Here is a 56,107-nt window from a genome sequence, read left to right on the forward strand (position 1 = left end):
CCAGGCAGTCAACCTGCGGCATGTGTTTTTCGCCTCGCAGGCTGTGGCGCCATCGATGCGGTCCGCCGGTGGCGGCGCGATCATCAATATGTCGTCGATCGCCTTCAAGCTCAACATGGGCGGTTTTCCCTCCTATGCGGCAGCGAAGGCTGCGGTCGTCGGATTGACGAAGAGCATGGCCGGCAGGCTCGGCCCGGAGAATATCCGGGTCAACTGCATTCTGCCCGGTATGGTCGTCACCGAACGGCAGATGCAGCTCTGGCTGACCGAAGAGAGCATCGCCCGCTCAGTCGAGCAGCAATGCCTAAAGGTCGCGCTCAAAGCCGATGCGATTGTCGGCCCCTGCCTGTTTCTTGCATCCGACTGCGCGGCTGGAATGACCGCCCAGTCCCTGATTGTCGATGGAGGCATTCTGTAATGACGAATCCCGCTTATGTCGCGGTGGACTGGGGCACCAGCAGCTTCCGGCTGTGGCTCATCGGCCGGGACGGCAGCGTCCTTGCCGAGCGCCGCAGCGGCGAAGGCATGACGAGCGCGGCAAAAACCGGCTTTTCCGCCGTACTTGCCAGCCATCTCGCCGCTGTCGAGGCACCGGAAAATCTGCCGGTTATCGTCTGCGGCATGGCCGGCGCCAGGCAGGGCTGGATCGAGGCCGGTTACGTCGACGTGCCCGCGCCGCTTGCCGCCATCCTCACCGGCGCGGTCTCCGTGCCCGGCGAAAGCCGCGACATCCGCATTCTGCCGGGCCTTGCCCAGCGGCAGGCGGCGACACCCGACGTCATGCGCGGCGAGGAAACCCAGCTCCTCGGCGCACTCGGCAGCACCAGTGCCGGCGCCCAGGCGGTCTGCATGCCCGGCACGCATTCGAAATGGGTGCATGTCAGCGACGGAAAGGTCAGCGGCTTTTCCACCTTCATGACCGGCGAACTCTTCGACGCGGTCAGCAAACACACGATCCTTGCGCATGCCGTTGCCGGGGCCGAGGCGCAGCCGGCGGATGCGGCGGCCTTCGAGGCGGCGGTCGCGGCCGCCTTCGCGCGCCCGGCTCTTGCCTCCAACCTGCTGTTTACCGCTCGCTCCGGCCAGTTGCTGCACGGGATCTCCGCCGCTGCCGCGCAAGCCCGGCTCTCCGGCACGCTGATCGGCCTCGAAATCGCCGGCGCGCTGCAGGATGCCACCAACGCAGGCATCATCCTCGTCGCCTCCGGACGCCTGCAGGCGCTCTACGAACAGGCCTTCAAAATCCTTTCCCTCGCCTTCACCGCCATCGATGCGGACGCCGCCGTGCGCCGCGGGCTGTCGGCCGCCGCCGAAGCCATCTGGCCGAATTGAGAAAGCTGACACGATGAACCGTATCCCCTTCCCCGATATGAAGCGCCCGCTGATTGCCATCCTGCGCGGCATCCGGCCGGACGAGACCGAAAGCGTCGTCGGCGCGCTGATCGACAACGGCCTGACGGCGATCGAGATTCCGCTCAACTCGCCGGAGCCGTTCAAATCCATCGAGATCGCCGCCAAGATGGCGCCGCCTGAGGTGCTGATCGGCGCCGGCACGGTGCTGACGGTCGAGGCGGTCGACAGCCTGAATGCGGCCGGCGGCAAGCTGCTGGTGACGCCGAATGTCGAACCCGAGGTGATCATCCGGGCGCGCCAATACGGCATGGTGACGATGCCGGGCGTCTTCACGCCGACCGAGGCACTAGCCGCAGCGCGGGCAGGCGCCACCGGGCTCAAATTCTTTCCGGCGAGCGTGCTCGGTCCCTCCGGGATCACGGCGATCCGCGCGATCCTGCCGCCGGAACTGACGATTGCCGCCGTCGGCGGCGTATCGGACAAGAATTTCGCCGATTACACCAGGGCCGGCATCTTCGCCTTCGGCCTCGGCACCAGCCTCTACAAGCCGGGAATGAACGCGGCAGAGGTTGCCGAGCGTGCCAAGACGACCATTTACGCCTATGATGCAGCCATGGGAGCGTGAAGGTATGACCGACATCTACGAGTTCGAAGGCAAGACCCTTTGCAACACCAATTCCGTCCTTGGCGAAGGGCCGACCTATGATCCGGACAGCAATACGGTCTGGTGGTTCAACATCCTCGGCAAGGAGTTGCACGAACTCAGACTGGCGACGGGGGAAAAAAAGGTCCACCCGCTGCCGGTGATGGCAAGCGTGCTCGCCCGCATCGACGCCGGACGGCAGCTGATCGCGACCGAAGAAGGGCTTTTCGTGCGCGATCTCGCAAGCGGCAACCTCACCTTCTACGCCGCTCTCGAAAACGACAGGCCGGAAAACCGCTCCAATGACGGCCGCACCCATCCCTCCGGCGCACTCTGGATCGGGACGATGAGCAAGCGGGCGGAAAACCAGGCCGGCGCCATCTATCATGTCGCTGGCGGCAAGGTGACGAAGATCTTCAATGGCATCAGCATCCCGAATTCGATCTGCTTCTCGCCCGACGGCGCGATCGGCTACTACACGGATTCCCGCATCAACCGGCTGATGCGCGTCATGGTCGATCCGCACACCGGCCTGCCGGCGGGCGAGCCGATCGTGCTCGTCGACAGCATGAACGAGCCCGGCGACATCGACGGCTCGGTGGTCGATGCCGACGGCTATATCTGGAATGCCCGCTGGGGCGCCGGCGTCGTCGATCGTTACAATCCCGATGGGCTGCGCATCTCGCGCTACAAGGTTCCCGCCGTCCAACCCTCCTGCCCGGCCTTCATCGGCGTCAATGCCGACCGGCTGGCGGTGACGACAGCCTGGGAAGGGCTCGACGAGGACGCCCGTTCGGCCCAGCCCTCGGCCGGCGCGCTGCTCGAACTCGGCATCGAGGTCAAGGGTGTGTTCGATCCCGTCTACGTCATCTGAAGACGGCGCCTTGGGACCACAATTCGAGGCGCCCCCGAGGGGGGCGCTTTTTCGTTTCAGCGCCATCCGTGGATAAAAGTTCCGTGAAAATCGAGAAATTTTCCGTGTTTTCAACCGGAACCAATCGGCGCACCACTCATTCTCCCTTGGAACCGGCGTGGCAAGGTTCATTGCCGGGTCGCGCTCACTCTAGGGAAATGAAAGTAGGTTCGAAATGACACGCAAACTTTTGACGACCGTTGCCGCTGGCGCGCTGTTTGCCACGGCTTTCGCACCAGCGGCATTCTCGCAGACCGCGCCGCAGCCTGCGGATCCCGCTGCTCCAACCCAGGCAGCGCCTGCTGATCCGGCAGCACCGAAACCGGTCACTCCTGATGTCACCAAACCGGCAGGCGATGCCGCACAGGCTCCGGCCGCAACCCCGAGCACCGATATGGCTCAGGGCACTTATTTGACGGAGCAGGCTCCGGACCAGATCAGCGCCAACACCTATATCGGCCAGTCGGTCTATAACGCCAACAACGAAAGCATCGGCAGCATCAACGACCTGATTCTGAAGAAGGACGGCGGCATCGTTGCCGCGATCGTCGGCGTCGGCGGCTTCCTTGGCATTGGCGAAAAGGATGTTGCAGTTCCGATGGAAAAGATCACGGTCGCCCAGAACACCCAGGACGGCAGCCTCAAGCTGACGACCACCGAAACGGCCGAATCGCTGAAGGCCGCGCCTGAATTCAAGACGCTGGCAATGCAGGCCGCAGAAAAGGCCCCGGCCGCAACCGGTACCGATACGACGGCAACCGGCTCGACCACGCCTAAGTAAACCACGCGCGGTAGTATAGCGTAGGCGATGGCGCTCCTAGGGGCGCCATCGCTATTTCTGTTTCACTTGATGGCAAAGCGAAACCGTTGCACTTTTGCTGGAATTGGGCTTGGCTGCTCTACGCAATTCCGGACGCAAAACCGCTGCGCACTTTTGCTGGAATTGGGCTTGCCTGCTCTACGCAATTCCGGACGCAAAACCGCTGCGCACTTTTGCTGGAATTGCTTATGCGCTGACGCGCTCCGCCATCGCCGCATCGTAGTAGTTCTCGTGCAGGAAACGCAGCGTGGCGATGCCGTCGGCCGGGCGGCCGAAATGATAGCCCTGGCCCATGCCGCAGCCGAGTGTGCGCAGTTTCACCGCCTCGGCGTAATCCTCGATTCCCTCGGCCACGACTTCCAGTTCCAGGCCGTCGCACATGGCAAGGATCGCCTTGATGATGTGTTCGGAGGCGCGGTCGGAATTGATGCGCGAGACGAAGGCGCGGTCGATCTTGATCTTGTCGAAGATGAAGTCGCGCAGGCGCCCGAGGCTCGACTGGCCGGTGCCGAAATCGTCGAGCGAGATGCGCACGCCGGCGGCGCGCAGATCGGCGATGATGCGGTGGGCGGTGTCGGCCGAACCCATCACCGCCGTCTCGGTGATCTCCAGTTCCAGACGATGCGGATCGAAGCCGACCCGGCCGAGGATCGACAAGATGCTGCCGCTCGTGCCGGGATCCATCAGCTGCGCCGAAGAAAGATTGAACGACAGGAACAGTTCGCGCGGCCAGGAGAGCGCCGCTTCCGCGGCCTTGCGCAGCAGCGTTTCCGACAGGGCGTCAATGAAACCGCGCTCTTCGGCGAGCGGCACGAAGACGCCGGGCGAAACGAAGCCGAGATCGGGATCGTTCCAGCGCGCCAGCGCCTCGAAGCCGACGACCTGATTGTTTGATAGCGAGACGATCGGCTGGAAATGCACATCGATCGCGTCCGATATGATGGCGTTTCTCAGCGCCTGCTCCAGCTGCGTGGCGCGCTTCATCTCCTGGGCGATCTCGCGCGAATAGACGGTGATCTGGCCGCGGCCGCGGCGCTTGGACCGATAGAGCGCCGTTTCGGCGCTCTTCAGCAGCTCCTCGCAGTCCTCTCCGGCAAAAGGGTAGATGGCAAAGCCGAAGGAGGCGGAGAGACGGACGTTGCGATCGCCGAGATCATAAGGCGCCGACAGCACCTCGCGGATCATCTGGCCGAATTTCTCCGCGCTCGCCCGTTCGAAAATCAACGGCAGCACAAAAGCGAATTCGTCGCCGTCGTGACGGGTGACCAGCGCGCCGTCCGGAATACAGGCCTTGAGGCGATGGGCGACTTGGCAGAGGATTTCATCGCCGGCCGACGAGCCGAAAAGATCGTTGATCGGCTTGAAGCTGTCGAGATTGGCAATGCCGATGGTGAAGGGAGCCGGATCGCTGGCGCGCTCGGCAGAAATCTGCAGGACCTTTTCGCGCATGCGATTGCGGTTCCCCAATCCGGTCAGCGGATCGGTATAGGCCATCGCCTGAAGCTCATTGTGACTCACGGTCAAGGAAGCCATGTCCGCCGATTTCTTCATGCAAACCCGAGCTTTCCTCCGCAGCCGAGCAAAGAATGACCGGCATTTCTTAACAATTCGCTAGTAAATCAGCTGCCCGGACAGCCCGATTCGCTCCAAATTTGGGAGCTGACGCTATCGGCGAGACCAGGATGCCGTCATGAGAAGACGGACATATGTTCAGTATCACGCGCTCGTTCGAACCCGGGCGCCCTCTTCCACCAGATATTTCTGAAATATCGCCTCGAGCATGTCGGGGCTGACGGGTTTCATGATGACATCGTCCATACCCGATTTGGCGCATTCGGCTCGATCGCGCTCGAAGGCCTGGGTAAGCACGCCGATGATCGGGGTGCGAGCTGCGGCCCCGCCTTCCTCCATCTGCCGGATCAGGCGCGCGGCTTCGAAGCCGTTGAAGCCCGGCAGGGAAATATCCATCAGCACCACCTGCGGCCTGTGTTCGGCCCAGAGGCGCACGACCTCGTCGCCAGTCGCAGCGATCATATGGCGATAACCGAGTCCCTCGAGGATCTGTGTGAAGACGATCTGGTTGATATCATTGTCCTCGGCGACGAGAACCTGCAGGCCGACCATGTCATCGGAGATGCTGATTTCCCAATCGGCATCCGTGCCGGCGCCGTCGTTGCGGCTGTTGCGATTGAAATGGCGGGCGATCTGGAAGGTGAGTTCGTTGGCGATCTGGAAGCCGTCCATGACGAGCGCCGGTATGCCGTATTGCTCGGAGAGCTCGAGGCAGCGCATGCCCATCTGATTGTCGATGATCAAGAGATCGAGCGAGATGCCGGAGGAGGTGGCGATTTCCAGGAAGCGCTCCTCCTCGTCCTCGCCGCGCACCGAACAGGATTCGAAACCGTATTTCGACAGCGTGCGCAAGGCCGCGGCCTCGGCGGCGAGGTCGGCGGTGACGACAAGGATCTTGCGGCCGGAGAAATTCTCCGGAACGATCGCTTCCATCGCCGCCGGCTCGCGACGCTCCACCGCGCTCGGCACCGGCACATAGGCGCGGCGATAGCTCTGGTTGGCGGATGTGGTGATCGCCGAGGCGCGGTCGAACTCCTCGAGATCAGCGCCGTCGCGCGGCAGGTCCTGCGTCGTCGACACCAGGAAATAGCGACCGGGCTTGCCGATACGGTGCTTGCGGCTGACGATGTCGCGCTCGATGCCGTCTCGGGAGATCTGTCGCTGGCGGGAGATCGACATCTCGCCGGTTTCCAGCACGTGACAGTCGCTTTCTTCGAAGCGTTTGGCGATCTCGGGCGAAAAAAGATCGCCGCTCTTGCGTCCGAGCACCTCGTCGGCGGTGGTCTGGTACTTCTCGCAGAAGGCGAGATTGACCGCGACATAGGTAAGATTGCGGTCCTTGACGAAAAGCGGGAACGGCAGGTTATCTAGAATGTCTTCGGTGAGCTGCACCCGCTCCAGGTCCGAGCGCCACTGCTCCTCGCGCTTCTTGTCTTCGGAAATGTCCGAGACGATGGTGACGCCGTAACCGCCCGGCAGCCTGCGCTTGACGAAGCGGACCCAGCTGTCGGCGCCATGACGCTCGACCGCATCGAAGCGCTCGCGCCAATGCGAGGCAATCTTCTGCGACAGCCAGTCCTCGCGGCTGAGCGAGCCGCCCTGCCTGACATCATATTGCTGACGAACGCCGGTATCGTAGATCGCGCCCAGGAAATCGCGCAGCCGTGTGCCCGGCTTCAGCATCTCGGCCGGCAGCGGGAAGAATTCGAGGATCTGGCGGCTTGCGAAGATCAGGTGATCGTTCTTGTCGTAGATGATGAACGCTGCCGAAAGACCGTCGCACACGACATCGAAAAGCGCCGTCTGCAGATCGGCCTCGGCGGGAGTCCCGTCAACTTCCGATGACGTGTCCGCCTTTTCGAAGCCGGCACTCATTCTATTGCGTCCCACATTTGTTCGATTTTCGCAGCTTCCGGAGGTATATGAATAAAAATGCCATTTTTCTGTTAAAACCGGCTTAACACTGCCGATCAGTCGAAACTGGGGAGCCACAGATCACGCTTCTGTAAAGCCTATGGAATCCCCTTCCCTCCAGCCCGCGAATCCCCGAAAATAGCCCATGGCCATCAGACAGCTTTCCGAAACGCTCATCAACCAGATCGCCGCCGGCGAGGTCATCGAACGGCCGGCGAGCGCTGCCAAGGAACTGATCGAAAACGCGCTCGACGCCGGGGCGACGCGAATCGAGATCGCCACGGCAGGCGGCGGCAAGGCGCTGCTGCGGGTGAGCGACAACGGCTCCGGCATGGAGGCGGCCGATCTGGAACTGGCGGTCCGGCGCCACTGCACCTCGAAGATCTCCGAAACGCTCGAGGATATCCGCACACTCGGCTTCCGCGGCGAGGCGCTGCCGTCGATCGGTTCCGTCGCCAGGCTCAGCATCGCCAGCCGCAGGCGCGACGGCGCCGGCGGCCACGAGATCACCGTTGCCGGCGGCAAGATCGTGCATCTCCGGCCGGCCGCCGCCAATCCCGGCACCATCGTCGAAGTGCGCGACTTGTTCTTCGCCACGCCGGCGCGGCTGAAATTTCTGAAGAGCGAAAAGGCCGAGGCCGGCGCTATTACCGAAATCGTCAAGCGCATGGCGATTGCCTTTCCCGCCGTGCGCTTCGTGCTGTCGGGTTCGGACCGCACGACGCTGGAATTTGCGGCGACGGGCGACGATCATCTGGCGCGAATGGCGCAGGTGCTCGGCCAGGAATTCCGCGACAACGCCATTCTCCTCGACGCCGTGCGCGAGGATATCGCGCTGACCGGCTTTGCCGGTGTGCCGACCTTCAATCGCGGCAACTCCGCTCATCAATATGCCTTCGTCAACGGCCGGCCGGTGCAGGACAAGCTGATCCTCTCGGCGATCCGCGGCGCCTATGCCGAGACGATTCCTTCAGGACGCTATCCGGTGGCGGTGCTGTCGATCACGCTTGATCCGGCGCTCGTCGACGTCAACGTGCATCCGGCAAAATCCGACGTGCGCTTCCGCGACCCGGGCCTTGTGCGCGGCCTGATCGTCGGCGCCATCCGCGAGGCGCTGGCGCGCGACGGCAGCCGAGCAGCGACAACAGGAGCGAGCGACATGCTGCGCGCCTTTCGCCCCGGCTTCCAACCTTTTGCGCAGCGGCCGCAAGCGCCATGGTCGGCCGAAACCTCGCCCTTTCGGCCCTACCAGCCGGCAAGCGGTCTCAGTGAACGGCCGCAGGCCTCTTTCGACGGATTATCGACGCCGACGGCGCGGGCCGAGCCGCCGCCTTCGGCGCAGCCGGCCGCGCCCGAACCGGCCTCTCCCGAAGCAACCGGGCGCTATCCGCTCGGCGCGGCGCGAGCGCAAATCCATGCCAACTACATCGTCGCCCAGACCGAGGACGGGCTCGTCATCGTCGACCAGCATGCGGCACATGAGCGGCTGGTCTTCGAGGCGATGCGCAAGGCGCTGCACTCGAAGCGACTGGCCTCGCAGGTGCTGCTCATCCCTGAGATCATCGATATTCCCGAGGAGGATTGCGACCGGCTGATGCAGCATGCGGCCGAGCTTTCGGAACTCGGCCTGGCAATCGAGCGCTTCGGTCCCGGGGCGATCGCCGTGCGCGAAACGCCGGCAATGCTCGGCGAGGTCGATGCCCATGGCCTCATCCGCCAGCTTGCCGACGAGATCGCCGAATGGGACACGGCGTCCGGCCTGTCGGCAAAGCTCGAATATGTGGCGGCGACCATGGCCTGCCATGGATCGGTTCGCTCCGGACGGCGCCTGCGGCCGGAGGAAATGAACGCGCTGCTGAGAGAAATGGAAGTGACGCCCGGCTCCGGCCAGTGCAATCACGGCCGGCCGACCTATATCGAATTGAAGCTCAGCGATATCGAGCGGCTTTTCGGCAGAAGCTAAAAAAGCTGGCAAAGCCGCTGCTGCGGGAGTATGGCAGACGCATGACAGGCAGCAGGGAACGGAGCGCATGAATTTGTTCGAAGGGCACGGAAACCGCGAGGCGAAGATCCGCTATCTCGACGGCGATTTCCAGATTGTCTCGCCCGGCTCCTATGTCGTCTGCGCGATGACCGGAAAACAAATTCCGCTTGACGAACTGCGCTACTGGAGCGTCGCCCGCCAGGAACCCTATGCCGACGTGATCTCGGCGATCGAAGGCGACAAACGCGCCGGCGTGCTGCCGAACCAGCGGCGCTAAAGCAGGCGCGTCGCGATTGTTCAGAGTCGCTGCTTGCACTTCAGGTCTTTATTTTTTCGCCTTCATCTCCCGCAGGCGCCGTTCGCGGCAGGCGACTATTGCCCGGTCGATGATTAAGCCTGGAGCGAGGTGATCGTCGAAGACCATGTCCACTTCGATGACCCGGCACTTTTGCGCCAGCGCTTCCGACTTGCCGTGATGGCCGGACAGGCGGACGAAATCCTTCGAGGTGGTGACGATCAGAAGATCCTGGCGCTCGGCTGTCGTCAGGATATCGCCGATCTCTTCCTCGGTCAGGTGCTCGTGGTCGCCGAAGGTCTTGGCGACTGTGATTTCGGCGCCGCGCGATTCGACGGTACGGAAGAATTTGGCGGGATCGGCGATGCCGGCAAAGGCCAGCACCCTGACGCCGGCGAGCCTATCGTCGCCTCGTACCTTGAGCGATGCTGTGAAATAAGGCTTTGCCGCGCGCGCCGCCATGCGGACGATCCTGTCGGCTGCATGGCCGCCGCCGACCTTGAGCAGAGCCGTTGCCGAGCGCAATTGCTGGCGGATCGGGGCGCGGACCGGACCGGCCGGCACGATATGGCCGTTGCCGAGACCGCGCGTCGCGTCGATGACGAGCAGGGCATAGTCGATCGCCAGCCGGGCGCTCTGGAAACCGTCATCCATGATGATGAGGTCGGCGCCTTCCGCGACCAGGCGCCGAGCCCCCTCGATGCGCCGCCGGGAAATCACCGTCAACGCCTCCTGGGCAAGCAGCAGCGGCTCGTCGCCGACGGCGACGGCCCGATGATGATGAGGATCGACCACCGTCGTCACGTCGAGCGAGCCGCCGTAGCCCCGGCTGAGAAAGCCGGGTTTCAGGCCTTTCGCCTTTGCGGCGCGGGCGATCGTCAGCGCCGTCGGCGTCTTGCCGGCGCCGCCGACGGTGAAATTGCCGACGCAGATGACGGGAATGGATACGGAGGCGCGGCGCGCATGGGCCATTCGGTAGCCGGCGACACGGCCGTAGAGAAAGGAAAGCGGCGCCAGTATCCAGGCCCGCCAATCGGCTTTCCTCCACCAGAACGGCGGCGCTTCGGATATCATCTTGCCGTCCCGCTCCCCTGCCCGGCTTCAGAACCGGCCCCTTGCTTTTCGACCGGCCGGATTGAGAAGCCAAAACCGGTGAAAATGCAAGTCCTTGCCAAGATCGCGCGCGGTTTAAGCCGGTTGCAGGTCCGGCAGCAATGACTCGATGGCCGTGATATCGTCGAGCACATGATCGGCAGCGGCGGCAAGCGAATCGCGCGAGCCGGTGCCGGTCAGCACCGCAATCCTGAGCCCCGTCCCGGCATTCAGGCCCATATGCAGATCATGATTGTTGTCGCCGACGATCGCGACCTCTTCCGGCAAAAGACCGGTCGCGGCGCAGAAGCCGAGCACCATGCCGGGTTCCGGCTTGACGCCGAAACCGCTGTCGTAGCCGGCGATGTAATCGACATAGCGATCAAAACCGAAGCGTTCGGCCGTCTGGCGGATGGAGCGCTCGTTGTCGCTAGAGGCGACGCCGAGCTTGAAGCCGCGCCGATGCAGCCTTGCGAAGAAGCCGGCAAGATCGGTCACCGGCACGGAAAACTCGGCAGCGCCGGAAAAGAGATCGTCGAGGCGGGTCGTCAGTTCGCCGACATCGACCATCGAGCCGGCGGCGACGAGCCCCTCGGCAATCTGTCGGGTATTGCCGGCAGCGAGCAGGCTGTCGGGAACGATATGGCCGGTCTGAGGATCCATACCGCAAGCCAAAAGCAACCGGTCTGCGAGAAGCGGATCGCCCTCGGCGGCGATGCGGGCAAGCTCGCGATTGACCGGCAACCAGCTCTCGTCATAGTCGAGCAGCGTGCCGTCCTTGTCGAAGAGAATCCCTTTGATACGCGCCGGGCCTGACATCGCGCCCCCTCAGAGCTGGGCGACGGCTTTGGGCAGCAGGCGCGCCTTGACCGTCAGAGGATTGATATAGGGTTCCAGCCCCTTCACCGTCGCCGTGAGCGCGCCGCGCATCTCGTGCACGGTGGCGATGCCGGCTTCGATCATCTTGCGGCGGGCGTCGTCATTGATCAAAAGGTAATGCACGCCCTTGGCCAGCATTTCGGTGTCGCGCACCATGCGGGCGCTGCCGCTGCGGGCAAGCTTCTGATAGGCCTCGCGGAAATTCTGAACATTGCCACCGGAGAGGATGGCGCAGCCAAGCATGGCGGGCTCCAGCGGGTTTTGGCCGCCTTCGGCAAACAGCGAACGACCGACGAAGGCGATCTCCGTCAGGCGAAGATAAAGGCCCATTTCACCGATCGTATCGCCGAGGAATATATCGATATCGGCCGACAGGACGTCGTCGCGGGTGCGGCGGGCGACCTTGAGGCCCTGCTTGACCAGAGCCGCCTCGATCTCGTCGCTGCGTTCGGGATGGCGCGGCACGATGATCGTCAACTGGCGGTCACGTTCCTTAAGGGCGCGATGGACGATGCCGGCGGCATTCTCCTCGCCGTCGAAGGTCGAAATCGCCGCCCAGGTCTTACGATCGCCGATCTGCTTCTTGTAGCGGGCGAGGACAGCGCTGTCATAGGGCGGAGCGTCGGTATCTACCTTGAGATTGCCCGAGGTGATGACGGGAACGGCGCCGAGATCGCGGAAACGCTCGGCATCGACATCGGACTGGGCGATGACGAGGGCGAGATTTTCGAACAGGGCTTCGGCAATCGCTGGGCGGCGGCGCCAGCGGGCAAAGGAGCGGTCCGACATGCGGGCATTGATCAGGATCTGCGGAATGCGGCGGCGGCCGAGCTCCAGCACGGTTGCCGGCCAGATCTCGGATTCGGCGATGATGGCGCAATCGGGCTGCCAATAATCGAGAAAGCGGCTGACCGACGGCTTCAGATCGAGCGGCACATATTGATGGATCGCTTCATCACCGAGGCGCTCGGCGGCGAGCCTGGCCGAAGTGATGGTGCCGGTCGTCAGGATGACGTGAATATCGCGGCGGCGGATTTCGCGGATCAGCGGAATGACGGCATTGGTTTCGCCCACACTTGCGGCATGAAACCAGACGAGCGGGCCTTGCGGCCGGTTGGCGCTCGGATAGCCGAAGCGTTCCAGGCGGCGCGCGCGGTCTTCCTTGCCCTTGGCCGTGCGGTAGGTGATATAAAGGCCGACGACCGGAGAGGCTACGGTTCCCGCCAGACGATATGCGCTCAGACCGAACCGCGCCATCCGGGAGCTCATTGCGCCAGCCTCCGATCCAAGACGATCGACATCAAACCCATTCCCTGATTATCGTTGCGGCCGAAATGGCCGATTAATTTGTTCAGAATGCGTCAAACGATCCGGATCGACGGCGCCCGATGCAGCAAGCCGGCGCGACCGATGGCAGCCGCCGGCACTTGGTGGGGAATCGATGGCCGAGGTCAGTGGCCGCCGGCCTTTTCCTGCGGATCGAGCAAACGATGCATGTGGACAATGAAATAGCGCATATGCGCATTGTCGACCGTCTGCTGCGCCTTCGCCTTCCAGGCCGTCAGCGCCGTGGCATAATCGGGAAAGATGCCGACGATATCGAGACCCTTCAGGTCACGGAACTGGACGTCATCGAGACTTTCCAGTTCGCCGCCAAAAACGAGATGCAAAAGCTGCTTCTTGTCACCGGACTCAGTCATTTTCTTGTTCTCTTTCTGCCCATTCTCCTCCGCCACCCCATCTGCGGGATTTTGACGGAAACGTCAACTGTCTCGTCGCCCGGCAAAGGCCGCAAGGAACTCATCGATGCGAGGCGCCGGCGCCGCACACAGCACCTTGTGGGTGACTTCGGAGCGATTATAGACGACCGGATTCCCGTCGAGGTCGACGAGGCGGCCGCCGGCACGGCTAAGGATCAGATCGGCGGCGGCAAGGTCCCAATCATGTGAATTGCCCTTGACGAAGGTGGCTTCGAGGCGGCCGTCCGCCACCATGGCGATGCGATAGGCAAGCGACGGAACATGTTTTTCGCGCCTGACCCGCTCGCGGAACGTCGCGGGAAGGGTCTTCAGCACGTCTTCGCCGATTGCCAGCCGGCTCGTCTCCTCCGGCCCTGCGGCGGAGACGATGAAGGGCTCGCCGTTCTTCAGCGCCAAGCTGCCATCGGCGGCCTCATAAAGCTCTTCGAGCGCCGGGGCATAGAGCACGCCGGCGACCGGCTGGCCGCGATGGACGACCGCGACGCTGACGCACCAGACCTTCTGCCCGGCGAGAAAAGCGCGCGTACCGTCGATCGGATCGATAATGAACAGCGTCTCGCGCGAGAGGCGCTCGGCATCGTCCTCCGTTTCCTCCGACAACCAGCCGTAATCCGGACGGGCCTTGCGCAGGATCGACTCGAGCGTCTTGTTGGCGGCGAAATCGGCAGCGCTGACGGGCGAGCGATCCCCGTTCTTCCACCAGACCTCGGGAGACTGGTTGAAGAAGCCAAAGGCGACCGCGCCGGCCTCCTTCGCAGCCTCGGCGATCAAGGCGAGATCGCCCTGCCAGCGGAGCTTTTCGCTATCGCTCATCGCGTCAATCACTTCCTTCTCGCCGCTCCTCACTGTCCCGCGAGGGTCATGCCTTCGATGGCGAGGGTGGGTGCGGCGACGCCGAACTTGCGGTCGACGTCGTTTGCCGGCGTCAGGCGCATGAACATGTCCTTGAGGTTCGAGGCAATCGTCACCTCGGAAACCGGGAAAGTGAGTTCGCCGTTCTCGATCCAGAAGCCGGTGGCACCGCGGCTGTATTCGCCGGTGATCATGTTGACGCCGTGGCCGATCAGTTCGGTGACGTAAAAGCCGTTGCCGACGCTGCGGATCAGCTCCTCCGGCGAGATGTCGCCGGGTTCGAGGGCGAGGTTGGTGGAGGACGGCGAAACGGCGGTGCCGCCGCGCACGCCGCGGCCATTGGTTGGAAGGCCGAGCTCGCGGCCGGTCGAGGTCGAAAGGAACCAGTGCTTCAGAACACCGTCCTCGATCATCGCCAGCCGCTCGCCGGACACACCCTCGCCGTCGAAGGGCCGCGAGGCGGGGCCGCGCACGATCAGCGGATCGTCGGTGATCGACAGGCCCGACTTCAGCACCTGCTGACCCATCCTGTCGCGCAGGAAACTGGTTTTGCGGGCGACGGCGGCGCCATTGATCGCGCCGGCGATATGGCCGACGAAGCCGCGGGCGACACGCGGGTCGAAGATGACGGTGACGTTCTTGCCGGTCGGCACCTGGCGCGGATTGATACGCTTCACCACCCGTTCGCCGGCACGGCGGCCGATGTCGGCAGGGTCGTCGAGCTCGGCATAATAGAGGCGGCTGTCGAAATCATAGTCGCGTTCCATGCCGGTGCCTTCGCCAGCGATGACGCTGACGGAATGGCCGAACCGGGAGCCCATATAGCTGCCCGCAAAACCGTGCGAGGTGGCGAGGACAAGGCCGCCCATGCCGGCGGATGCGCCGGCGCCGGAGGAATTGGTCACACCTTTGACCGCAAGGGCCGCAGCCTCGGCGGCAAGAGCCGCCTCGCGCAGCATCTCGGAGGACACCTCTGTGGCATCGAACAATTGCAGGTCGGGATATGATTTCGCAAGGCTCGCCTCATCGGCGAGGCATGCGAAGGGATCCTCCGGGGAAACCCTGGCCATGGCGACGGCGCGTTCGGCAAGCGCCTGCAGATCGAAGCCCGGATTGGCCGAAACGCTGGCGACGCGTTTGCCGATGAAGACGCGCAGGGAAAAATCATCGCTTTCGGAGGATTCCGTTCCCTCGACCTTGCCAAGACGAACGCTGACCGATTGCGACCGCGAGCGAACGACGACGGCGTCGGCGGCGTCGGCCCCTGCCTTCCTTGCCAGATCGATCAATTGACTTGCGCGGGAAAGAAGTGTCGAGGAATCGATTTCAGAGGACATGATTTGGCCTTTCCTTCGGCTTCCATTTATTGTGCACTCTCCCATGCATCAAGGCCGCCGCCGCCGATTCTTTATCAGAGCTGCCGGATGTTTCCCGCCACCTGAAAGAAATTGCCAGCATGTCAGCGCCCAATGACCTTTTTTCCGAAACGATCCTGCTGCTCGGCGGTGCGGTGGTCGCCGCTCCGATCTTCAAGAGGCTCGGGCTCGGCACCGTCCTCGGCTATCTTGCTGCCGGCATCGTTATCGGTCCTGTCTTCCACGGCATTACCGACGGCGAACAGATCCTCGGCGTCGCCGAGCTCGGCGTCGTCTTCCTGCTGTTCATCATCGGGCTGGAATTGAAGCCCAGCCGCCTCTGGCAGATGCGGCGCGACATTTTCGGCCTCGGCACGGCGCAGGCGGTGGTGACGGGGCTGGCGCTGACTGCGCTTGCCTTTCTCTCCGGCGTTCTCGACTGGCGCGGCAGCATCGTCGCCGGCTTCGGCCTGGCGCTGTCTTCGACCGCCTTCGCCATGCAGATCCTCGAGGGCGACGGCGACGTCAATACGAGATACGGGCAGCGTTCCTTCTCGATGCTCTTGTTCCAGGATCTGGCGATCGTGCCGCTCTTGGCGCTGATCACCGTCCTCGACGGCAGCGACAAAGGCAGCAACGCACCGCTGACCGATTTTGCGGTCGCCGTCGGCGCGGTGGCGGCGATGGTCGTCGCCGGACGCTACCTGCTGACGCCGCTCTTCCAGGTCATCGCCCGCACCGGCGCGCGCGAGGCAATGATCGCGGCCGCCCTCTTCGTCGTCATGGGATCGGCAAGCCTGATGCAGCTTGCCGGACTTTCAATGGCGATGGGTGCCTTTCTCTCCGGCGTGATGCTGGCCGAATCCTCGTATCGGCACGAGTTGGAGGCCGATATCGAGCCGTTCCGCGGCGTACTGCTCGCCATCTTCTTCATCGCCGTCGGCCTGTCGCTGGAGCTCGACGTTCTCTTCGATAATGTGCTCTTCGTCATCGTCGCCGTGCCGATCGTCATGGCCGTCAAGGCGACCATCATCTATGGGCTCTGCCGGATCTCCGGCTCGCCGCACGATGACGCGATCCGCATTGCCTTCCTGCTGCCGCAGGGCGGTGAATTCGGCTTCGTGCTGTTCACAACGGCGGGAGTGACCGGGCTGATGTCGACGAGCACGGCATCGCTGCTGGTGGCGATCGTCACGCTCTCCATGGCGCTGACACCGATCGGAGCGGCCCTTTCGAAGCGGCTGCTCAGCGGCGACGCACAGGAGGAGCTGGACGAGGATTTCGAGGGTGCGGGCGCCGACGTGCTGATGGTCGGCTTCTCGCGCTTCGGCCAGATCGCCGCCCAGATCCTGCTTGCCGGCGGGCGCAGCGTCACCGTCATCGATTTTTCGGCCGACCGCATCCGCCAAGCCTCCTCCTTCGGCTTCCGCATCTATTTCGGCGACGGCATGCGCAAGGACGTGCTGCGCTCGGCCGGCATCGACCGGGCAAAGATCGTGCTCGTCTGCACGCAGAAGAAGGAGATCACCGACAAGGTGGTGGAACTGGTGCAGGCCGACTATCCGCATACAAGGCTCTATGTGCGCTCCTACGACCGCATCCATTCGATCGAGCTGCGCAACAAGGGCGTCGATTACGAGCTGCGCGAAACGCTGGAGTCGGGCCTGCTCTTCGGACGGCGGACGCTGGAGGCGCTCGGCGTCTCCGAGATCGACGCCTATGAGATCGGCGAGGATATCCGCAAGCGCGACGAGGCGCGGCTTGCCCTGCAGGTCACCGAAGGGTTGCAGGCCGGACGCGACATGCTGTTTTCCCATCCGGTGCGACCCGAACCGCTGGTCAAACCGAAGCGCGCCGCCGATCTTTTCGAGGAAGACCCGCTGGCGGGCACCGCGGACGCGACAGCGGACGCGTAGAACGACATCGCTCAGACGGTTGCTACTGCCAGATCCTGTCAGTAGGTATCTGTAGAAGCCCTCCTGTCCCACAAACAGGAGCCTACCATGATCGACAGCAACAGTATTCTCCTCTTCGTAACCGACGCGCCAAAAAGCGCCAGCTTCTACAAGCAACTGCTCGGACTGGATCCCGTCGAGTCCGGCCCAACCTTCGCCATGTTCATCCTGCCTTCGGGCTTGGCGCTTGGTCTCTGGGGCAAAGCGGGTGTTAAGCCGGCGCCGACGGCGGCAGGCGGCGGCTGTGATCTCGGCTTCAAGGTGGCGACCGCGGACATGGTCGATACGCTGCATGCCGAATGGCAAGGCAAGGGAACGACCATCCTTTTTCCGCCGAGCGACCTCGATTTCGGCCGCAGCTTTGTCGCCGCGGATCCCGATGGGCATCGCCTGCGCGTCTATAACGTGACTGAGAACTGAGTCATGTCCCGGAGCTGGATCGCCGTTGCCTCAGCAAATCACGTCCGCACAGGGCGCGAAGCAGGGTTCATGCAGGTCTGTACGGAAAGGCGGCTCCGCTTCGGCGGAGCGCGCCCGGCGATCGCGTAATCTACTACTCGCCGACCGAAACATTCGGCGGCACGGATCGCCTGCAAGCATTTACGGCAATTGGCATCGTCAAGGCAGCCGATGCATATCAGGTAGAAGTCAGCGCCGACTTTCACCCCTGGAGGCGGGATGTCGCGTGGTGGCCGGCGGTGGAAACACCTATCCGGCCACTGCTCGACCGACTGTCCTTCACAAGTGGCCGGCCAAGCTGGGGTTATCAACTCCGCTTTGGTCTGTTCGAAATCGGCAATAACGATGCCGACCTGATAGCCGAAGCGATGATCGAAGCAATGTCGGAGGCGTTTCAGCTGCTCGACCTGCATCGAGCCTCAGGAGAGCCACGGCTTCCTCGACCACGCATCGAGCATTTGCGAAATTGACGCATTGAATCTGAGGAGAGCGGCGTTTATTCAAACGCGCGATCGGTGCGATCAGAGAGGGAAAATTTGATCAGGCGGGCGAAACAGATCGAGCAATGGGCACTGCGCATCCTGTGCGCCGTCGCGCTTGTTTTCGTCGGGATCGCCCACCAGGCCCCCGCTGCCGCCGCCGGCGCGTTCGATCCGGCCGAGCTCGCCCAATACGTCCTTCCGGACGGGACCCTGCCGACGCTTTGTGTGACCGTTGCGGATGAGTCAGGCACCGACAAATCCGGCACCGGCGAGCACGACAAGGTGCATTCGCATGGCTGCGAAGCCTGCCGGATCGGCGCCGCCACACTGCTGCCGACGCCGACGGATGTGGCCGGCGCGCCGATCGGCTTTGCGGTTGCGGTTGAATTGCCGATCCGGGCCGGGGCCTTCCATCGCCAGCTCTTTGCGCCCAATACCGGCCCTCGCGCGCCCCCTTCCGATCCTATCCCTGCCTGAACTCCCGTGCTGCGGCAGGCGCCGCAACACGCCTTTCAACGCCGGCCGAGCTGCGCTCCCGCAGTCGCCCGTGGATACGGATCCATTCTCATGTCGACCATTACTGCCGCCGAACCGGAGCAGCACGCCGCCAGTGGCGTGTCGCTCTACCGCGCCATCTGGCGCTGGCATTTCTTTGCCGGGCTTCTCGTCATTCCCTTCATGCTCAATCTGGCCGTGACCGGATCGCTTTATCTCTTCAAGGACGAGATCAACAGCACCGTCTTCGCCCACCGCTACATTGTCCAGCCGGCCGGCCAGGCGCTGCCGGCGGAGAGGGTTGCTGCGATCGCCGCCGCCGCCGTGCCGGGCTCGACGGCGACCGCCTACAAGGACCCGGCCGGACCCGAACGATCGGCCATTGTCACCCTCTCCGGAGATGCCGGCGCAATGCTGGTCTTCGTCAATCCCTATGATGGCAAGGTGCTCGATGTGGTCGGGTCGACCGACGAGTTCAATTATGTCGTCAAGCGTATCCACAGCCTCGCCTATTTTGGCAAGGCGGCGAACCGGCTGATCGAGATCGCCGGCGGCTTTGCCATGGTGCTGGTCGCGACCGGCATCTATCTCTGGTGGCCGCGCCGCCAGACGGGTGGTGTCGTCAGCGTGCGGGGAACGCCGGGGCGCCGGGTTTTCTGGCGTGATCTGCATGCGGTGACGGGGGCTTTTGCCGGCCTGCTGATCTTCTTCCTGGCGATCACAGGCATGCCGTGGTCGGGCTATTGGGGTGCGAATGCCAATGCCTGGCTGACCGAACACGGGCTCGGCTACCCCGTCCAGCTCTGGGACGACGTGCCGAAGTCGCAGAAAGTCACCGAGGACATCCTGCCGAAGAGCGGCTGGATCGTCGAGAAAGCGCCGGTTCCGCTTTCCGATATCGCCGCAGCGCAATCGGCCAAGCCGATCGGGCTCGACAGGGCCGTGGAGATCGCCAGGCGGCTGGGCATGGCGCCGGGTTTCGACATGGCGATCCCCTCCGACGAGACCGGCGTCTATACCGCCTCGCTTTATCCCGACGATCTCGCTGACGAACGCACCATCCATATCGACCAGTATTCCGGCAAACCGCTGATCGATATCGGCTTCGGCCAGTATCCGCTCCTCGGCAAGGCGATCGAATGGAGTATCAATGTCCACCAGGGACAGGAATGGGGGCGTTTCAACCAGTTGCTGATGCTCGCAACCTGCCTGGCCATTGTGCTCAGCTGCGTGACAGCAGTCGTCATGTGGTGGAAACGGCGCCCGGCGGGCCGGCTCGGCGTGCCACCCATGCCGCCAAGGCGCTCGGTCTACCACGGCCTATGGGTGATTACCGCTATCTTCGCCGTCGCTTTCCCGACGAGCGGGCTTGCCATTGTCGTCATGATCGCCTTCGACCAGATCGTCGTGCGCTTCGTGCCGATTGAAACGCGTTCTCGCCTGAAGGGGACCAAGAGATGAAGTCGATCATTGCTCTTCTTGCCTGCATGCTCTTCGCATCCATGGCGTCCGCGGACGACGATCCGCAGCAGGTCATCCCGGCAAGGCTGAAGCTGATGTTCGAAACGGCGGACAAGCCCCTGGAGCTCACGCCGGTCGTCGCCGTTCAGGCCGATTGGGCGATCGTCGGCTGGCGGCAGGACGGACGCGGCGGACGCGCCCTGTTGAAAAGGACGCATCACGGCTGGAGCATCTATCTCTGCAGCGGCGATAGCCTGAAGGATGCCGGTACGCTGCAAAAGATCGGGCTCCCGGCGAATGACGCGGCCGCGCTGGCTGCGAAACTGCGCGATGCCGAGGCAAACATCGACCCCCCCGCGCTTGCACTGCTCTCAAGCTTCGAGGGCACGGTCATGATGATGAACGAAGCATCGGATGACGCGGGCGGAGGCCATGAAGGCCACGCCCAATAGTGCTTCAGCGCTTCAGCCGCGCTTCGATTTCCCGGTCAAGGGCGAATTTCAGCTCGTCCTTGACGCCGACCGACATGGCCAGCACGTCGCGGGCCTTCAAAAAATCCATGACGCCGGTGCGGCCGACCGTCGGGCGTAGGAAGATGTGCGGCTGGCAGAGTTTCAGCTTCAGCGAGATCGCCGTCTGCATCATCAACTGGCCGGAGCCGAAGATGCTCTCCATGCGGTTCGGAATATGGGTGCCGTCGCCTTCCGGCGCGCCGACGACATCGATGCCGACGACGATATCGGCAAGATCCATCAGGGGTTCATAGGGCACTGGATTGCTGATGCCGCCGTCGATCATCACCCGGCCGCGCAGGCGCACCGGCATGAAGACGGCGGGGATAGCGGATGAGGCGGCGAGCGCCGGAAACAGCTCGCCGTCTTCGATGATGACCTCGTTCTGCCCGTAATAATCCGTGGTGATGACCTTCATCGGCACCAACAGATCCTCGAAGCGGGCCGGCAGTTCGGACGGCAGGAAGGCCTTGAGGATCCGCTCCAGATTGAACTGGCCGATGCGGATGCCCTTGGCCACCGCATCGCGCACCGTCGCCGGCCTCAGGCCCCAGATGCGGGCGACGACCGCCGTCTTGTTGCCGACGGTCGTCAGCGCATGTTCGCGGATTTCGGCCCCCGACATGCCGGCGGCCATACCCGCCCCCATGATCGCCCCCATCGACGAGCCCGATATCGCCACCGGGCGGATGCCGAGTTCGTCGAGCGTCTCGATGATATGGATGTGGGCAAGTCCGCGCGCACCGCCGCCGCCGAAAGCGACCGCGACCGTCGGAAGGTCGCTGATCGCGGGCAGTTTCGGGCTGATGAATTCTGCCTGCTGCACGCCCCGCCCCCGCTTATTGCGGCTGATACCGGAAGAAATGCACCCTGGTATCGCCGAAGATGCGGTCTTCGAGGAAAACATAGGAAGGATGCACGGAAACGACAACGTCGGCGCGCTCTTCGAGCACCGCAATCGCGCCCGGTCTCAGCCAGCCGCCTTCGGCCGCCGCCGCCATCGCCTTTTCACCGAGCCCCTTGCCATAGGGCGGATCGGCAAACAGCACGTCGAAGGCTTCGAGATTGCCGACGCTGCCGAGGTCGGTCGCATCGCGGCGCAGGATGCGCGTGCGGCCGTGCAGGCCGAGTGCGTCGATGTTTTCCCAGAGCAGCGCCCTGCCCTCGACGCTGTTTTCGACGAAGAGCGCATGGCGACAGCCGCGCGACACGGCTTCGAGGCCGACGGCGCCGGTTCCGGCAAAAAGATCGAGGATCCGGGTGCCGTCGACGCATTCCGGATAGGCATGGCTCAATATATTGAACAGGCTCTCGCGCGTCCGGTCGGCAGTCGGCCGGATATCGTTGGATTTTGGCACGGCGAGAGGCCGTCCGCGAAACTCACCGCCGACGATCCGCACCGCGCGTCATTCCCTTTCCTTTTGCACCACCTCTGGACGGGCCGCCAGCAGGCCTGTCACCACCCGGCCTGTCGCCGGCTGGCTTGGCGCCCTTCGGCTTGCCCGAAAAACTCTTCGCCCCGCCCGGCTTGGCGCCAAAGCTCTTGCCGCGCGGCTTGTCACCCGAAGGCTTATCGCCGAACGATCTTTCGCCGCGCGGACGCTCGGAGCGGCCCTCACCAGCAAAACTTCTGGCTGCCCGCGGACGCTCATCTCCGTCCTCGCGCGGCCTGCGGTCGCCACGAGGCTTATCGCCGAATGGACGGTCGCCACGCGAAGGCCGGTCACCGAAAGGCCGATCGCCGCGCGGACGCTCCGAACGGGCCTCACCGGTGGAAGCTCTGGCGGCACGAGGACGTTCGTCGCCATCCGCACGCGGTTTGCGATCACCGCGCGGCTTGTCGCCGAAGGGCCGGTCGCCACGCGAGGGACGATCGCCGAAAGGCCGGTCGCCGCGCGGACGCTCCGGACGGCCTTCGCCGGCAGAGCTTCTGGCACGCGGGCGTTCGTCAGCCCCTTCGCGGGGGCGGCGTTCGCCGCGCGCCGGGCGGTCCCCGAAAGAGCGCTTGCGGCCGGAGCCCTCGCCCTCATCCTTACGGTGAGGCTGCTCGCTCGAGCGGATCCATTCGCCGTCCTCTTCGCGCACGCGATTGATCTGGGTGCGCGGACGATCCTCGATGCGATCGAAACCAGTACCCTTTGCCGGCCGCTCTTCGCCGCGCCGGCGCGCGGTCTGCGCGTTCTTGGCAGCCTTGGCCGCTGCCTTTTCGCCGAGCGGCCGGGCGCCGGGCGCCATCCAGACATTGGCGCTGCGGCGCTGGCCGAGCGGCTGGGAGCGCTTCGGCTTCTCGTCATCCCGGCGGCCGCCGTCGCGGCGGTCGTCATCTCTGCGCCCCGCGCCGCGGCGGTCGTCCCGCTTGGTGTCGAGGCGGCTCAGCGCCCGCTCGCGCTTGTCCTCGTCCCGGCGCGGCCGCTCACGCTTCTCAGGTAACGCGGCCTCAGCCACTTCCTCGGCGGCAACAGCCGGCGCATTGTAGATCGGCGCGTCGAAATTCGCCTTGGCTTCCTCGATGAGGCGCGGGCCGAGCTGGTCTCGCAGCGTACGGCCGCGCACTTCGATGACATGGCCTTCCGGCAGATCGCCAAGCTGGAACGGGCCGTAGGAAATGCGGATCAGGCGGTTGACGTCGAGACCGAGGGCGCCGAGCACGTTCTTGATTTCGCGGTTCTTGCCCTCGCGAAGGCCCATGGTGATCCAGACATTCGAGCCTTGTGTGCGGTCGAGCGTCGCCTCGATCGAACCATAGAGCACACCTTCGACGGCGATGCCGTCCTTCAGCTTGTCGAGCGCCTCCTGATCAATCTCGCCATGGGCGCGCACGCGGTAACGCCTCAGCCAGCCGGTCGCCGGCAGTTCGAGCGCCCGGGCAAGACCGCCATCGTTGGTCAGCAGCAGCAGGCCTTCGGTGTTGATGTCGAGGCGGCCGATCGACATGACGCGCGGCAGTTCTTCCGGCAGGTTGTCGAAGACGGTGGGGCGCCCTTCCGGATCGGCATTGGTGGTCACGAGACCGGCCGGCTTGTGATAGAGCCACAGCCTGGTGCGCTCGATGCCGCGGATCGGCACGCCGTCGACCTCGATCCGGTCGGCAAGCGTGACGTTGACGACGGGGGTGTCGAGAACCTTGCCGTTCAGCGTCACGCGGCCTTCCATGATCATGCGTTCGATGTCGCGGCGGGAGGCGACGCCGGCGCGCGCCATCACCTTGGAAATGCGTTCGGCCTTGGCCTCGCCGTCCGTTTCGGCGGCGGCCGGGCGCGCGGCTGCAGCCTTTGCCGGCTTCGCGCCGCCCGCTTTCGGGCCGGCCTTGGCCCCGGCGTCGCGTGAAAAGGGCTTTGCGCCCGGGCGTTTTGGCTTGTCTTTGGGTGTCATTTGTTGTTTGCCTGCCTTTTGGGCCTGTCTATCAGGTCACGCATCTGCGGTTAAGTGGAAATTCTTGCGATCGTGAAGACAATTCGTTTCATGGAGATGGCGCTCGAAGAGGCGCGAGCCGCCGGCGAGCGCGGCGAAGTGCCGATCGGCGCGGTGGTCGTCATCGACGATATTGCGGTTTCACGCTCGGGAAACCGCACGCGCGAGCTCAATGATGTCACCGCCCATGCCGAAATCGCCGCGATCCGGCTCGCCTGCGAAGCGCTTGGACAGGAGCGCCTTGCCGGCGCCGATCTCTATGTGACGCTGGAGCCTTGCACCATGTGCGCGGCAGCCATCTCGTTTGCACGTATCCGCAGGCTCTATTACGGCGCCGAGGACCCGAAGGGCGGCGCCGTCGACAATGGCGTCCGATTCTACGCACAGCCGACCTGCCACCACGTCCCGGAGGTCTATTCCGGCTTCAACGAGGTGCAGTCGGCGGAGATTTTACGGAGGTTCTTTTCGCAAAAGAGAGAGGCGCCGTAATCCGCGGCACGCGTCATCTTCGGCCTTCGAGCTCGCCGCTATTGCAGGAAGTTCCACCACTGCTTGCCGCTGTTGGCGATTGCCGCATCCTTCTTGCGCTTCTTCTGCTTCTTGAGCTCGGGCTCGCCGAGGTCATCGAGCTTGGCCGGGTCGTCGACGGTGCGGTAACCGGGCGGCGGATCGGAAATATAGCGGCGCTGATCGAGATAGGAGCCCTTCTGCAGCGCGCGAGCCTCGCGATAGGCCTGGGTCTGGGCTTCCGTCGTGCGCCGGCCGCCTTCGATGGCGGAGCTGGCGAGCGGCGAGCGGTAGTTCGGATTGTCGGAGTTCGCGTCGGCCTCCGAAACGAGGCGGGCGCGGGTTTCCTCCGGCGATTCAAGCCATTGGGGATTGTCCTTGTTGGCAACCGTCTGCTGCGGTTGAACGAGGGTCTCCCGCTGCGCCTCAGCCGGCAGCACCAGCGTCGGGCGCGGCGTGTACTTGACGCCCTTGTTCTTCGGATCAGGGCCGGTCAGCGACACCGACTGGCCGAGGTCGTCAGTCAGCTGCTCCATGGCGGTCTTGTCGGTGCCGTAGGTCGGGCTGCTGGCGCAACTGGAGACCAGGGAGCATCCCGCCACTACAACAGACAGGCAGGCGCCCATACGGAACCAATGCGTTGCGAACATGAAAACCCTTCCAGCCACCGGTGCAATCGTTGCCCAACCAGACAACCGTCCCCCTGACGCAAAAATCCGGCCATTTTCAGGCAGCTTTTACCGGATGAACGCCATAAAGGCAATTCACCCGGCAAATATCTTCAGGCGCGGATGCCGAGTTCGCGCAATGCCGCAGCGTCGCGCGCCGAGACGTCGGGATAATCAGGATCGGAGCCGACATCGGTGGTGATGCGCCAGGAACGCGCGCATTTGACACCTTCAGCGAGCTTCGGCACGACGGCGACGTCAGCCACTTCGGCCAGGCGGAAGGCTTCCGCCGGACCGACGTCCGCCTTGATTGTGATGCCCGAAGTGATGCAGACCTCACTGAAGTCCTGACCCGCGAGCGCCTTGCGAAGCTCGGCATCGGCGATATGGACGACGGGAGCTGCTTCCAGCGAGGAGCCGATGCGCTTGTCCTTGCGCTCGATTTCCAGCGCGCCGGTTACAACCGAACGCACGGCGCGGATCTTCTTCCACTTCTCGGCCAGGGCATCGTTGCGCCATTCCTTGGCAACGGTGGCGAACTGCTCCAGATGCACGGAAACGGCGGACGGATTGCGCGACAGCCAGGCCTCCTCGGTGGTGAAGGGCAACATCGGGGCAAGCCAGGTCACCATGCAATCGAAGATCTGGCGGATGACGTGCAGGCTGGCGCGCCGGCGCAGGCTCGAGGGCGCGTCACAATAGAGCGCATCCTTGCGGACGTCGAAGTAGAAGGCCGAGAGTTCGACATTGGCAAAATCGATGAGCGCGCGGGCGATCTTCTTGAAGTCGAAAGCGTCGTAGTTTTCGCGCACGAGCTGATCGAGCTCGGAAAGCCGATGCAGCATCAGCTGCTCCAGCTCCGGCAGATCGGCAAGCGCGATCTCCTCGCCCTTGTCGTGCGCCAGCGTGCCGAGCATCCAGCGGATGGTGTTGCGCAGCTTGCGATAGGCATCGACATTGGTCTGGATGATCGTCTTGCCGACGCGCAGGTCGTCGGCATAGTCCGAGGTCATCACCCAAAGGCGCAGGATATCGGCGCCGGCGTCCTTCATCACTTCCTGCGGCGAGGTGACGTTGCCCTTCGACTTCGACATCTTCTCGCCCTTCTCATCCATGGTGAAGCCATGGGTGAGGACGGCGTCGTAAGGCGCGCGGCCGCGGGTGGCAGCCGATTCCAGGAGGGAGGAATGAAACCAGCCGCGATGCTGGTCGGAGCCCTCGAGATAGAGATCGGCCGGCCACTTCAGGTCCGGGCGGTCTTCCAGCGTGAAGGTGTGCGTCGACCCCGAATCGAACCAGACGTCGAGGATATCCATGACCTGCGACCACTTGGCCGGGTCATGCTCATTGCCGAGGAAGCGCTCCTTGGCGCCTTCTGCAAACCAGGCGTCGGCGCCTTCGGCGTCGAAGGCATCGAGGATGCGGGCGTTGACGGCCTCGTCCTGCAGCACGGCACCGTGCTCATCGACGAAGACGCAGATCGGCACGCCCCAGGCGCGCTGACGGGAAAGCACCCAGTCCGGACGCTGTTCGATCATGGCGCGCAGGCGGTTCTGGCCTGCAGCCGGGACGAAGCGGGTATCGTCGATCGCGCTGAGCGCACGGGTGCGCAGCGTCGTTCCATCCGGCAGCGTCTTGTCCATATAGACGAACCACTGCGGCGTGTTGCGGAAGATGACCGGCTTCTTCGAGCGCCAGGAATGCGGATACTGATGCTTCATGCGGCCGCGGGCAAAGAGCGCGCGGCGTTCGATCAGCGCCTTGATGACGCGATCGTTGGCATCGCCCTTCTTGCCGTTGTCGTCGATGACGCGTGCGCCTTCGAGGCCGGGGGCATCCGATGTGTAGAAGCCGCCGTCGTCGACCGGGAACGGGATCTTGGTCTCGATGCCGCGCGCTTCGATTTCGCGGGCATGCGCCATCCAGACGTCGAAGTCTTCGCGGCCGTGGCTGGGCGCCGTATGCACGAAGCCCGTACCGGCATCGTCGGTGACATGGTCGCCCTCGAGCAGCGGCACGGGAAATTCATAGCCGCCGCCGAGACCTTTGAGCGGATGCGCGCAGGTGATCCCGGCAAGATCGGCAGCCGTAACATCGGCAAGACGCTTGTACTGCAGCTTCGCCTTGGCAAAGGATTCCTCGGCCAGCTTGTCAGCGAAGATCAGCTTCTCGCCTGGGCGCGGGCCAAAATCATTCTCGGCAGCTATGACTTCGTAAAGACCATAGGCAACACGCGAGGAATAGGCGACCGCCCGATTTCCGGGGATCGTCCAGGGCGTGGTCGTCCAGATGACGACGAAGGAATCCTTGACGCCGTCGGAACCCTTCTCGACCGGGAATTTCACCCAGATCGTGTCGCTCTCGTAGTCGTGGTATTCGACTTCGGCTTCGGCAAGCGCGGTGCGTTCGACCACCGACCACATGATCGGCTTGGAGCCGCGATAGAGCTGGCCGCTTGCGGCGATCTTCAACAGCTCGCCGGCGATGCGGCTCTCAGCGTGAAAATTCATCGTCAGATACGGGTTGTCGAAATCGCCGACGATGCCGAGGCGCTGGAATTCGTCGCCCTGGACCTTGATCCATTTTTCGGCATAGGCGCGGCACTCGCGGCGGAACTCGATCATCGCCGCCGGCTCCTTGAGATCCGGCTTGGCCTTGCCCTTGGCGCGGTAGTTCTCCTCCTCGATCTTCCATTCGATCGGCAGGCCGTGGCAATCCCAGCCGGGCACGTAGTTGGCGTCATAACCGCGCATCTGGAACGAACGGTTGATGACGTCCTTGAGAATCTTGTTCAGCGCGTGGCCGATATGGATGTTGCCGTTGGCATAGGGCGGGCCGTCATGCAGGACGAATTTCTCGCGGCCGGCGGCAGAGGCGCGCAATTTCTTGTAGAGATCCATCTCCTGCCAGCGCTTGACAAGCTCCGGCTCCTTCTGCGGCAGGCCGGCGCGCATCGGGAAATCGGTTTCGGGCAGATAGAGGGTCTTCGAGTAATCGATCTTTTCGGCTGTGTCGGTCATATCGGGACAATCGTTTCTGGCGGCCCAGAAAGGGGCGCAACGGGTATGAAAAAGCTGGTGACGGAAGCGCTTGTATCCAAGCGCCGAAAACCCGGACCTCCCGGCCGCTTAGCGCGCGCGGAAGGCCGGGCCGATAATTCGTATCGTGATCGCCAGCCGAAATTTTCTCATCGGGCCGGTTCATAGGCGTTTTTCGGTGCAAAAGGAAGAGAAGAATTCTGCGATGCGATCCCCGGTCGCCGGAGTTTTTGCGCTCAAAGGACCTTGCGCTGACCACGGCCTCAGGAAAAGCAGAGCTTCCGGTCGAGTTCGCCGAGCGGCTTGACACCCGCCAGCAGCGCCCGCGCCTCCTCCTCGTCGCGCCCGATCTGGGCGACGAGCGGATCGAGGCCGTCGAATTTCAGCTCCGGTCTAATATAGCCGAAGAAGGAGACGGCGCAGAGCTGACCGTAGAGATCGCCGCTGAAATCGAAGACATAGGTTTCGAGCAGCGGCGCACCGTTTTCCGTCACCGTCGGGCGGCGGCCGTAGCTTGCGACCGCGTCGTGAAGCGTTCCGTCCTGGCGGCGGAAGCGGACGGCGTAGATGCCGGCGGCAAGCTCGGCCTCCGGCGGCAGGCGCATGTTGGCGGTGGGAAAGCCAAGCTGGCGGCCGAGTTTTTCGCCGTCGATAACCTCCGCTTCGATGGTATAACGGTAACCGAGCATGCCGGCGACTTCGCTGACCTCGCCGTCCTTCAGCAGCGTGCGGATATGGCTCGACGAGACGACGTCGGCGTTTTCGTCGCGGAAGGCATCGATCAGGGTGACGCCGAAGCCGTAGGTCTGGCCGGCATTCATCAGGAAAGCGGGGCCGCCTTCGCGGTTGCGGCCGAAGTGGAAATCGAAGCCGGTGACGACTTCGGAGGCGCCGAGCCAGTCCTTCAGGATCGAATGGATGAAATCATCGGCCGAGCGCTGCGAGAATTCGTAGTCGAAGGGATATTCGATGACGGCGTTGAACCCCAGCGTTTCCAGGATGCGGGCCTTGAGCGGTGCGGGTGTGAGGCGGAACACCGGCGCCTGCGGCCGGAAAACCGTGCGCGGATGTGGCTCGAAGGTCAGCACTAACGCGGGAATGCCGCGCGCCCTTGCGATCTCAAGCGCGCGGTTCAGCACCGATTGATGGCCGCGATGCACTCCGTCGAAATTGCCGATGGCGATCACCCCGCCCTTGAGATGGGCGGGCAAGGGATCCCGGGTTTCATTGCGGTGGAAGACGGTCATCGGCTGGCTTCTCTTCATGCAAGGCGCGGCATCCACCACTTCGGCGCGGCGTTTTCTCGTTCGAGGTAGGCGTTGAGAATTGCCTCGTCGGTTTCGCCGTTCAAGGTGTATTCCTTGGCGTGGATCCCGCCGCTGATGTAGAGAAGGTCGAGGCCAAAATTCAAGGCGCCGCGGACATCGGTCGGCATGCCGTCGCCGATTGCCAGCACGCGCTCGGCGGAGAAATCGCCGCGAAGCTCGCGGGCTGCGGCCAGCGTCGCCTCGTAAATTGGCCGGTGCGGTTTGCCGGCGATGCGGGTTTTGCCGCCGAGCTGTTCGTAATAGGCGGCCATGGCGCCGGCGCAGGGAATGATGCGGTGGCCGCGTTCGACGACGAGATCGGGATTGGCGCAGATCATCGGCACTTCGCGCGCCTGAAAATCCAGAAGCATGTCGGTGTAATCCTCGGGCTTCTCGGTCTCATCGTCGAAAAAGCCGGTGCAGACGAGCGATTGCGCTTCGCCTGCCGGCACCCGCTCGACGCCAATGCCTTCGAGAAGCGCCTTGTCGCGCTCGGGGCCGAGCAGAAAGACCGTCTTCGGACCCTCGGAAATCAACCCGCGCGTGACGTCGCCGGAGGTGACGATCCTGTCATAGGCGCTGTCGGGCACGCCGATCTGGCGCAGCTGCTCGACGACCTGCCAGGAAAGCCGCGGCGAGTTGGTGATAAGGACGACGGCGAGGCCGCTCTCGCGGGCGGCCTGAAGGGCCGCGGCAGCCTTGGGGAACGGATCGACGCCGTTGTGAACGACGCCCCAGACATCACAGAGCACTACATCATAGCGATCGGTGATCTCAGAGAAGGTTTCTATCCGCTTGGCCATTCCAATTTCCCGAGTTGCTGCAGTCACCGGTGACATTGCAAAGGCGCAGGACGATGGCAAGGCATTTTCTTCGCCATCAGCCACCGCAAAGCCCTGTCGCGACAATCCGGCGCGTGATCGGCAAGGCTCGGCCGCGACAGAGGGCTCGGCGGAAATCTCCGGCATTTCTCCGGTCTCTTCACAATTCCGGCACAAAAATTCGTGATTGCCCTCATTGACTCCTTTCGGAGCCATCCCTAAATGCACGTCGCTAGCACTCACCGCGAGGGAGTGCTAACACCTATCCATGTGGGCCGCTCCGGCCCGCGAATGTCATTCGATCGAGGGATTAGACAATGGCAAGCACCAATTTCCGTCCGCTTCACGACCGCGTCGTCGTTCGTCGCGTCGAGTCCGAAGAGAAGACCAAGGGCGGGATCATCATTCCCGACACCGCCAAGGAAAAGCCGCAGGAAGGCGAAATCGTCGCCGTCGGTTCCGGCGCTCGTGACGAGTCCGGCAAGGTCGTCGCACTCGACGTCAAGGCTGGCGACCGCGTGCTGTTCGGCAAGTGGTCCGGCACCGAAGTCAAGATCAACGGCGAAGACCTTCTGATCATGAAGGAAGCCGACATCATGGGCATCATCGGCTGATTGGCCGATCCGCTTTCCCGAAATGACTGACGGGCTTTTGCCCGAACAAATCGAATTCAGGAGTCACAAACATGGCAGCTAAAGAAATCAAGTTTGGCCGCACCGCGCGCGAAAAGATGCTGCGCGGCGTCGACATTCTCGCCGATGCAGTGAAGGTCACGCTCGGCCCGAAGGGTCGCAACGTCATCATCGACAAGTCCTTCGGCGCGCCGCGCATCACCAAGGACGGCGTTTCGGTCGCCAAGGAAATCGAACTCGAAGACAAGTTCGAAAACATGGGCGCCCAGATGGTCCGCGAAGTTGCTTCGAAGACCAACGACATCGCCGGTGACGGCACCACGACGGCAACTGTCCTTGCCCAGGCAATCGTTCGCGAAGGCGCCAAGGCCGTTGCCGCCGGCATGAACCCGATGGACCTGAAGCGCGGCATCGATCTCGCCGTTGCCGAAGTCGTCAAGGATCTCCAGGCCAAGGCCAAGAAGATCAACACCTCGGAAGAAGTCGCCCAGGTCGGCACGATCTCCGCAAACGGCGAACGTCAGGTCGGTCTCGACATTGCCGAAGCCATGCAGAAGGTCGGCAACGAAGGCGTCATCACGGTTGAAGAAGCCAAGACCGCCGAAACCGAACTCGAAGTCGTCGAAGGCATGCAGTTCGACCGCGGCTACCTCAGCCCCTACTTCGTGACCAACCCGGAAAAGATGATCGCCGACCTCGAAGACGTCTTCATTCTCCTCCACGAGAAGAAGCTCTCGAACCTGCAGTCGATGCTGCCGGTTCTCGAAGCCGTCGTCCAGACCGGCAAGCCGCTCCTCATCATCGCAGAAGACGTCGAAGGCGAAGCCCTCGCAACGCTCGTCGTCAACAAGCTGCGTGGCGGCCTGAAGATCGCTGCCGTCAAGGCTCCGGGCTTCGGCGATCGCCGCAAGGCCATGCTTGAAGACATCGCCATCCTGACAGGCGGCACCGTCATCTCCGAAGACCTCGGCATCAAGCTCGAGAGTGTCACGCTTGACATGCTCGGCCGTGCCAAGAAAGTCTCGATCTCCAAGGAAAACACCACGATCGTCGACGGTTCGGGCGCCAAGTCCGACATCGAAGGCCGTGTTGCCCAGATCAAGGCCCAGATCGAAGAAACCACCTCCGACTACGACCGCGAGAAGCTGCAGGAACGCCTTGCCAAGCTCGCCGGCGGCGTTGCCGTTATCCGCGTCGGTGGTTCGACGGAAGTCGAAGTCAAGGAAAAGAAGGACCGCATCGACGACGCCCTCAATGCGACGCGCGCTGCCGTTCAGGAAGGCATCGTACCGGGCGGCGGCGTTGCCCTGCTGCGTTCTTCCGTCAAGATCACCTCCAAGGGCGTCAACGACGACCAGGAAGCCGGCATCAACATCGTTCGCCGCGCTCTGCAGGCTCCGGCCCGCCAGATCGCTGAGAACGCTGGCGACGAAGCATCGATCGTCATCGGCAAGATCCTCGACAAGGATCAGGACAACTGGGGTTACAACGCCCAGACCGGCGAATATGGCGACATGATTGGCATGGGTATCATCGACCCGGTCAAGGTCGTTCGCACCGCCCTGCAGGACGCCGCTTCCGTCGCATCGCTGCTGATCACCACCGAAGCCATGATCGCCGAGCTGCCGAAGAAGGACGCTCCGGCTATGCCGGGCGGCATGGGCGGCATGGGCGGTATGGACATGATGTGATCGGCCTCCGGCCTTTCACAGCATCGTCCATGAAACCGCCCATCATCTAAGATGGTTCAGCGCGTCAAGCGCGCTGAACTGGCGGTATGGACATGATGTGATCGGCCAAAGGCCTTTCGCACATCGTTCATGAAACTGGACAGGAAGGGCGGCCCTCGGGTCGCCCTTTTCGTTTGCCCGCTGCGATTCGATCCGTTGCGCACTATTTTATGCCGTGCAGCGCGTCAGCCGATCTCGGAGCTTTCGTCAGGCTTGCGTCACCGCTGGTTTTCCTATCCGAGGAAATGGGCGGCAGATGGCGTCATCTGTCGTACACTGCGGATCAAAAACGTTTCAAACCGCCAAAAGAAGCGATTTTTCCGATTTTTGGCAAAACGGCCGAGACAGCACGGGAGCCTCAGAGAAGACAACGGCCCAACCGCCCCTGAAAAAGGCGTTGCCGTTTGTTTAAAAGCTCCTATAAATCCGCCGCAGCAATTGACGTGCGCCCCGGCGATATTTTCGCCTCAAACGAGGCCGGAGTGCGAAAAGCGACGCCACAGCGTTCGGCGAAGGCTCCATTTCGGGGGCCCGATTCTGTGGCGATGAACGGCGAATGCCCGCGCGGACATAATGCCCGCTGCTACATGATCCTGTTTCTTGTGTTTGCCGAGCGTGCGGCGGAGGAGCCGCATCCGAACTGGGGAACCCCTTGTTTAAGATCGCCAAAGCCAATGCAGCTGTGCCCTTGATGACCGGCTCGCTGAACGACAACCATCAAAATCACCAGATGCTGGCGCAGTTGTCGGTTTCCGAAAGCTGGACCGGAGATTTTTCGAGCGGCCTGATCCGTCTCGGCAAATGGAGCGCGATGCTGCACGGCCTCTCCGCCGAGGAATGCGGGCTGCTGAATCTGATCCGCTGCTACGATACCAAGGATCGCGCCCGCGTGCTGGAACTGTTCGAGCAGGCGGCGACGCACTGCTCCTCTTTCTGCTTTTCAACGACGATCATCATGCCGAACGGCTTGCGCCAGCCGCTGTTCTGCATGGGCGAGTCGAACGGGCTCGAGGAGAAATACAGCGGCTGCATGACCGGTGTCTTCATCTTTCCCCGCTTCAAGCTCGAAGGTGCTAGGCAGATCACAGGTCGGCGATAAACCGGCACCGCGAACAGAAAAGGCCGCTCGCAGGGGCGGCCTTTCGTGTTTCCAGCCGATCGCCTGCTACTCCGGCTTGACCGGGATGTTCAGGCCCCTTTCGCTTGCCGGCCGGGCGATGCAGCGCTCCAGCCAATCGGAAACGGCGGGGAAACTCGCATAGTCGAGGACCTCGCGGCCACCATAGAAGATATCGGCGCCGCGAACCCAGGTGAAGGTGGTGATGTCGGCAACCGTATACAGATCGCCCATGATCCACTGCCGACCCTTCAGCCGGCCTTCGAGCACACCGAGCAGCCGTTTGGATTCGTCGCGATAGCGCTCGACCGGATAGGAATTGTTGGCAACCTTGTCGGCGGCGGATTTGTAGAAATGGCCGAACTGACCGAACATCGGGCCGATGCCGGCCATCTGAAAAAACACCCACTGAATGCATTCATAGCGACCGGCGGCATTCTCAGGAATGAGCCTCCCGGTCTTTTCCGCGAGATAAAGCAGGATTGCGCCGGATTCGAACAGCCCGATCGGTTTGCCATCCGGCCCGTTCGGATCGATGATCGCCGGAATTCGGCCGTTCGGATTGAGGGATTCGAATTCGGGTGATTTCTGCTCGTTGGCGTCGAAGGAAATGTAATGCGGCTCATAGGCGAGGCCGAGTTCTTCGAGGGCGACCGACACCTTCACCCCGTTCGGCGTCTGCAGGGAATAGAGCTGGATGATGTCGGAATTTCTAGCCGGCCATCGCCTCGTGATCGGAAAAGCGGAAAGATCTGCCATCGGATTCTCCATGTTGGGCGCCGACCATAGGAGACGAGGCTTTGGAAACGCAAGCGAGACATCGTTTCATATTATTGAACGAAGTGTCCCCTCCCGTCTATCTTTGCATAACGAAGGAAATCGGCCAGATAGGGGTATCAGAGATCCACAGCGTGCCCGGGGGCACCAAGATCTTGAGAGCCATTCAACGGAGACAACATCCATGTCGAACGCCATTATCCTGATTGCCCGCATTCTTCTGTCTTTCATGTTCGTTCTTTCCGGCTTCATGAAGCTAACCGATCCTGCCGGTACTGCGGGCATGATCGCCGGTGCCGGCCTGCCGGCAGCAACCCTGTTGGCCTATCTCGCAGGCCTTTTCGAACTGCTCGCCGGCCTTGCGGTTCTCACAGGCTTCCAGGTCCGCATTGCCGGCTGGCTACTCGCGGGCTTCTGTGTCTTCACGGCCATTGCCTTCCATCTGCCCTACGCAAGTGGCGCGGAACTCGTGAACATTCTCAACCAGATCATGGTCATGAAGAACATCACGCTTGCTGGCGCGTACATATTGCTCGCGACCGTCGGTGCCGGTGCCTATTCGATTGACGCCCGCCGCGGCGCCTATGCGGCTGCCTGATCCAGCAGATATCCTCCCAGACATGCAGAACCCGCCGTCATTGAATTGACGGCGGGTTTTCTTGTGTCTTGACCATTGCAATCAGAGAGCGGCGCGCACCGCTTCGATAATCGCCTGCACGACGGGTTCGTCGGCATGGCTTTCCTTGCGGGCGCGCACAAGGCAGGCCTGTGAATGGAGGATGACGCCGTCCTGAAGCACCTTCAGATGGTTGGCGCGCAGCGTCGAGCCGGTGGAGGTGATATCGACGATGATATCGGCCGAGCCGGAGGCCGGCGCGCCCTCGGTGGCGCCGAGGCTCTCGACGATGCGATAAAGCTGGATGCCGTGCTGGCTCGAAAAGAACTGCTGGGTCAGGCGCCAGTACTTGGTGGCGATGGCCAAGCGCCGGCCGTGGCGGGCGCGGAAATCGGCGGCGACATCGCCGAGATCGGCCATGGTGTCGACATCGAGCCAGATCTCGGGCACCGCGACGACGACATCGGCATGGCCGAAGCCGAGACGGGCGCAGAATTCGACACGCTTGTCGACCTCGGCAAAACCTTCCCGCATCAGATCCTCGCCGGTGACGCCGAAATCGATGGTGCCGTTGCCGAGTTCACGGGAGATTTCCGACGCCGAGAGGAAGGCGACCTCAACATCGTCCCAGCCTTCGATGCGGCCGCGATAGGAGCGGTCGTTGCCGACCGCCGTAATCGTCATGCCGGCCCGTTCGAAGATCGCCGAAGCCTCGTCCTTCATCCGGCCCTTGGAGGGAAGCGCGATGGTGATGGTCATGCGGCTACCCTTTCGGTTTCGATGCGGTCGAGCCAGAAGGAGAAGCCGACCGCCGGTATGCGGTCGGTTGCGCCAAGGAAGGTCAGGAGCTTATCGAAGCGGCCGCCGCCGGCCAGAACCGCGCTCGATCCCTCCACCGTCACCTCGAAGACGAGGCCGGTGTAATAATCGAGCGGCCGTCCGAAGGCGGCGCGATAATCCAGGCAGGACAGATCGACGCCGGCATCGGCAAGGGCGGCAACGCGGCCGTTGAAGCGTGACAGCGCGTTGCCGAGCTTCAGCCCGGCAGCGTCGGCAAAGCCGGCAAGCGCTGCGGACGCATTGACGAGCGGCACGTGCAGCGACAGGAACTCTTCCAGCACATGGAAGGCCGCATCGTCGAGACGCGTCTCGGACAGGATGAGCTTTTCCTTGAGCCGCCGGGCGATCTCCAGCGGCGAGCGGCTGGCATTGGTCGAATAGCCGGTCGCCTGCATCTCGTGCTCGATATGGGCGACCAGCGCCGGCTCGTCGCCGGCAGCGATAAGCCTGGCGATGTCGTCGTCAAGTCCGGTGACGAATTGCGGGCTGACGAGACCGGCCAGCAGCGCTTCGAGCTGCGTCATATTGCCGAAGGCGTGGATCAACCGCTTCTGCCAGCCGAGCGGCAGGCCGAGCGCCTGAACGACCGCCTCGAACACCGCTTGGTCGCCCAATGTCACCGACAGGCGCCGGCCCGGCAGCAGGCGGGCAAGAATGCCGGTGGCATCGCCGATGGCGCGGGCGTCAGCGCCCGGTATGTTGATATCGCCAAGATCCTCGATGCCGGCCTGATAGAATTCATTGGCGCCGTCGCGGCGCTGGCGGAAGACCTCGCCGAGATAGGCGTAACGCTTCGGCGTGCCGGTCGCCGTCTCAATGTGGCGCAGACAGACGGGAATGGTGAATTCGGGGCGCAGGCAAAGGCTGGCGCCGGTCTCGCTCTCGGTCATGAAGATACGCCGGCGCAGATCCTCGCCGGCAATATCGAGGAAGGGCTCGGCCGGCTGAATGACGGGCGTATCGATGCGCTCGGCCTTGCGGGCGGTAAATTCGGCAAGCAGCTCGGCGGCAAATTCGGGGAGGTTGATCAGGGGCATGATAGAGACTTCCCTCTTCTCCCCAGCGGGGAGAAGATGCCCGACAGGGCAGATGAGGGGGATGAGGAGTGTAAACGACAAATGTCCTGAGCGGCGAGCGAAGGACAGCTTCTACTATGTCGCCCCCTCATCCGACCCTTCTGGCCACCTTCTCCCCGAGGGGAGAAGGGGAGATCCTTCTCAAACGTCGTCATCAGTGTCACCGGCTTGGGTGGGATCATAGCGAACTTCGAGGCCGAGGGCAGCCCTCTTCCGATCTTCCGCCTGCGCCGCAAGGATCTCCCTCACCTTGGCAACCAAGTCGGCTTCCGGCACCGTCTCCTGCGCCACGCGGGCTTCGCGCCAGCTGGCATTGTCCTCGATCTCGCCGGACAGCCGTTTGCCCTCGATCAGATCCTTGATCTGCACGACGCCGGTTGCGCGTTCGTCGCCGCCCTGGATGATGGCGACGGGGCAGCCGCGGCGATCGGCATATTTCAGCTGGTTGCCGAATTTCTTCCAGTTGCCCTGGAACATCTCGGCACGGATGCCAGCGGCACGCAGTTCCTGCGTCATCTTCTGATAGCGGCCCATCGCCTCGACATCGCCGTCCATGACGGTCACCAGCACCGGCTCGATCACTTCGCTGGCGCCGAGCTTGCCGAGGTTCTTCAGGGCCGTCATCAACCTGGAAACGCCAATCGAAAAGCCCGTCGCCGGCACCGGCTGGCCCATGAAGCGCGAGACCAGGCCATCATAACGGCCGCCGCCGCCGACCGAACCGAAGACGACCTTCTCGCCCTTGTCGTTGGTGACGTCGAAAAGAAGCTCGGCCTCATAGACCGGACCGGTATAATATTCGAGGCCGCGCACGACCGACGGATCGATCTTGATGCGGTCGGAGCCGTAGCCAGCGCTCGTGACGAGCGCACCGATGAAATTCAGCTCCTCGACGCCTTCGGCGCCTTTCGACGTCCCCGCGACGAGTTCGGCGAGGCGGCCGGCGCTTTCGGCGTAATCCTTGATGCCGACGAAGAACAGCACCTTGTCGATTTGCCCCTGGTCGAGGCCGGCGCCCTTGGTGAAGTCGCCGGATTCATCCTTGCGGCCGGGACCCAGCAGCAGCGAGACGCCTCCCGGGCCGAACTTGTCGAGCTTGTCGATGGCGCGCAGCACGTTGAGCCGCTGGCCGGCCTTGTCGTCGCCGCCGAGGCCGATCGCCTCAAGCACGCCGTCGAGGACCTTGCGGTTGTTGACGCGGATAACGTAGTCGCCGCGCTTGATACCGAGCGCTTCGAGCGTATCGGCCATCATCATGCACATTTCGGCATCGGCCTGGAAGCCGGGCGCCCCGACCGTGTCGGCATCGAACTGCATGAACTGACGGAAACGGCCGGGGCCCGGCTTCTCGTTGCGGAAGACGTAACCGGCGCGATAGGTGCGGTAGGGAAGCTGGATCTCGTTGAAATTCTCGGCGACATGGCGGGCAAGCGGCGCCGTCAGGTCGTAACGCAGCGACATCCACTGCTCGTCGTCATCCTGCAGCGAGAAGACGCCCTCGTTCGGCCGGTCGCTGTCGGGCAGGAACTTGCCGAGCGCATCGGTATATTCGAACAGCGGCGTTTCCACTGGGTCGAAACCGTAGTGCTCATAGACTTCCCGGATCTTTGCCGTCATCTCGTTGACGGCGCGGATATCGACGGCCGAACGGTCGACGAAGCCGCGCGGCAGGCGGGCCTTGAGCTTTTGCGGTTTCTTCTGCTTGTCGTTCATTTCCGGGAATTCCGCTGACTGTGACAGTGGCGGTGTCCTAGCGGATTGGGCGGGGAGCGGCAAGGGCGAAGGGCCTTGATGGCAATGGCAGAATCGATTGAACGATGAAGCTTTGTTCAGATTACGGATTACTCATGATCACCGAGGCGCTCCTCTATGCCGCGACGTTGCCGCTGACCGGCAAGACCTATAGAAAATTCATCCGCCATTCCGTCGATCTCTGGTCGCGGGCCGGACGTTGCGCCGGGGATTGGGCCGACCACGAGGAGAAGAGCCGCAACGCAATCCGTGCAGCGGTGGCCGGCCTCAGGCAGAAGCGGACCGCCGTCGTGCTCGGCTCCGGCCCGTTGCGGGATGTGCCGATCGAGGAACTGGCGCGCGATTTCGACACGGTCGTGCTCATCGATCTCGTTCATCTCGCCTCGGTGCGGCTGTGGCTTGCGGCAAAGGGCTATCGCAACGTCCGGCCGATCGAGCGTGATCTCTCCGGCTATGACGATCTCGCCGCCGGTCAGGAGCCCGAACCGCTCGGCTTCCTGCGTAATGTGCCCTATCTCGATTTCGTGGTTTCCGCCAATCTCTTGTCCCAGATCGGCCGCGGCGTGAAGCGGCGCCGTGAGGCCGAGGCGACCGGTCGAATGCCTGAAGACACGGTCGAGAGGCTGATCGCGGCGCATCTCGTTGGGCTTTGGGGACTTTCCTGCCGGTATTGCCTTGTGACCGACGTCGCCTATGCCGTCATCAACCGCAACGGCAAAACACATGAGGAGGCCGACCTGCTGCACGGCGTCGCACCGCCGCCGGCGAAAGCGGTCTGGACATGGCCGGTCGCTCCGCTCGGCGAGGAGAGCAAGGATTACCGGATCGAACACAAGGTCATTGCCAGCTGGTGATCAGGTTGTGACCCGGCAGTCCTTGGCTTGCAGCCGGCATTCACCTATATGAGACGCCATGCGCATGCTCGCCCTCGTCACGATGTTTCTCGGCTGGCTGGTCTACAGCGCCATGTCCGCATGGGCGGGCTGTCCGACATGCGCGTCGATGAATGCGCCGACTGCCATCGACAGCGGCAGCATGCACCATGAAATGGCTGGCGTGCACATGCCGAACGAAGCGGTCAAGGCCACCGCTCCCTCGAAAGATCCCTGCGCGAGCGGAAACTCCGCGCATATGCCGCTTTGCGCCGCCTGTCTTCTGCTCCCGCCGGCAGTGATGGCCGTGGCCGGCGGAAAAGCCGATTTCGGCTATCCCGCGCCGCCGCTTGCCCGCGCCCTCGATGATAACAGGCCTGCTCCACAGGCACCCCCTCCCCGACCGGTCTGACATCCCGTTTTCCATGCAGAATGGGCGGCTTCGGCTGCCCGGAAACTTTACTGTCAGACAGAGGAAGGAACTCTCATGTCTTTGAAACTCATCACGCTTACCGCAATGCTTGCCGCCTTTGCCGCCCCCGCTTTTGCCGAAGACAAGCCCATGGATATGAGCAAGCCAATGGGCAGCCACGACGCGGCCAGCCACGCGTTCAGCCAGGCGAACGACAAGATGCACAAGGATATGATGATCGAGTATAGCGGCGATGCCGACGTCGATTTCGTCCGCGGCATGATCCCGCACCATCAGGGTGCGATCGACATGGCCAAGATCGAGCTCCAATACGGCAAGGATCCCGAAATCCGCAAGCTTGCCGAAGCGGTCATCAAGGCACAGGAAGCCGAGATCGCGAAGATGAACGCCTGGCTCAAGGCCCACGGCAAGTAATCAGTCATTGCCAAAGGGGAACGCCTGACAGGCAGGCGTTCCCTAAACTTTAGAGTGGCGAATCAGTCCTTCGGCTCGAAATCGGCCGGGCGGCGGCCGGCGGCCTGGCGTGCAAGCATCCAGCCCGGATATTCGGGGGCCAGCGCGCTCACCTCGTCGAGCCTGTTCATATCGTCGGCATCGAGCTTCAGCCTGACGGCGGCAAGGTTCTGGTCGAGCTGATCGACCCGCTTGGCGCCGATGATGACAGTAGTGACGAAAGGCTTGGCGAGAATATAGGCGAGCGCGACGGTGGCGACGCTGACGCCATGCTTTTCGGCGATCTCGCGCATAGCGGCGACGCAGGCCCAGGCCCTGTCCCTGTCGACCGGCGGGAAATCGAAACTGGCGCGGCGACCCTCGCCATTGCCGGCGGCACCCGGACCATATTTGCCGGAGAGCAAGCCGCCGGCGAGCGGCGACCAGACCATCAGGCCGAGCTTTTCCTCTTGCATCATTGGCACGATGTCGCGCTCGAGATCGCGGCCGGCGATGGAGTAATAGGCTTGCACCGTTTCGAAGCGGGCGAAGCCACGCCGTTCGGAGAGACCGAGCGCCTTGGAAATACGCCAGGCCTGCCAGTTGGAGACGCCGATATAGCGGACAAGGCCGCGGGAAACGAGATCGTCGAGGGCACGCAGCGTCTCCTCGATCGGCGTCACTATATCGGTCGCATGGATCTGGTAGAGATCGATGTGGTCCGTCTGCAGCCGCTTGAGGCTTGCCTCGACCGAATCCATGATGTGGCCGCGCGAGGCGCCGCGGTCGTTCGGCTTGTCGCCCATGACGCCGTAGACCTTGGTGGCGATGACGACGTCCTTGCGGGGCACGTCGAGGTTCTTCAGCGCCTGGCCGAGCAGCCTTTCGGATTCGCCGGATGAATAGACGTCGGCCGTGTCGATGAAATTGACGCCTGATGCAAGCGAGCGCTCGACGATACGGTCGGCGGCATTCTGGTCGACATCGGCGATGGCGCCCCACATGCTGCCTTCCTTGGCTTCGCCGAAGGTCATCGTGCCCAGGCAGATTTCCGAGACGAAAAGTCCCGTATTTCCGAGTTGATTGTAACGCATGGTCGAAAAAAATCCTTTGTGTCTGCCGCAAGAGGGACTTGCGAACTGAAGAACTTCATCTTTTGATTATTGGCCTGCGCGCGACAGGCACAGCCGTGGCTGGCTGCTGGGTGAGGCCAATTCGATGTAGTGCGACTGCGGCGCTTTTCAACGCCACGGATTGCCGCACCCGAGGCAGACGCCCTTGTCTCGACACAGGCGGCCGATAGATTGCCGGCCATAGTTCAAGAGGTGCGCATGTGACGACGCGAGCACTGACGACGATCGGCTTCGATGCCGACGATACGCTTTGGCAGAACGAACAATATTACCGACTGACGGAAGCGCATTTTACCAAGCTTCTTGCCGATTTCGCCGAAGGACCGAAGATTTCCGAACGGCTGCTCGAAGCCGAGAAACGCAACCTTCGCCACTACGGCTTCGGCATCAAGGGCTTCACGCTGTCGATGATCGAGACGGCGATCGAGATTACCGAAGGCAAGGTGCCGGCCAGCGTCATCGCCAAGATCCTCGATACCGGCCGCGACCTGCTTTCCCATCCGGTCGAGACCATGCCGCATGCGCGCGACACGCTGGAAGCGCTTGCCGGCAAATATCTGCTCGTCATGATCACCAAGGGGGATCTTTTCGACCAGGAGCGCAAGCTTGCCCAATCCGGCCTCGGCGACTTCTTCGACGCGGTCGAGATCGTTTCCGACAAGACCGCCGTCACCTATCGCCGCATCTTCGCCAAGGTCGGTGACGGACCGGAGCGGGCGATGATGGTCGGCAATTCACTGAAATCGGATATCGTGCCGGCGATCGCCGCCGGCAGCTACGGCGTCTTCGTGCCGCACGAACTCACCTGGGTATTGGAACATGTGGATGAACCGACGGAAGCGCCGCGTTTCCGCAAGATCGGCCATCTCGGCGAATTGCGCGAGCTGATCGACCGGCTGGCATAAGCGGCCGGCCGATCGATGCCGGCCTACCCTATTGCGGCTTGGGCGGCGCCTTCGGAAACAGCGACGGCTGCTCCGGCTCGGCCGGCGGATTCGGCTGCGGCGGAGCGGCAGCCAAAGGCTCGATCAGGATGCTGAAAGGCGCGCCCAGGCCGCGGCGCGGCGAGACCTTTGAATAATAGGGACGCAGCAGCCAGGTGGTGTTTTCCTTCGCCGTCGTCTGAAAATTCATGCCGTCCTCGTCAGTGCCGAAGAAAGCTTCGTCATCGGGCTTCGACAGGTCGAAAATCGCCAGGAAGGTGAACTTGCTCTTGGTGGCAAAGCTGATCTTGACGTGCTGGCCGGCGCGCACCGGCAGCGTGTAGACATGGCTGTTGCCGAATTTCGTCCAGCCCTTCAGTTGCATGGTGACGGCGGGGAATTGCAGCTTCTCCAGTTTCTCGCCGGGATCGAGCTGCGGCGTCTGCGCCAGGGCCGAGATCGGCAGGAAGAACAGGACAAGGGCAGCAATCGATGTTTTCACGGACTGATCTTTCATGGTCGAACCAGGACGGCGCGCATCGCCTCCACCTCGGGCCGGCAAAAGCAGCCCTCCAGATGATCGTTGACGAGGCCCATCGCCTGCATGAAAGCATAAACTGTGGTCGGCCCGACAAAGGTCCAGCCGCGCTTCTTCAGATCCTTCGATATGACCACCGAGGTCGGCGTCGTCGGATTGGCGACGATATGGTCGCGATCGACCACCGCCGGCCGCTCGTTATGGCCGGGTTCGTAACCCCAGAAATAACGAGCGAGCGAGCCGAATTCGTCCCGCAGCGCAATGGCGCGCCTGGCATTGTTGATGGTTGACACGATCTTGCCGCGATGGCGGATGATGCCGGCATCGGCAAGGCAGCGATCGACATCCGCTTCGCCGAAGAGAGCGACCTTGTCGAAATCGAAGCCAGCAAAGGCGGCGCGGAAATTCTCCCTCTTGCGCAGGATGGTCAGCCAGGACAGACCGGACTGGAAGCCTTCGAGACAGATCTTTTCGAAGAGGCGGATGTCGTTGGTAACAGGGCGGCCCCATTCCTCGTCATGATATTTGAGATAATCGGGCAGATTGGCGTGCCAGTGGCAGCGGCTCCTGCCGTCCTCGCCGATGATGATGCCAGTCGCGCTCATGATCCTTCATTCTGCCGGGGTCCGTTTCGTTTTCCGGTCATGATTCCGGCTTTACCATTTGCAAACCGTCTTTCCAAACCGAACGGTAACCCTGACGAAAAGTTTATCCGATCGCTCGGCTTTTCAGAAATCGATCTTTACCATTCGCTGGCGGATCAGGTGGCAGCGTCTTGGCGGGCGGACCAGTCCCGCCAAACCATTTTCGGCCATTTGTAGAGAGTTCGTCCGATGATGAAACAGCTTGTTCTTGCCGCAGCCCTCTTCGGCGCCTTCTCCATGGCCGCCCTTGCCGACGACCGTTATGCCACCCGCCCGCCTGTCGTGCTCAGCCCCGATCTGACGGCGCCATGGATCAACCAGCTCGGCGGCAAGGTTCGCCCTGTGGTCTACCAGCGGCCGGTCGTCCAGCCGCAGCAGCGCGGCCTTTTCCAGCGCCGCGTCATCCGCCAGGCGCCGCGGCCGGCACCGCAGACCGTCTCAATGATCAATCCTGATATTCCGGCGATCCGCCATCCGATTGAGCCGCAGTTCCTGCCGCAGATGGTCGACTACGACACCCAGGAAAAGCCCGGCACGATCGTCATCGATACCAACAACCGCTTTCTCTACCTGGTGTTGGAAGGCGGCAAGGCGCGGCGCTATGGCGTCGGCGTCGGCAAGCCCGGCTTCGAATGGGCCGGCGCCCACAAGATCACCCGCAAGCAGGAATGGCCGGACTGGACGCCGCCCTCCGAGATGATCAGCCGGGAGGCCGCCAAGGGCCATTATCTGCCGGCGCGCATGGATGGCGGCCCGGAAAATCCGCTCGGCGCCCGCGCCATGTATCTCGGCTCGACGCTCTACCGCATCCACGGCACCAACGCGCCCTGGTCGATCGGCAGCGCCGTTTCCTCCGGCTGCATCCGGCTGCGCAACGAAGACGTCGTCGACCTCTATGACCGCGTCAGCGTCGGAACCCGCGTGATCGTTATGTAACGGCACATACAAGATCTTGGAAGCCGCAAGAACAGGCGGCTTCCTTTGCCGAAATTGCTTTATCCGGCCAAGTCGATCTTGAATCGGGCAGAAGTTCATGTAGCTTCGGGCAAATTTGCTTGAGGGGAATCGATCATGATCAAATTGATGCCAGGTCTGGCCGCGGCCGGACTTGTTCTGTCCTTGATGTCCACGTCCGTCTTTGCAGCGCCGGCCGGCTCCGACAACACGCAGCGCCCGGCTCAGATCGTGCGCGTGGCGCAGATGCCGAAATATGTGAAGCCGCAGTTCAAGCGCAAGAAAGTCCGTCTGGTGACGACGGAAGCGGCCGGCACCGTCATCATCGATACCAACAACAAATATCTCTATCTCGTCGAAGGCAACAACCGCGCCACCCGCTACGGCATCGGCGTCGGCCGCGACGGCTTCGGCTGGTCGGGCATCGTCAAGATCGGCCGCAAGGCCGAATGGCCGGCATGGACGCCGCCGGCCGAAATGCGCCGCCGCGAAGCCGCCAAAGGTCACATCATTCCCGCTTTCCAGGAAGGCGGCGAGGACAATCCGCTCGGCGCCCGCGCCATGTATCTCTATCAGGGCGGCCGCGACACCATCTTCCGCATCCACGGCACCAACCAGCCCTGGACGATCGGCCTCAACATGTCTTCCGGCTGCATCCGCATGATGAACGAAGACGTGATGCATCTTTACGGTCGCGCGCCCGTCGGCACCAAGGTGATCGTCATCGGCCCCGGCAACAAGCAGGGTAAGGTCGCGTTCGAGGACAGGGGCATTGACGTGCTGCGCACCATGTTCGGCGGCTGAGCAACACCTCTCAAAAAACGAAGGCGCTTTTTAGAGGCGCCTTTTATTTCTCTTGGACTTTGCGGCGGAAAGCTGGCAGACGTGCCTAGGAGTCGACATATTTGCAATATCGGGGCTATTCAATGACATATGCGCTGCGTTCTTCCGCCTCCCTGCTTGCGGGCATCGCGTTTTTCACATTCTGTTCGGCAGCTTCCGCCTCGGCGGAAGATCTGGAATTCTCCATTTACGGCGGTTATCAGACCGCGCCGCACAGCGGCGTCGATCTTTCCGACGGCACGCATTTCACCGCCGGCTGGGAGGGCAAATCCTTCGGCGCGCCGCCCTATTACGGCGGCCGCGTCACCTGGTGGCTTGAGAATTTCAACAAGCCGAACTGGGGTATCTCGCTCGATTATACCCATGACAAGGTCTATGCCGACGACGACACGCTCGCCAAGGCCGGCTGGTCGCATTTCGAATTCACCGACGGCCTGAACCTGCTGACGGTAAACGGGCTTTATCGCTTCCAGGATCCGAGCCGTCGCTGGACGCCCTATGTCGGCGCCGGTATCGGCGTGAACATTCCGCATGTCGAAGTGATTCGCCCCGAGGGTAAAACTTGGGCCTATGAATTCGGCGGCGTGACGCTACAGGCGCAGGCCGGCGTCGATTTCAAGGTGACCGACCGCTGGTCGACCTTCGTCGAATACAAGGGCACCTATTCGCGCGTCGACGTTCCGATCGACAGCGGCGTGGACCTGAAGACCAACATCTTCACCAATGCCGTCAATGTCGGCGTCTCGTTCCACTGGTAATGAACTGAATTTCGGCTGCGGCGTTAGAGCGGTCCTGCTTTTCATGAAAGCAGGACCGCTCTAACTTTTTGTTTGGGCGCAATTTTGGACGGAAAACCGCTCACACTTTTCCTGAAATTGCTCTATTTCGTGCCACAGCTGACCTTGCCCTCGGCGGCATAAGGTTTGCTGCCGCCCTCGATCGTTAGGGAATAGGTGCCGCTGAAATTCGCTGCCGGCTTGCCGCGCTGGCCGGCGACCACCACCAGATCGAGCGTTGCCCCTTCGGTATCGTCACCGCCACCGTCGAAGACTTCCAGGAGCAGCTCGCCATCGCGCGCCCAGTGGTTGCTCAGATGCTGCGATTCGAACACGCGTTTTGCGAAGACCGGCGCTTGCGCGGGATCCTTGACAATAAGCGCGCCGCGGAAATGGTTGAGCCTGTGGCCGGCATCGCTTGCGAAACCGCTTTCGAGCGTAAAACGCGCTTGCGCATCATCGGCGGAACAGAATAAGCGGCTGTCGGCATGGGCCGCGCTCGCCGCCGCGAGCAGTCCCGCAAGTATAATCATTCCCCGCCACATCGCCCGACCTCCCGAGAGCGGCCCGAATGGGCCGGCTGCATTCTCTTCAGCCTAATGGCAAACCTGTTAATTTTTCCGGCATAGCGCCGCCATAGGCCCAATCGAGAAGCTCGACCGTATGCAGGATCGGGATCGCTGTGCCGGTGGCGATCTGGGTGATGCAGCCGATATTGCCGGTGGCGATGATATCGGCCTTGGTCGCTTCGATATTCCTGACCTTGCGTGCCTTCAGCGTCGCCGAGATCTCCGGCTGCATGATGTTGTAAGTGCCGGCCGAGCCGCAGCAGAGATGACCTTCGGCCGGATCGCGCACCGTAAAGCCTGCCGCTTTCAGCAATGATTTCGGCGTAAGGGTGATCCGCTGGCCGTGCTGCATCGAACAGGCGGAATGATAGGCGACCGTAATGCCCCTCGGCATATGGGCTGGTAGGTCGAGGGTCGCCAGATATTCGGTAATGTCCTTGGCCAGCGCCGAGACCCTGGCCGCCTTTGCCGCATAGGCGGTGTCGAGACGCAGCATGTGGCCGTAATCCTTGATCGTCGTGCCGCAGCCCGATGCGGTGATGATGATCGCATCGAGCCCCTGCGTCTCGATTTCCCGCGTCCAGACATCGACATTGGCCCGGGCGTTTTGAAGCGCCTGTTCGGTGCGCCCCATGTGGTGAACCAGCGAGCCGCAGCAAACCTCGCCTTCCGGTGCCACGACCTCGATACCGAGCCGCGTCAGGAGCCGGATCACCGCCACGTTGATGCCGGGATCAAGCACCGGCTGAGCGCAGCCTGACAGGATCGCCACCCGGCCGCGCCGCTCCGCCTCGGGCGGGTAGCTGCCGGGCCTTGCAAAGTCCGACGCGGCGGGCAGGCGCCGCGGCGCCAGCGCCAGCATTGCGGCAATGGGTTTGAGTGCCGCCCCGCGCATCAGGCCGGCGAAGGGGCGGCCAAGGCGGGCGAGATGGAGGGCCAGGCGGAAACGGCCAGGATAGGGCAGCACGGCCGCCAAGAGGCCACGCGTCAGCCGGTTCATCAACGGGCGCTTGTAGGTCTTTTCGATATGAGCGCGGGCGTGATCGACCAGATGCATATAGTCGACACCCGAGGGACAGGTGGTGACGCAGGCAAGGCAGGAGAGACAGCGGTCGATATGGGTCACGACCTCGGCATCGGCGGGCCGGCCGTTTTCCAGCATGTCCTTGATCAGATAGATGCGGCCGCGCGGGCTGTCGAGCTCGTTGCCGAGCGTCACATAGGTGGGACAGGTGGCGGTGCAGAAGCCGCAATGGACACATTTGCGCAGGATTTTTTCCGATTCGGCGACATCGGGGTCGAGAAGCTGGGTGGGGGTGAAGTTGGTTTGCATCTAGCGGGGCCTCCGCTTTGGAAGAGTGCCAGAAATACCCCCCTCTGTCCTGCCGGACATCTCCCCCACAAGGGGGGAGATCGGCAAGAGGTTGGACCTTTGCTGCCTCGCTACCGCCTCGGGGTTGCGTTGTTCGAGTTGTTTGGGGAAGCCATTGCCCCCATCCAATCTTCCCCCTTGTGGGGGAGATGTCCGGCAGGACAGAGGGGGGTGACCCGCGCGCAAAGCCATCTTACCTCTCACCCCATCTTCCCCGGATTGAAGATCGCCGCCGGATCGAACTTCTCCTTCACCCGCCGCGACAGCATCGCCACCGCCTCGGGCTCCGGATGAAAGGCGGCGGTTGCCGCCCTCGCCGCAGCGGAGGCGCGGATCAGTGTGGCATGGCCGCCGCCCAGCAGCTGGATGAAGCGGCGGACCAGTTCGGCCTCCGGGTCCGCCTCCATGCGCATCCAGACGAGGCCGCCTTGCCAGTCGTAAAATGCGTCGACGCCGGCCTCAAGACGCAGCGCTGCGACCAGCTGATGTCCGGTGCCGGGAGCGACCGAGACGCGCCAGACGGGCCGCGCGGTTCCATCGGCATAGGGCAACACGTCGCGGATTTCGCGCCAGAGCCTACGGCTTTCCCCCTCATCCAGCCGCGTAACCGTTGCAAGAGCCGACATCGCCGCTACGAGCTTTTCGATGCGCGCATCGACCGATCCGGCTAAACCTTCAATGCGCAGAACCGTCGCTTCGCCCTCCGGCAATTTGCCTGCGAGGAATTTCCACGTCACCGTCAAAGGCAGATGGGCCGCACCCGAGACTTCGACCGGCAGCGCCATCGCCGCCGCCATGGCACTGGCCGCTTCGGCATCGTTGAGGCCTGATAGAACCACCGTCCGTTCCGTCTTCGGGCGCGGCGGCACGCGGAAGGTGACTTCCGTCAGAAAACCCAGCGTGCCATGCGAACCGGCGATCAGCTTGACGAGATCAAGGCCGGTGACATTTTTCATCACCCGACCGCCGGCCTTGATGATCTCGCCGCTGCCGTTGACGAAGCGCACGCCGAGCAAACTGTCGCGGGCAGCGCCCGCAATGAGGCGGCGCGGGCCAGAGACATTGGCGGCAAAGACGCCGCCGATAGTCGGCTCGCCCGATCTGGCCATAATGGGGCGATGATCCATCGGCTCGAAGGCGAGCATCTGGCTATTTTCGGACAGCGCCGCCTCGACCTCGGCAAGCGGCGTACCCGAACGGGCTGTCATGACCATCTCGCCGGGATTGTAGGCGAGGATGCCGGAAAGTCTGGTCGATCGCAGCCGGTCTTCGGCTGCGACGGCATTGCCGAAACCAGATCTCGTATCGCCGCCGCAGATCGCGAGTGGCCGGTTCATCTCCCGATGTGCGCGGACGATCGCCGCCGCCTGCTCCTCGCTCGTCGGCATCAGATCGATCATGCGGCGGGGCGCCCTTCGAGCGGAAAGACCTTCGACGGGTTGAGCAGCCAGCCGGGGTCGAAGGCGGCGCGCACCGCCATCTGTTGGGCGAGATCGGCCTCCGAATATTGATGCCGCATCAGGTCACGCTTTTCGATGCCGACACCATGCTCGCCGGTGAGGCAGCCGCCGGCATCGACGCAGAGCTTGAGGATATCGTTGCCAGCGGCTTCGGCGCGGGCGGCATCCTGCGGATCATTGGCGTTGAACAGGATCAGCGGATGCATGTTGCCGTCGCCGGCATGGAAGACATTGGCGACACGCAGGCCGTAATGATCGACGATCTCCGCAGTCTTCTTCAAGACGTACGACAGCTGGCTGAGCGGTACGGTGCCGTCCATGCAGATATAATCGGCGATGCGGCCGGTGGCGCCGAAAGCGGATTTGCGGCCTTTCCAGATCAACGCCGCTTCAGTGGCCGACTGACTTTCGCGCACGGTCCTGACGCCGTGGCAGCGAGCGATGTCGACCACGTCTTTCAGCATGGCGTCCATCTCCGCCTCCGATCCCTCGACCTCAACGATCAGCAGCGCGCCGACATCCAGGGGATAGCCGGCATGGGCGAAGGCCTCGCAGATCTCGATCGCCGGCCTATCCATGAATTCGATCGCAACGGGAATGATGCCGGCGGCAATGACATCGGCGACGCATGCGCCGGCCGCTTCCGAGCTCTCGAAGCCGAAGAGCACCGGGCGGGCGCCTTCCGGCTTGGCGATCAGTCGCACCGTCGCCTCGGTGACGATGCCGAGCTGGCCTTCATGGCCGCAGACGAGGCCGAGCAGGTCGTAACCTGCCGCATCCAGCGCCTTGCCGCCGAGCTCGATCACCGTGCCGTCGACCAGCACCATCCTGACGCCGAGCAGATTGTTGGTGGTGACCCCGTATTTCAGACAGTGGGCGCCGCCGGAATTCATGCCGATATTGCCGCCGATGGTGCAGGCAAGCTGCGAGCTCGGATCAGGGGCGTAGAAAAACCCGTCGGCTGCGACGGAGTCTGAAATATTGAGATTGGTCACGCCCGCCTGCACCACGGCGACGCGGTTCGGCAGATCGATCTCGAGGATGCGGTTCATCTTCGACAGGCCGAGCACGACGGCATCCTCCTGCGGAATGGCGCCCCCGGAAAGCGAGGTGCCGGCGCCGCGCGGCACGACGGGAACCCCATAGCGGTGGCAATAACGCATGACGGCCGAAACCTCGGCCGTGGTGCGCGGCAGGGCGACGGCGAGCGGCAGGCGGCGATAGGAAACGAAGGCGTCGGTCTCGAAGGGCACCAGTTCGCGCGCCCCGTGGACCAGGCATTCTGGGGGCAGCAGATCGGTGAGATCGGCGACGATCTGAGAGCGCCGGGCCAGGACATCGGCTCGGGGCGCAAGAAACGGAATGGCGTCGGACATGGCCTTCTCCCTGGCCTCCCGGAAGATGACGACGGGAAGACGACGGCGAACGGGTGCCAGATCCTCCCTGCCGCCCGGCTTAGCACTTTCCCAATAGGGGCGCAAATGCTAAGCACTTATGCCAAAAGGGGAAAAGGTCACAAGAGCTTATGACCAATCTGGGTGATCTCGAAATCTTTGCCAAGGTCGTCTCGACGGGAAGCATGTCGCTCGCCGGGCGCATGCTCGGCTTCTCCCCTGCCGTCGTCTCCAAACGAATCAAGCGGCTGGAGGACCGGCTCGGCACGCGGCTTTTACAGCGCACAACGCGGCAGATTTCACTGACGGAGGCCGGCCAGGGCTTCTACGACCGCGTTCTCGGCATCCTCGCCGGACTGGAGGAGGCCGAATTTTACATTTCCGGCCGCTCGGCGCAGATGCACGGGACGCTGAAGATTTCGGCGCCGACCTCCTTTGGCCGCATGCATATCGCGCCGCATCTGAAAGCGTTCATGCACGCCCATCCGGACCTTGCGATCAACCTGGTGCTGACCGACGAATTCAGCGACATCGTCGGCGGCGGCTTCGATCTGGCGATCCGTATCGCGGAACTCACCGATTCCAGCCTCGTCGCCCGGCGGCTGGCGGCGGTGCGCCGGCTGCTCTGCGCCTCGCCGGATTATCTCTCGGCGCATGGCGAGCCGCGGACTATCGAGGATTTGAAAAACCATCGCTGCCTGCCGGCACACAATGGCGACACCTGGCGACTGAATGGGCCGGATGGCCCCCTCAGCCTGCGGCCGGACGGCATGCTGATCACCAATTCCAGCGAGGTGATCCGCGAAGCGGTGATTGCCGGCCTCGGGATCGCGCTGCGCTCGACCTGGGATATCGGCGATGAACTGAGGGCCGGCCGGCTCGTGCAGGTGCTGCCCGCCTATGAAGGTTCGCACAATGTCGCGCTGTCGGCCGTCTATCCCAGCCGGCAGTTTCTGCCGGCAAAGGTTCGGCTGTTCATCGATTATCTCACCGAACTGTATGGGCCGGTTCCCTATTGGGAACGATGATAGCACCTCACTTCAACGCGAAGGATCGAGACGGGCGGATGCACATTGGGACGATGTCGGCCATGTCACCGGCGTCAAGCGAGGCATGGTTATTCCAATCCTGAAATCCCGGTGGAACAAACGGCCCGGCCATTGATTTGGGGGCACAGCGGGATCATATTGTACACCTGTGCAAAGCGACGCATTCGAGACAGGACGTGACGGTTTTTTCGAGCCTGACCCAGCTCGGCTTCCCTATGAAACAGGGAGAAATAAAACGCGTTCGGATCGCGCCGCGAATTTTGGCTTGCGCAAGCTTTCCGTGATACAAGGTATATCAGCGATTCCTAACATCAACGATAAAGGTGACTCGACAATTGACCCTTCTCGCCCGACTGGCATCCGATGTGCAACTGATGTTCCGGCGCCCGCCGCGACAACAATATGGTGCGCTCTGCTATCGGGTGAGGAACGCTGATAAGCTCGAGGTGCTCCTGATGACGAGCCGCGATACCGGCCGCTGGGTCATTCCCAAGGGCTGGCCGATGAACGGTAAATGTGCGCACGAAGTCGCCGCACAGGAGGCCTTGGAAGAAGCTGGCGTCAAGGGTCCGGTCGAAACGGAAACGCTCGGCGCCTACACCTATCCCAAGATGCTCCGGGATGGGGTGCGAGTATCATGCAAGGTGCAGGTCTATCCGCTTGAAGTCACCGACATGGCGAAAAATTTCAAGGAAAAGGGTGAACGCACCATCGAATGGGTTTCATTCGACGAAGCAGCCGGACGCGTGCGCGAACCGGAGCTGCGCCACCTATTCCTCGCCTTCAAGCGAAAGCTGACTGACAGGCTTTCGGCCAATGCGGCAAAGCAAATTCCGGCGGAATGAATCCTGCCATCTTGCACTGCTAGAAAGGCAGCGTAGAAGCAGATTCATCCTTGGGAAAAAGAATGCCGCCACGCCCCGCCGTCCTCACGAAACGCACGCTCGACAAGGACCTCGACAAGATCACTCATGTCGAGGATGTGGCCAAGCATGTGGTCCGACGGCTGGTGGCGCCCGGGTTGGGGCTGATTTTCCTCGGCCTGACCATGCTCTTTGCCGGGGTCTATGTGTTCGATCGGCCGGGAGCCACGCTCGTCGTTGCGGCGGCAGCCCTTGCCAGCTACATGGCAATGAATATCGGCGCCAATGACGTGACCAACAATGTGGGCGCAGCCGTCGGCGCGCGCGCCATGACAATGGCCCAGGCACTCGCCATCGCCGCAATCTTCGAGGTTCTCGGCGCTACGATCGCCGGCGGCGAGGTCGTCAAGACGATTTCCTCGAATATCGTCGATACGGTCCAGGTGCCGCAGGCGATGCTCGGCTGGATCATGATGGCAGCGCTAATGGCGGCGGCCCTCTGGATCAACCTCGCAACCTGGATGAATGCGCCGGTTTCCACGACCCATGCAATTATCGGGGCGGTCATCGGAGCGGGCATTTCGGCGGTCGGAGTGGAACCGGTCAACTGGCGGGTGCTGCTGGAAATTACCTCGAGCTGGGTCACCTCACCGCTGATTGGCGGATTGATTGCCGCCGGGATGCTTTATCTCGTCAAGACCCTTATCATCTATCGTGACGACAAGATCGCCGCGGCACGACGCTGGGTGCCGGTGCTGGTCGCGGTGATGGCCGGCGGCTTCATGGCCTATATGGTGCTGCAGCTGTCGCCGCCCGGCCGGTTTCCGCCTTTCACCGTCTTCCTGATCGGCATCGGCATCGGACTGGTCAGCTGGCTTGCCGCCCGGCCGCTCGTTCTCGCCCAGGCGCGGGATCTCGAAAACCGCAACAGCTCGCTGCGGGTGCTGTTCCGGCTGCCATTGATCGGCTCGGCGGCGCTGCTTTCCTTCGCGCATGGCGCAAACGACGTTTCGAACGCCGTCGGGCCGCTTTCGGCAATCGTCCATTCGGTCGGCATCGGCGGCGTCGACGGCGTCGGGCATCCGCCGCTCTGGGTGATGCTGATCGGGGCCTTCGGCATCTCCGTCGGCCTGCTGCTGTTCGGGCCACGCCTCATTCGCTTGGTCGGCGAGGAGATCACCAAGCTCAATCCGATGCGGGCTTATTGCGTCGCATTGTCGACCGCGTTCACCGTCATCGTCGCCTCCTGGCTCGGCCTGCCGGTCAGCACCACGCATATCGCCGTCGGCGCCGTCTTCGGCGTCGGCTTCTTCCGCGAATGGTATACGCGCCATTCAAAGCGCCGCATCACCTATATCAGGCGCAAGGCCGAGAGCTTCGATATCGACGAGCCGGAGGAGCCGAACATCCATGAGCAGCGCCGGCGTTATCTCGTGCGCCGCTCGCATTTCATGACGATCGTCGCCGCCTGGATCGTTACAGTGCCAGTCTCGGCAGCGCTTGCGGCCATGATTTATTGGGCTATGTTCGCGCTCTTCGTCTGAACCCACGAGTATATTTCGAATGCGCGCCAATTTTCGCATGCAACGGCTTTTCGTCGACGCGCCGCTTTCTGCCGGCGCCGTCGTGGAGGCGAGCGCCGAGCAGTTCAACTATCTCGCCAATGTGCTGAGGATGGAGACTGATGCAGAGATTCTGCTCTTCAACGGCCGTGACGGCGAGTGGAAAGCCAGCCTCACCTTCCCCACGCGCAAACGCATCCTGCTGACGGCAATCGAAGAGACGCGGCTACAGCCCTCCCCCTGCGATCTGCATTATCTCTTTGCGCCGCTCAAGGTCGGCCGCATGGATTATCTTGTGCAGAAGGCGGTGGAGATGGGCGCCGGCCTGCTGCAGCCGGTCATGACCCAGCACGTCCAGGGCAAGATCACCAATCTTGACAAACTGCGCGCCAATGTCGTCGAGGCGGCCGAGCAATGCGGCGTTCTCGGCATTCCCGAGGTGGCCGAACCCGTGAAGCTCTCCGACCTGCTCGGCCGCTGGCCGAAGGAGCGCCGCATCATCTATTGCGACGAGGGCGAGGCCGGGCAGAACCCGCTGCCGGTGCTGTCGGCGATCCGGGAAAAGCATCTCGCGCTGCTCGTCGGACCGGAAGGCGGCTTTTCGGAAGAGGAACGCGCGCGGCTTCGAAGTCTCAATTTCGTCACCGCCATTCCGCTCGGACCGCGCATCCTGCGGGCCGATACGGCAGCGGTTGCGGCGCTCGCCGTGGTCCAGGCGGCGATCGGCGACTGGAACTGACCCCGGAAACGGGTGGACACGGAAATCGCTGCTATTTTTTTGATGCGTCGTTGAAAGAATTTCACTTGCAACAGACGTGGCTTGGGTCCTAATCAGCCTTCCAACTGCCCGGCCCCCTGGGCGCCTTTTCGAATACAGGTATCCCGCATGGCCCGCGACACCACCGACCAGACACCGCTCTCATCGGTCCAGGATCTGACCGATTACATCGCCGCGGGCAACAAGCCGCGGGAGCGTTTCCGGATCGGCACCGAACACGAGAAATTCGCCTTCTTCCGCGCCGACAACAGCCCGGTTCCCTATTTCGGCGATGCCAGCATTTCGGCCCTGCTCACCGGCCTGCAGGAAAAGAGCGGCTGGGAGCCGATCATGGACGGCGGCAACATCATCGGCCTGGCCGAACACAGCGGCATGGGCGCCATCTCGATCGAGCCCGGCGGTCAGTTCGAACTCTCCGGCGCGC

The 56,107-nt window shown here is 62.8% G+C and carries 55 protein-coding genes and 1 pseudogene (2 of these 56 cut by a window edge); 30 read left to right on the top strand and 26 right to left on the bottom strand.

What is annotated here, in order from left to right; genetic code table 11:
• The 5 genes from PYR71_RS00970 to PYR71_RS00990 all read left to right on the top strand — a co-directional run.
• Positions 1–418, top strand: the 3' portion of a protein-coding gene (locus tag PYR71_RS00970; RefSeq protein WP_275617901.1) for an SDR family NAD(P)-dependent oxidoreductase. Its footprint begins 353 nt before the window's first position; only the last 418 of its 771 coding nucleotides appear in the window; its start codon lies beyond the left edge, outside the window; it ends in the stop codon at positions 416–418.
• A complete protein-coding gene (locus PYR71_RS00975) occupies positions 418–1,332 on the top strand; it encodes a 2-dehydro-3-deoxygalactonokinase (protein WP_275617902.1) in 915 nt (304 codons plus the stop codon). The genes PYR71_RS00970 and PYR71_RS00975 overlap by 1 nt, the downstream gene beginning before the upstream one ends.
• Positions 1,333–1,345: 13 nt before the next feature.
• Positions 1,346–1,978, top strand: coding sequence for a 2-dehydro-3-deoxy-6-phosphogalactonate aldolase (locus PYR71_RS00980; RefSeq protein WP_275617903.1), 633 nt, complete (start codon positions 1,346–1,348; stop codon positions 1,976–1,978).
• Between the two features lie 4 nt (positions 1,979–1,982).
• On the top strand, positions 1,983–2,870 hold the full coding sequence (locus PYR71_RS00985) for an SMP-30/gluconolactonase/LRE family protein (protein WP_183918673.1): 888 nt from the start codon (positions 1,983–1,985) through the stop codon (positions 2,868–2,870).
• A 214-nt stretch (positions 2,871–3,084) separates the two neighbouring features.
• Positions 3,085–3,690: a PRC-barrel domain-containing protein gene (locus PYR71_RS00990; protein WP_275617904.1), complete on the top strand. Its 606-nt coding sequence runs from the start codon at positions 3,085–3,087 to the stop codon at positions 3,688–3,690.
• Positions 3,691–3,915: 225 nt separating this feature from the next.
• Here the strand turns inward: PYR71_RS00990 and PYR71_RS00995 are convergent, their stop codons facing one another.
• Both PYR71_RS00995 and PYR71_RS01000 read right to left on the bottom strand, forming a co-directional pair.
• Positions 3,916–5,280, bottom strand: a complete 1,365-nt coding sequence (locus PYR71_RS00995) for a putative bifunctional diguanylate cyclase/phosphodiesterase (RefSeq protein WP_183918671.1) — start codon at positions 5,278–5,280, stop codon at positions 3,916–3,918.
• A 165-nt stretch (positions 5,281–5,445) separates the two neighbouring features.
• The gene (locus PYR71_RS01000; protein ID WP_275617905.1) at positions 5,446–7,176 is read right to left on the bottom strand and encodes a response regulator; all 1,731 of its coding nucleotides are present in this window, start codon (positions 7,174–7,176) and stop codon (positions 5,446–5,448) included.
• A 184-nt stretch (positions 7,177–7,360) separates the two neighbouring features.
• On the opposite strand from PYR71_RS01000, the gene mutL reads away from it, so the two are divergent.
• Together mutL and PYR71_RS01010 are read left to right on the top strand one after the other, a co-directional pair.
• Positions 7,361–9,178, top strand: coding sequence for a DNA mismatch repair endonuclease MutL (gene mutL, locus PYR71_RS01005; protein ID WP_275617906.1), 1,818 nt, complete (start codon positions 7,361–7,363; stop codon positions 9,176–9,178).
• Between the two features lie 67 nt (positions 9,179–9,245).
• Positions 9,246–9,476, top strand: coding sequence for a DUF2093 domain-containing protein (locus PYR71_RS01010; protein WP_183918668.1), 231 nt, complete (start codon positions 9,246–9,248; stop codon positions 9,474–9,476).
• A gap of 48 nt (positions 9,477–9,524) precedes the next feature.
• Here the strand turns inward: PYR71_RS01010 and lpxK are convergent, their stop codons facing one another.
• From lpxK to PYR71_RS01040, 6 genes are all read right to left on the bottom strand, one after another.
• Entirely contained in the window at positions 9,525–10,568 is a 1,044-nt protein-coding gene (gene lpxK / locus PYR71_RS01015) for a tetraacyldisaccharide 4'-kinase (RefSeq protein WP_275617907.1), read from the bottom strand.
• A 114-nt stretch (positions 10,569–10,682) separates the two neighbouring features.
• Positions 10,683–11,405, bottom strand: coding sequence for an HAD family hydrolase (locus PYR71_RS01020; protein WP_275617908.1), 723 nt, complete (start codon positions 11,403–11,405; stop codon positions 10,683–10,685).
• 9 nt (positions 11,406–11,414) lie between these two features.
• A complete protein-coding gene (gene waaA, locus PYR71_RS01025) occupies positions 11,415–12,734 on the bottom strand; it encodes a lipid IV(A) 3-deoxy-D-manno-octulosonic acid transferase (RefSeq protein ID WP_183918665.1) in 1,320 nt (439 codons plus the stop codon).
• A 182-nt stretch (positions 12,735–12,916) separates the two neighbouring features.
• Positions 12,917–13,165 (bottom strand): DUF4170 domain-containing protein, encoded by a 249-nt coding sequence (locus PYR71_RS01030; RefSeq protein WP_004673745.1) that lies wholly within the window; start codon positions 13,163–13,165, stop codon positions 12,917–12,919.
• Positions 13,166–13,228: 63 nt separating this feature from the next.
• On the bottom strand, positions 13,229–14,038 hold the full coding sequence (locus tag PYR71_RS01035) for a 3'(2'),5'-bisphosphate nucleotidase CysQ (protein WP_275617909.1): 810 nt from the start codon (positions 14,036–14,038) through the stop codon (positions 13,229–13,231).
• Positions 14,039–14,067: 29 nt separating this feature from the next.
• Positions 14,068–15,414: a TldD/PmbA family protein gene (locus PYR71_RS01040; protein WP_275617910.1), complete on the bottom strand. Its 1,347-nt coding sequence runs from the start codon at positions 15,412–15,414 to the stop codon at positions 14,068–14,070.
• Positions 15,415–15,533: 119 nt separating this feature from the next.
• Between PYR71_RS01040 and PYR71_RS01045 the strand changes: the two genes are divergently transcribed.
• From PYR71_RS01045 to PYR71_RS01070, 6 genes and pseudogenes are all read left to right on the top strand, one after another.
• Positions 15,534–17,348, top strand: a complete 1,815-nt coding sequence (locus PYR71_RS01045; protein WP_275617911.1) for a monovalent cation:proton antiporter-2 (CPA2) family protein — start codon at positions 15,534–15,536, stop codon at positions 17,346–17,348.
• Between the two features lie 87 nt (positions 17,349–17,435).
• Positions 17,436–17,807, top strand: coding sequence for a VOC family protein (locus PYR71_RS01050; RefSeq protein WP_275617912.1), 372 nt, complete (start codon positions 17,436–17,438; stop codon positions 17,805–17,807).
• A gap of 3 nt (positions 17,808–17,810) precedes the next feature.
• A pseudogene (locus tag PYR71_RS01055) lies at positions 17,811–18,316 on the top strand (EVE domain-containing protein).
• Positions 18,317–18,382: 66 nt separating this feature from the next.
• The gene (locus PYR71_RS01060; RefSeq protein WP_275617913.1) at positions 18,383–18,805 is read left to right on the top strand and encodes a DUF2946 family protein; all 423 of its coding nucleotides are present in this window, start codon (positions 18,383–18,385) and stop codon (positions 18,803–18,805) included.
• A gap of 90 nt (positions 18,806–18,895) precedes the next feature.
• Positions 18,896–20,284 (top strand): PepSY-associated TM helix domain-containing protein, encoded by a 1,389-nt coding sequence (locus PYR71_RS01065; protein ID WP_275617914.1) that lies wholly within the window; start codon positions 18,896–18,898, stop codon positions 20,282–20,284.
• Positions 20,281–20,736, top strand: a complete 456-nt coding sequence (locus PYR71_RS01070; protein WP_275617915.1) for a copper uptake system-associated protein — start codon at positions 20,281–20,283, stop codon at positions 20,734–20,736. Before PYR71_RS01065 ends, PYR71_RS01070 begins: the two co-directional genes overlap by 4 nt.
• Before the next feature lie 4 nt (positions 20,737–20,740).
• On the opposite strand, the gene PYR71_RS01075 is transcribed toward PYR71_RS01070, so the two are convergent.
• Genes PYR71_RS01075 through PYR71_RS01085 form a run of 3 tightly spaced genes read right to left on the bottom strand, consistent with a single transcriptional unit; the run spans position 20,741 to position 24,168 of the window.
• On the bottom strand, positions 20,741–21,622 hold the full coding sequence (locus tag PYR71_RS01075) for a patatin-like phospholipase family protein (RefSeq protein WP_183918656.1): 882 nt from the start codon (positions 21,620–21,622) through the stop codon (positions 20,741–20,743).
• 13 nt (positions 21,623–21,635) lie between these two features.
• The gene (gene rsmD, locus PYR71_RS01080; protein ID WP_183918655.1) at positions 21,636–22,196 is read right to left on the bottom strand and encodes a 16S rRNA (guanine(966)-N(2))-methyltransferase RsmD; all 561 of its coding nucleotides are present in this window, start codon (positions 22,194–22,196) and stop codon (positions 21,636–21,638) included.
• Complete coding sequence (locus PYR71_RS01085) at positions 22,177–24,168, bottom strand: pseudouridine synthase (protein ID WP_275617916.1); 1,992 nt, start codon at positions 24,166–24,168, stop codon at positions 22,177–22,179. Before PYR71_RS01085 ends, rsmD begins: the two co-directional genes overlap by 20 nt.
• Before the next feature lie 90 nt (positions 24,169–24,258).
• Here PYR71_RS01085 and PYR71_RS01090 point away from each other — a divergent pair, with 90 nt between their 5' ends.
• Positions 24,259–24,696, top strand: coding sequence for a nucleoside deaminase (locus PYR71_RS01090; RefSeq protein WP_275618445.1), 438 nt, complete (start codon positions 24,259–24,261; stop codon positions 24,694–24,696).
• Positions 24,697–24,734: 38 nt separating this feature from the next.
• Here PYR71_RS01090 and PYR71_RS01095 read toward each other — a convergent pair whose 3' ends face one another.
• From PYR71_RS01095 to PYR71_RS01110, 4 genes are all read right to left on the bottom strand, one after another.
• On the bottom strand, positions 24,735–25,364 hold the full coding sequence (locus PYR71_RS01095) for a hypothetical protein (RefSeq protein ID WP_275617917.1): 630 nt from the start codon (positions 25,362–25,364) through the stop codon (positions 24,735–24,737).
• A gap of 131 nt (positions 25,365–25,495) precedes the next feature.
• A complete protein-coding gene (gene ileS / locus PYR71_RS01100) occupies positions 25,496–28,402 on the bottom strand; it encodes an isoleucine--tRNA ligase (RefSeq protein ID WP_275617918.1) in 2,907 nt (968 codons plus the stop codon).
• Between the two features lie 281 nt (positions 28,403–28,683).
• On the bottom strand, positions 28,684–29,667 hold the full coding sequence (locus PYR71_RS01105) for a bifunctional riboflavin kinase/FAD synthetase (protein WP_275618446.1): 984 nt from the start codon (positions 29,665–29,667) through the stop codon (positions 28,684–28,686).
• A gap of 14 nt (positions 29,668–29,681) precedes the next feature.
• Positions 29,682–30,530, bottom strand: a complete 849-nt coding sequence (locus PYR71_RS01110) for a TIGR01459 family HAD-type hydrolase (protein WP_275617919.1) — start codon at positions 30,528–30,530, stop codon at positions 29,682–29,684.
• A 335-nt stretch (positions 30,531–30,865) separates the two neighbouring features.
• Here PYR71_RS01110 and groES point away from each other — a divergent pair, with 335 nt between their 5' ends.
• The 3 genes from groES (at position 30,866) to PYR71_RS01125 (ending at position 34,009) form a co-directional block, all read left to right on the top strand.
• Positions 30,866–31,162 (top strand): co-chaperone GroES, encoded by a 297-nt coding sequence (groES, locus tag PYR71_RS01115; protein WP_004675403.1) that lies wholly within the window; start codon positions 30,866–30,868, stop codon positions 31,160–31,162.
• 71 nt (positions 31,163–31,233) lie between these two features.
• Entirely contained in the window at positions 31,234–32,871 is a 1,638-nt protein-coding gene (groL, locus tag PYR71_RS01120) for a chaperonin GroEL (protein ID WP_125843878.1), read from the top strand.
• 691 nt (positions 32,872–33,562) lie between these two features.
• On the top strand, positions 33,563–34,009 hold the full coding sequence (locus tag PYR71_RS01125; RefSeq protein WP_183918650.1) for a hypothetical protein: 447 nt from the start codon (positions 33,563–33,565) through the stop codon (positions 34,007–34,009).
• Between the two features lie 66 nt (positions 34,010–34,075).
• Here PYR71_RS01125 and PYR71_RS01130 read toward each other — a convergent pair whose 3' ends face one another.
• Positions 34,076–34,786 carry a glutathione binding-like protein gene (locus PYR71_RS01130; protein WP_275617920.1) on the bottom strand — a complete coding sequence of 237 codons (711 nt, stop codon included), beginning with the start codon at positions 34,784–34,786 and terminating at the stop codon, positions 34,076–34,078.
• A 202-nt stretch (positions 34,787–34,988) separates the two neighbouring features.
• On the opposite strand from PYR71_RS01130, the gene PYR71_RS01135 reads away from it, so the two are divergent.
• Complete coding sequence (locus tag PYR71_RS01135; protein WP_275617921.1) at positions 34,989–35,402, top strand: DoxX family protein; 414 nt, start codon at positions 34,989–34,991, stop codon at positions 35,400–35,402.
• 81 nt (positions 35,403–35,483) lie between these two features.
• On the opposite strand, the gene hisG is transcribed toward PYR71_RS01135, so the two are convergent.
• The 3 genes from hisG to hisS form a co-directional block, all read right to left on the bottom strand.
• Entirely contained in the window at positions 35,484–36,179 is a 696-nt protein-coding gene (hisG, locus tag PYR71_RS01140) for an ATP phosphoribosyltransferase (RefSeq protein WP_275617922.1), read from the bottom strand.
• The gene (locus tag PYR71_RS01145) at positions 36,176–37,297 is read right to left on the bottom strand and encodes an ATP phosphoribosyltransferase regulatory subunit (RefSeq protein ID WP_275617923.1); all 1,122 of its coding nucleotides are present in this window, start codon (positions 37,295–37,297) and stop codon (positions 36,176–36,178) included. Before PYR71_RS01145 ends, hisG begins: the two co-directional genes overlap by 4 nt.
• A 180-nt stretch (positions 37,298–37,477) precedes the next feature.
• Positions 37,478–39,049, bottom strand: a complete 1,572-nt coding sequence (gene hisS, locus PYR71_RS01150) for a histidine--tRNA ligase (protein ID WP_275617924.1) — start codon at positions 39,047–39,049, stop codon at positions 37,478–37,480.
• A 134-nt stretch (positions 39,050–39,183) separates the two neighbouring features.
• Here hisS and PYR71_RS01155 point away from each other — a divergent pair, with 134 nt between their 5' ends.
• The 3 genes from PYR71_RS01155 (at position 39,184) to copM (ending at position 40,807) form a co-directional block, all read left to right on the top strand.
• Positions 39,184–39,942, top strand: a complete 759-nt coding sequence (locus PYR71_RS01155) for a hypothetical protein (protein WP_275617925.1) — start codon at positions 39,184–39,186, stop codon at positions 39,940–39,942.
• 58 nt (positions 39,943–40,000) lie between these two features.
• Positions 40,001–40,372 carry a hypothetical protein gene (locus tag PYR71_RS01160; protein ID WP_275617926.1) on the top strand — a complete coding sequence of 124 codons (372 nt, stop codon included), beginning with the start codon at positions 40,001–40,003 and terminating at the stop codon, positions 40,370–40,372.
• 75 nt (positions 40,373–40,447) lie between these two features.
• Positions 40,448–40,807 (top strand): CopM family metallochaperone, encoded by a 360-nt coding sequence (gene copM, locus PYR71_RS01165; protein WP_275617927.1) that lies wholly within the window; start codon positions 40,448–40,450, stop codon positions 40,805–40,807.
• A 62-nt stretch (positions 40,808–40,869) separates the two neighbouring features.
• Here the strand turns inward: copM and PYR71_RS01170 are convergent, their stop codons facing one another.
• Positions 40,870–41,919 carry an aldo/keto reductase gene (locus PYR71_RS01170; RefSeq protein ID WP_275617928.1) on the bottom strand — a complete coding sequence of 350 codons (1,050 nt, stop codon included), beginning with the start codon at positions 41,917–41,919 and terminating at the stop codon, positions 40,870–40,872.
• A gap of 239 nt (positions 41,920–42,158) precedes the next feature.
• Between PYR71_RS01170 and PYR71_RS01175 the strand changes: the two genes are divergently transcribed.
• A complete protein-coding gene (locus PYR71_RS01175) occupies positions 42,159–42,863 on the top strand; it encodes an HAD family hydrolase (RefSeq protein WP_183918640.1) in 705 nt (234 codons plus the stop codon).
• Between the two features lie 28 nt (positions 42,864–42,891).
• Here PYR71_RS01175 and PYR71_RS01180 read toward each other — a convergent pair whose 3' ends face one another.
• On the bottom strand, positions 42,892–43,398 hold the full coding sequence (locus PYR71_RS01180) for a hypothetical protein (protein ID WP_275617929.1): 507 nt from the start codon (positions 43,396–43,398) through the stop codon (positions 42,892–42,894).
• Positions 43,395–44,024, bottom strand: coding sequence for a DNA-3-methyladenine glycosylase I (locus PYR71_RS01185; RefSeq protein WP_275617930.1), 630 nt, complete (start codon positions 44,022–44,024; stop codon positions 43,395–43,397). Before PYR71_RS01185 ends, PYR71_RS01180 begins: the two co-directional genes overlap by 4 nt.
• 228 nt (positions 44,025–44,252) lie before the next feature.
• On the opposite strand from PYR71_RS01185, the gene PYR71_RS01190 reads away from it, so the two are divergent.
• The 3 genes from PYR71_RS01190 (at position 44,253) to PYR71_RS01200 (ending at position 46,618) form a co-directional block, all read left to right on the top strand.
• Complete coding sequence (locus tag PYR71_RS01190; RefSeq protein ID WP_183918637.1) at positions 44,253–44,999, top strand: L,D-transpeptidase; 747 nt, start codon at positions 44,253–44,255, stop codon at positions 44,997–44,999.
• Positions 45,000–45,134: 135 nt separating this feature from the next.
• Complete coding sequence (locus PYR71_RS01195) at positions 45,135–45,821, top strand: L,D-transpeptidase (RefSeq protein WP_275617931.1); 687 nt, start codon at positions 45,135–45,137, stop codon at positions 45,819–45,821.
• A gap of 122 nt (positions 45,822–45,943) precedes the next feature.
• The gene (locus PYR71_RS01200) at positions 45,944–46,618 is read left to right on the top strand and encodes an outer membrane protein (RefSeq protein ID WP_183918636.1); all 675 of its coding nucleotides are present in this window, start codon (positions 45,944–45,946) and stop codon (positions 46,616–46,618) included.
• A gap of 122 nt (positions 46,619–46,740) precedes the next feature.
• On the opposite strand, the gene PYR71_RS01205 is transcribed toward PYR71_RS01200, so the two are convergent.
• The 4 genes from PYR71_RS01205 to PYR71_RS01220 all read right to left on the bottom strand — a co-directional run bounded on the left by PYR71_RS01205 (position 46,741) and on the right by PYR71_RS01220 (position 51,413).
• Complete coding sequence (locus PYR71_RS01205) at positions 46,741–47,181, bottom strand: hypothetical protein (RefSeq protein WP_275617932.1); 441 nt, start codon at positions 47,179–47,181, stop codon at positions 46,741–46,743.
• Between the two features lie 46 nt (positions 47,182–47,227).
• Positions 47,228–48,538 (bottom strand): glycolate oxidase subunit GlcF, encoded by a 1,311-nt coding sequence (gene glcF, locus PYR71_RS01210; protein WP_275617933.1) that lies wholly within the window; start codon positions 48,536–48,538, stop codon positions 47,228–47,230.
• A gap of 239 nt (positions 48,539–48,777) precedes the next feature.
• Entirely contained in the window at positions 48,778–49,977 is a 1,200-nt protein-coding gene (locus PYR71_RS01215; RefSeq protein WP_275617934.1) for an FAD-binding protein, read from the bottom strand.
• Positions 49,974–51,413 carry an FAD-linked oxidase C-terminal domain-containing protein gene (locus tag PYR71_RS01220; RefSeq protein ID WP_275617935.1) on the bottom strand — a complete coding sequence of 480 codons (1,440 nt, stop codon included), beginning with the start codon at positions 51,411–51,413 and terminating at the stop codon, positions 49,974–49,976. The genes PYR71_RS01215 and PYR71_RS01220 overlap by 4 nt, the downstream gene beginning before the upstream one ends.
• A 149-nt stretch (positions 51,414–51,562) precedes the next feature.
• On the opposite strand from PYR71_RS01220, the gene PYR71_RS01225 reads away from it, so the two are divergent.
• The 5 genes from PYR71_RS01225 to PYR71_RS01245 form a co-directional block, all read left to right on the top strand.
• Positions 51,563–52,459 carry a LysR family transcriptional regulator gene (locus tag PYR71_RS01225; RefSeq protein WP_275617936.1) on the top strand — a complete coding sequence of 299 codons (897 nt, stop codon included), beginning with the start codon at positions 51,563–51,565 and terminating at the stop codon, positions 52,457–52,459.
• Positions 52,460–52,815: 356 nt separating this feature from the next.
• Positions 52,816–53,325, top strand: a complete 510-nt coding sequence (locus PYR71_RS01230) for an NUDIX hydrolase (protein WP_275617937.1) — start codon at positions 52,816–52,818, stop codon at positions 53,323–53,325.
• Positions 53,326–53,387: 62 nt separating this feature from the next.
• Entirely contained in the window at positions 53,388–54,887 is a 1,500-nt protein-coding gene (locus tag PYR71_RS01235) for an inorganic phosphate transporter (RefSeq protein WP_275617938.1), read from the top strand.
• Positions 54,888–54,906: 19 nt separating this feature from the next.
• Positions 54,907–55,644 carry a 16S rRNA (uracil(1498)-N(3))-methyltransferase gene (locus PYR71_RS01240; protein ID WP_275617939.1) on the top strand — a complete coding sequence of 246 codons (738 nt, stop codon included), beginning with the start codon at positions 54,907–54,909 and terminating at the stop codon, positions 55,642–55,644.
• 147 nt (positions 55,645–55,791) lie between these two features.
• A protein-coding gene (locus PYR71_RS01245) for a glutamate--cysteine ligase (protein WP_275617940.1) crosses the window boundary here: on the top strand, positions 55,792–56,107 show its 5' portion. Its footprint extends 1,058 nt past the window's final position; only the first 316 of its 1,374 coding nucleotides appear in the window; its start codon is at positions 55,792–55,794; its stop codon lies off the right edge, out of view.

The organism is Rhizobium mulingense, assembly GCF_029194105.1.
GTDB classification, from domain to species: Bacteria; Pseudomonadota; Alphaproteobacteria; order Rhizobiales; family Rhizobiaceae; genus Rhizobium; species Rhizobium mulingense.

Bases quoted from the DNA above. Each gene is read 5' to 3' on its own strand.
- PYR71_RS01030 (WP_004673745.1), bottom strand. From the start codon at position 13,165: ATGACTGAGTCCGGTGACAAGAAGCAGCTTTTGCATCTCGTTTTTGGC.
- PYR71_RS01200 (WP_183918636.1), top strand. From the start codon at position 45,944: ATGACATATGCGCTGCGTTCTTCCGCCTCCCTGCTTGCGGGCATCGCG.
- hisS (WP_275617924.1), bottom strand. From the start codon at position 39,049: ATGAACGACAAGCAGAAGAAACCGCAAAAGCTCAAGGCCCGCCTGCCG.
- PYR71_RS01235 (WP_275617938.1), top strand. From the start codon at position 53,388: ATGCCGCCACGCCCCGCCGTCCTCACGAAACGCACGCTCGACAAGGAC.
- PYR71_RS01155 (WP_275617925.1), top strand. From the start codon at position 39,184: ATGATCACCGAGGCGCTCCTCTATGCCGCGACGTTGCCGCTGACCGGC.
- PYR71_RS01220 (WP_275617935.1), bottom strand. From the start codon at position 51,413: ATGTCCGACGCCATTCCGTTTCTTGCGCCCCGAGCCGATGTCCTGGCC.
- groES (WP_004675403.1), top strand. From the start codon at position 30,866: ATGGCAAGCACCAATTTCCGTCCGCTTCACGACCGCGTCGTCGTTCGT.
- PYR71_RS01205 (WP_275617932.1), bottom strand. From the start codon at position 47,181: ATGTGGCGGGGAATGATTATACTTGCGGGACTGCTCGCGGCGGCGAGC.
- PYR71_RS01215 (WP_275617934.1), bottom strand. From the start codon at position 49,977: ATGATCGATCTGATGCCGACGAGCGAGGAGCAGGCGGCGGCGATCGTC.
- PYR71_RS00995 (WP_183918671.1), bottom strand. From the start codon at position 5,280: ATGAAGAAATCGGCGGACATGGCTTCCTTGACCGTGAGTCACAATGAG.
- PYR71_RS01195 (WP_275617931.1), top strand. From the start codon at position 45,135: ATGATCAAATTGATGCCAGGTCTGGCCGCGGCCGGACTTGTTCTGTCC.
- PYR71_RS00975 (WP_275617902.1), top strand. From the start codon at position 418: ATGACGAATCCCGCTTATGTCGCGGTGGACTGGGGCACCAGCAGCTTC.
- PYR71_RS01020 (WP_275617908.1), bottom strand. From the start codon at position 11,405: ATGTCAGGCCCGGCGCGTATCAAAGGGATTCTCTTCGACAAGGACGGC.
- PYR71_RS01090 (WP_275618445.1), top strand. From the start codon at position 24,259: ATGGAGATGGCGCTCGAAGAGGCGCGAGCCGCCGGCGAGCGCGGCGAA.
- PYR71_RS01170 (WP_275617928.1), bottom strand. From the start codon at position 41,919: ATGCGTTACAATCAACTCGGAAATACGGGACTTTTCGTCTCGGAAATC.
- PYR71_RS00990 (WP_275617904.1), top strand. From the start codon at position 3,085: ATGACACGCAAACTTTTGACGACCGTTGCCGCTGGCGCGCTGTTTGCC.
- PYR71_RS01110 (WP_275617919.1), bottom strand. From the start codon at position 30,530: ATGGCCAAGCGGATAGAAACCTTCTCTGAGATCACCGATCGCTATGAT.
- PYR71_RS01185 (WP_275617930.1), bottom strand. From the start codon at position 44,024: ATGAGCGCGACTGGCATCATCATCGGCGAGGACGGCAGGAGCCGCTGC.
- PYR71_RS01145 (WP_275617923.1), bottom strand. From the start codon at position 37,297: ATGCCCCTGATCAACCTCCCCGAATTTGCCGCCGAGCTGCTTGCCGAA.
- PYR71_RS01180 (WP_275617929.1), bottom strand. From the start codon at position 43,398: ATGAAAGATCAGTCCGTGAAAACATCGATTGCTGCCCTTGTCCTGTTC.
- PYR71_RS01070 (WP_275617915.1), top strand. From the start codon at position 20,281: ATGAAGTCGATCATTGCTCTTCTTGCCTGCATGCTCTTCGCATCCATG.
- PYR71_RS01065 (WP_275617914.1), top strand. From the start codon at position 18,896: ATGTCGACCATTACTGCCGCCGAACCGGAGCAGCACGCCGCCAGTGGC.
- PYR71_RS01085 (WP_275617916.1), bottom strand. From the start codon at position 24,168: ATGACACCCAAAGACAAGCCAAAACGCCCGGGCGCAAAGCCCTTTTCA.
- PYR71_RS01000 (WP_275617905.1), bottom strand. From the start codon at position 7,176: ATGAGTGCCGGCTTCGAAAAGGCGGACACGTCATCGGAAGTTGACGGG.
- PYR71_RS00985 (WP_183918673.1), top strand. From the start codon at position 1,983: ATGACCGACATCTACGAGTTCGAAGGCAAGACCCTTTGCAACACCAAT.
- PYR71_RS01240 (WP_275617939.1), top strand. From the start codon at position 54,907: ATGCGCGCCAATTTTCGCATGCAACGGCTTTTCGTCGACGCGCCGCTT.
- groL (WP_125843878.1), top strand. From the start codon at position 31,234: ATGGCAGCTAAAGAAATCAAGTTTGGCCGCACCGCGCGCGAAAAGATG.
- PYR71_RS01105 (WP_275618446.1), bottom strand. From the start codon at position 29,667: ATGACCGTCTTCCACCGCAATGAAACCCGGGATCCCTTGCCCGCCCAT.
- PYR71_RS00980 (WP_275617903.1), top strand. From the start codon at position 1,346: ATGAACCGTATCCCCTTCCCCGATATGAAGCGCCCGCTGATTGCCATC.
- PYR71_RS01010 (WP_183918668.1), top strand. From the start codon at position 9,246: ATGAATTTGTTCGAAGGGCACGGAAACCGCGAGGCGAAGATCCGCTAT.
- PYR71_RS01225 (WP_275617936.1), top strand. From the start codon at position 51,563: ATGACCAATCTGGGTGATCTCGAAATCTTTGCCAAGGTCGTCTCGACG.
- hisG (WP_275617922.1), bottom strand. From the start codon at position 36,179: ATGACCATCACCATCGCGCTTCCCTCCAAGGGCCGGATGAAGGACGAG.
- PYR71_RS01095 (WP_275617917.1), bottom strand. From the start codon at position 25,364: ATGTTCGCAACGCATTGGTTCCGTATGGGCGCCTGCCTGTCTGTTGTA.
- copM (WP_275617927.1), top strand. From the start codon at position 40,448: ATGTCTTTGAAACTCATCACGCTTACCGCAATGCTTGCCGCCTTTGCC.
- PYR71_RS01130 (WP_275617920.1), bottom strand. From the start codon at position 34,786: ATGGCAGATCTTTCCGCTTTTCCGATCACGAGGCGATGGCCGGCTAGA.
- PYR71_RS01040 (WP_275617910.1), bottom strand. From the start codon at position 15,414: ATGTCCTCTGAAATCGATTCCTCGACACTTCTTTCCCGCGCAAGTCAA.
- mutL (WP_275617906.1), top strand. From the start codon at position 7,361: ATGGCCATCAGACAGCTTTCCGAAACGCTCATCAACCAGATCGCCGCC.
- PYR71_RS01135 (WP_275617921.1), top strand. From the start codon at position 34,989: ATGTCGAACGCCATTATCCTGATTGCCCGCATTCTTCTGTCTTTCATG.
- PYR71_RS01160 (WP_275617926.1), top strand. From the start codon at position 40,001: ATGCGCATGCTCGCCCTCGTCACGATGTTTCTCGGCTGGCTGGTCTAC.
- PYR71_RS01050 (WP_275617912.1), top strand. From the start codon at position 17,436: ATGATCGACAGCAACAGTATTCTCCTCTTCGTAACCGACGCGCCAAAA.
- lpxK (WP_275617907.1), bottom strand. From the start codon at position 10,568: ATGATATCCGAAGCGCCGCCGTTCTGGTGGAGGAAAGCCGATTGGCGG.
- glcF (WP_275617933.1), bottom strand. From the start codon at position 48,538: ATGCAAACCAACTTCACCCCCACCCAGCTTCTCGACCCCGATGTCGCC.
- PYR71_RS01045 (WP_275617911.1), top strand. From the start codon at position 15,534: ATGTCAGCGCCCAATGACCTTTTTTCCGAAACGATCCTGCTGCTCGGC.
- PYR71_RS01035 (WP_275617909.1), bottom strand. From the start codon at position 14,038: ATGAGCGATAGCGAAAAGCTCCGCTGGCAGGGCGATCTCGCCTTGATC.
- PYR71_RS01190 (WP_183918637.1), top strand. From the start codon at position 44,253: ATGATGAAACAGCTTGTTCTTGCCGCAGCCCTCTTCGGCGCCTTCTCC.
- waaA (WP_183918665.1), bottom strand. From the start codon at position 12,734: ATGAGCTCCCGGATGGCGCGGTTCGGTCTGAGCGCATATCGTCTGGCG.
- ileS (WP_275617918.1), bottom strand. From the start codon at position 28,402: ATGACCGACACAGCCGAAAAGATCGATTACTCGAAGACCCTCTATCTG.